Below are 57671 nucleotides of genomic sequence, written 5' to 3' on the forward strand. Positions count from 1 at the left end.
AATACTGGAATTAGAACCCAAAGTAATTGATATTGAAAATAAGAAAGAATTAAAAGAGGTAATAAACCAAAAAAGAATGCTCCTACAACTTCTTTCCAGCTAAAGCTTTTTGCAATAGGTTTGCTTTTGCTTGAAGCATCTTCACGAGAATATTCATGTGTGAATACAATGCTAATCGCAGCTAAGCGGCTAATAGAATGCCCAGCAATAAATAGCAGAAGGATTATAAAAACAGCTTGCTGATTTGTAATTGATTTTATCGTTATTAATTCAGTTAGTAATTGAAATTTCAATAAAAATAGTAATACCACACCAATTGCACCATAAGCACCAATTGCGCTGTCTTTCATAATTAAAAGAATTTTTTCTTTGGTCCAACCGCCACCAAAACCATCACAAACATCGGCAAAACCATCTTCATGAAAAGCGCCAGTAGTTAAGATTCCTGTAATCATTCCTATAATTATTGAAGCTGTAGTAGAAACCAAAAATGAAGCGCCATAAAAGGCTAAAAAAGAAAGACCTCCAACAATCCATCCAATTAAAGGAAAATAGCGACTTGCTTTATTTAGATAATCGGGATTGTGATCAATGTTTTTTGGACATGGAATTCGAGTGTAAAACATTAAAGCGGTAAAAAAGATATGAAGTTGTTTTTTCATTTAAAGTAGCTGTTGTTATTTGGCTAAAGCCAATTTGATTTTGATAATTATTATCCAACATCTAAAGATGTTGGCAATTGAATCTTAAGAATGTCTGTAATTTGATTGCCTTTAGATTTATTTTTTAGAATATAGATCAATTTTGTTTTATAATGATATTTAATTTTCATTTAATTGCCTCCAGATTTATCTGGAGGATACAAAATTTATTAAGTTTTTTGGCTTTAGCCAAATCTTTATTTATTATTTATTTTTGAAATCCATATCTGAGAAAAAATTCATCATACTCTTCTTGAAATGTTTTCTTAGAATGATGTGCTTCTTGATTTTTAATATAATTCCTAACCTTATCAATAATTGACTCAGATACAGATACAGCAAAATATTCATCTTGCCATTCAAATTTTTCTTTTGTTAGTTTATTTTTATTAATCCAAAATGATGATTCTCCTTTAATTAACTGAATTATTTTTTGAATGTTTTGATCAACTCCTAACGAAATTAGACAATGGCAATGGTCTGAATATCCATTTACATAATCAATATAGATTCCTTTTTCTTTTGCATTTTCTTTAATGTGTCTCCATACTTTCTCTCGTAGCTCAACCGAATTTAGATATGGAAATCTATTTTTAGTACTCCAGACAAAATGTATATAAACTTTTATAAATGGCATATCTTTAATATAAATTACTTATTACTAATCCCAGCATTCTCAAAAGTTGCCATTTCGTTTAAGAAAGCAACTGCCGATTGTATTATTGGGAAAACAATTGCACACCCCGTTCCTTCGCCTAAGCGTAAATCAAGTTGTAGAACAGATTGTACTTCTAGATAATTCAATAATTTTTGATGAGCTTGTTCGGCTGAGGAATGACTGAAAATAGCATTTTTCTTGATTTCAGGATTTATTTTATAGGCAACTAAAAATGCTACTGTACAAATAAAACCATCCACTAGAATTAGCATGTTATTCTTATAAGCAGCTAGCATTCCGCCAGCCATTTGCATGATTTCAAAACCACCAAAATAGGCAAGTTGCTGTTGTAATTCGGCTTGACCGGAATAATTATCAATAGCTCTTTTTAGGGTTTGCTGTTTCCGAATTAATTTATCTTCATCAACTCCAGTTCCTTTTCCAACACATTCTTCAATAGAGAAACCTGCCAAAACGCTCATTAATACAGAAGCAGTAGAAGTATTCCCGATACCCATTTCGCCAAAACCAATGCAATTACTTCCTGTTTTTGCAATAGCATCGACGATTTCAGAGCCTTTAGATAAACACAATTGTAATTCTGTTTCGCTCATTGCAGGCGCATGCAAAAACGACTGAGTCCCTTTGGCGATTTTAGCATTAATCAAATTTGCATTTGTTGGAAAATCATAATTTACACCAGCATCTACAATAGATAATTTAATTTTGTTTTGTTTGCAAAACACATTAATAGCAGCACCTTCTTCAAGAAAATTACCAACCATTTGTCGGGTAACATCTTGCGGATAAGCGCTCACACCATGATTAGCAATGCCATGATCTGCTGCAAAAACAACAATATTAGGTTTTATAATCTCAGGATTTAAAGTCTGAAAAGCAGTTCCAATTTGGAATGCTAATTTCTCTAAAATGCCGAGAGAACCAATAGGTTTTGTTTTAGAGTCTATTTTTTGTTGTAGTGTTTCGCTAAAAGAGCTAGAAACTTCAGGTTCCGATTTAGTATCAAAATTGATATTCGGAATATAATTTTCGTTTATTGATTTAATCTCAGTACAATCAAAAGTTTCCGACTTTTGTTTCCAGTTTAACTGCTGTAACATCGGTTGGTTGTCGTAGTTAGTAGCAGGTTTGCCAATACAGAAATACCCAAGGGGCTCCATGTTTTCGGGTAGATCAATTATTTTTTTGAACTGATAATAATTCAGAATAGAAACCCATCCCATTCCGTAACCTTGTTCTGTAAGTGATAGCCATATATTTTGTGCAGCACAAACAGAACTGAATTTCACAGCTTCATTACTGCCAACGGTCCCTATAGTAAAATTATTTAGTACTGAGCGGTCATAGGCAATTATTAACCCGATTGGCGCTTCTTGAATAGCTTCTAATTTCAGGGATTTATAATGTTGCTTTTGCTCTTCGTCATCAGTTAAAGATGCTGCTTTTTTATTATAATCTAAGAATAAATCTTTGATTGCTTTTTTGACTTCATCAGATTTTATAATGTAATATTTAGTTGCATCCGTTAAACCAACCGAAGGTGCCCAATGTCCTGCTTGTAAAGCTTTTTGAATCACCTCGTCAGGAACTTCATCATTGGTAAAGTGGCGTGTATCGCGGCGTGATTTTAGTATATCATCTAAATAACTCATGTTTTTTTCTTTTAAAAGGTTCAAAGATTAAAGAAGGTATTCCTAAAGTTTTTAGGTATTATTCTCCTTTTATTTTCACTGGAATTCCAGAAACCATTAGCACAACAATATCGGCATTTTTAGCCAGAAACTGATTCATCCAGCCTTGCAATTCTGTGAATTTTCTTCCTATGTGAGTATCAGCATGAAGACCCATTCCGATTTCATTGGTTACAATAATCAAAGTTGCATCAGGCTGATTGGCTATCTTTAAAAATTCAGTTTTGGCTTCATCGAGCGATAAAGACACATCGTTTTTGGTATCCACAAAAAAGTTCGTTAGCCAAAGCGTTACACAATCAATTAAAGCTACTTGGCCAGAAAAATCAATTTCGCTTAAGTATTTTTCTTTTTCAATATTTGTCCAGCGTTCATCGCGTTCTTGCTGATGTCTGTCTATTCGGTTTTGGAAATCTTCATCCCATTTTCGGGCTGTTGCCACATATATTGGTGTATCCGTAAGTTGTAATGCAAGTTCTTGTGCATAACCACTTTTTCCAGAACGTTCACCGCCAGTAATTAAGTAAATCATCTCGAGTGATTATTAGTTATTAATTGTAAATTATTAATTTAAGAAAGCGACTGTTTTGCGTTAAGTTGCTGTTAAGTTGTTTTAAGAATACTGGTTACTAACTTTAGTATTGTAATTGCATCTTCATTGATGGTTTTGAATCCTTTTTCGTCTAAATAATCAGTTGCTTTTAATAATTCTAACCAATAAATAGATTCATTGGCTTCTTTTTGAGCAATTGCAAATTTATGGATGAAGTCATTTTTACTTTCTGCATGTTCTGCTTCTCTAATCATAGCGCCAATACTTGTTCCTGATCTAAGAAGTTGTTTAGAAAGTGTGAATTCCTTTTTTTCAGTACTTAAATATTGGTACAGTCTAACTATACGGATGGCAAAATCAAAACTTTTGTTTTTTACAATGTTTTCTTTCATAATTAACAACTAACAACTAACAACTAACAATTAATAATCATTTATATGGGCAATGTCTGCATTTATTGCCACAACAACTTCCTCTTTTTAAGTGAAACCATTCCTTAAAAACATAGTTTCCATTTTCTAGGTAATAATCAATTCCTTCAATAAGAGTATTATTCTTGGGTAAAGCCGAAGCTTTATTGTCAATTGTAATTTCGGGAGTAATTGTATTTACAAAATCGTCTATTTTTACGGAACACGCATTTTTAAAACAATTCGGGCAAAGACAATCTACAACTTCCGAAGGCACGAAAATAGGAGGGAAGTCATTACACCAGCATTTGTTTCCATTGGGAGAATCACCACAATCAAATGCAGTTCCACAACTAGAACAATTTTTTACTTTAAGACCATTCATGCTGTAAAGATACCATTTGTTTAATTTTTTAAGTTTAAAAGTAAACAGGAAATTTAGAAATTGCGCTACCTTTGTCACTACCCAAATTGTAAAACATGAGGTTACTTTAATTCAAAATCAATTAGGATGCTGAATAGTAATGTCATAATTCTTTAAAAAATAAATAGTAATTACATATGAAATCGTCATTGCATAAAATTGTTTTTCTTTTTTCTTTTTTAGTATTAATAGGTTGTAAGAAAAACGAAAGCACTACAGAAACAAAAGCTGAGATAGGTCAGAATAGTATCGAATACGCATCTGGACTTTCCATCAATAAATTTGAAGGATATTCAGTTGTAAAAGTTACAAATCCTTGGCCAGAAGCGAATAAAGACTATACTTATATATTAAAAGAAAAAGACGGAGTTGTACCAGATAGCTTAAAAACCTTTACTGCAATTCAGGTTCCATTACAAACAATCGTAGTAACATCGACTACCAATATTCCATTTTTAGAAATGTTAGATGTTGAGAATAACTTGGTAGGATTTCCGCATACTGATTATATTTCTTCTGAGAAAACAAGGGAATTAATCGATAAAGGTTCTGTTAAAAATGTTGGTCAAAACGAGAAGCTAAATATAGAACAGCTTATTGAACTATCACCAGATCTGATTGTTACTTTTGGAGTTGATAACAATAATGCGATGTTAGATAATTTACAAAAAAGTGGTTTAAAAGTATTGATTCAGGCTGATTGGATGGAACAATCTCCACTAGGAAAAGCAGAATGGATTAAATTATACGGAGCATTATTTGGAAAAGAAGCAAAAGCAAAAGAGCTTTTTGATAAAATTGTAGGTAGTTATAATGAAACTAAAAAACTAGTAGCTTCTAAAGAAGCATCTTCTACAGTTTTATACGGTTCAATGTATATGGATCAATGGTATGTTGCCAAAGGAAATAGCTGGGTAGCACAGTTTATGGCAGATGCCAAAGCAGATTATTTATGGGCAAATTTAGAAGGCACAGGAAGTCAAGGGTTATCATTTGAGAAAATATTAGATAAAGCAAAAACAGCTTCAGTATGGATAGCAACAGGATCTTTTAAATCATTGGCAGAATTAGAAAAGAGCAATCCACATTACAGTCAGTTTGATGCATTCAAAACAAAAAACATATATACTTTTGAAAGTAAATTTGGAGCAACTGGTGGGACTGTATACTATGAATTAGCACCAAGCAGACCAGATTTAGTTCTTAAAGATTACATCAAAATCTTTCATCCAGAGTTATTGCCTAGTTATGAATTTACTTTTGCATCTAAATTAAATTAATCTCGAGTTGGCGAATCAAAAACGAAATACAATCTTGTTTTTTATACTCGGTTTAGCACTTTTGTTACTATTCTTTTTGGATATTAGTTTTGGGTCGATTACAATTCCTTTTAAAGAAGTTTACACTAGTTTAACAGGTGGCGAAGCAAGTAAATCTACATGGGAATATATCATTATTAATTACCGTTTACCTAAAGCAATAACTGCCGTATTAGTTGGTGTTGGATTAGCAACAAGTGGATTGATGATGCAAACATTATTCAGAAATCCATTGGCAGGTCCTGATGTTTTAGGATTGAGTTCAGGAGCTATATTGGCTGTAGCAATTGTAATTCTAGGAGCTGGTTTATTGCCTTCGTTTCTAAATACAATTTTATTGTCAAGCTACGGAATTGTATTAGCTTCTACATTGGGAAGTATTTCGGTTTTATTCTTAGTTTTATTAGTTTCACAACGATTACGGAATACAATGGCCATTCTAATTGTCGGACTTATGTTTGGTAGTTTTACTAGTGCTATCGTTGGAGTTTTGACTTATTTTAGTTCGGCAGAACAATTGCAAAAATTTACTTTTTGGTCTTTAGGAAGTCTTGGTAATCTTTCTTGGTCTTCAATTGTTGTGCTAGCAATTAGTGTTAGTATCGGATTGCTTTTAAGTGCTTGCAGTATAAAACCATTAAATGCCTTGTTGTTGGGAGAGAACTATGCAAAAAGTATGGGGCTTAATTTTAAGAAAACAAGATTAATAATTATTCTTGCGACAAGCATTCTTGCAGGAAGCGTTACAGCTTTTGCAGGACCAATTGCTTTTATAGGATTGGCAGTTCCGCATATTGCAAAGCTTACATTTAGAACTAGTAATCACGCTGTTTTATATTGGAGCACTATTTTTTATGGTGGAATAATTATGTTGTTTTGTGATATTGCATCGCAATTACCAGGATTAGAAACTACGTTACCGATTAATGCAATAACATCTATAATAGGAGCACCAGTGGTAATTTGGTTATTAGTCCGAAAGAGAAATTTTGAGTAATTTTTTTGCCATAGATTGATAGGATTAAAATGATTTTTAATAGTTTGTGAGAATCTTTTTAATTTGTGGCTAGAATAAATGTTTCTATGTGTCAAAAAATAAAACAGAATGAAAAATATTCTATCAACTTCAAATTTAAGTATTGGTTATAAGTCCAAGAAAACGAGTGTGACTATTGCTCAAAATTTAAATTTGAATTTAGAGCTAGGAAGTCTCATTGCTTTAATAGGGGCAAATGGAATTGGTAAATCAACTTTATTACGAACAATAACAGGAATTCAACATCCATTATCAGGAACAGTTTTACTTAACGGCAAAAGTGTCTTTGAATACAAGCCAATTGAGTTAGCTCAGAATTTAAGTATCGTTTTAACCGAAAAACTACCAACAAGTAATCTTTCCGTTTTCGAATTAGTAGCTTTAGGACGTCAGCCTTATACAAATTGGATTGGAACGCTATCTCAATATGATATTCAAAAAGTAAATGAGGCATTAGAGCTTACACAAATAAGGCATTTGTCACATAAAAAGCATTACGAAATAAGCGATGGGCAATTGCAAAAAGTATTAATTGCCCGAGCTTTGGCACAAGATACACCGCTTATTATTTTGGATGAGCCTACAACACATCTTGACTTATTACATAAAGTAGCCTTGTTTAAGTTACTCAAGAAACTAACGCACGAAACAGGAAAATGTATTTTATTTTCTACGCATGATATTGACTTAGCAATTCAGTTAAGTGATGAAATGATTGTAATGACACCAGAAACAGTTATACAAGATGAACCTTGTAATTTAATTGCAACTGGGAGTTTTGCCACTTTATTCAAAGACGATAATATTACCTTTGATGCCGAAAAGGGAAAATTTGTAATTACTTAAAAACGTATAGTAATAAGCTGCTTAACGTTGCTTTACCCCAATTTGTCTCTTGGCTTCACCAACAACAAAAGCAACAGAATTAGCAATATTGAAACTTCGGATTAATGAAGACATCGGAATCGTAAGATGATTTTCGAATTGGGCTAAAACTTCTTGGCTCAATCCTACACTTTCTTTACCAAAAACCAACCAATCACCATCTTGAAAATCAGCTTCGAGGTATGAGTTTTCGGCATGTGAGCTCATCAGGAAAACGCGTGACAAGTCTGGAATTTGAGCTTTCCATTCGGCTACATTTTGATATTCAGTTACATCAAGATGAACCCAGTAATCCAAGCCAGAACGTTTTAGGTTTTTATCATTTATAACAAAACCAAAAGGATGAACTAAATGCAATCGGCTTTGCGTACCCACACATAAGCGACCAATGTTTCCAGTGTTATTAGGTATTTCAGGTTCTACTAGAACTATATTTAGCATTATTATTTATTTTGTTTAATTGTTAATTTGAAAATCATCAACTTCTAAAACTTCACCAGCTTTTAAGCCCTGCAAATATACATTTCCTATACGAACACGTACCAATCGTAGAGTAGGAAAGCCAACAGCAGCAGTCATTTTTCGAACTTGACGAAACTTACCTTCATTTACTGTTATAGATGCCCATGAAGTAGGGCCATGACGTTCATCTCTGATTTTTTTTCCTCTTGGACCAAAATCTGGTATTTCGGTAACTATAAAAGCGGTGCAAGGTTTGGTTTTATATTTTCCGCCATCAAAACCAATCTCTACTCCTTTTTGTAATTCTTCAATAGCCTCAGGAGTAATAATTCCATCAACTTGAACATAATATTCTTTATCGACTTTTTTACTTCTTATCTGTTCGCTTACTTTTCCATCAGTAGTAAGTAAAAGCAATCCTTCAGAATCTTCATCAAGTCTACCTATGGCCATTGTACCTTCAGGGAAGTTATGTAGCTCTCCTAATAGTTTTTTCTTTCTTTTTAGTTCGTATATAAACTGACTCAAATAACCGTATGGTTTAAAAAGAATAAAATGTTGATGCGACATGCTGTAATTTTAGCGCAAAGATAGTTTTGTTTCGGCAGTAATTCCAATTTATCCTTATTTCACCTTGTTGTTTTTATTTTATTCAACCATAAATACAAAAAAAAAATACTGTAAAGCCAAATAAGATAAATAGTGAAATATAATGAGCGCTACAAAAATCATGAAAATAGGTGCCAATTATAAAGTAGGCGGAAGCGATACAAAGTTTCAATACAATAAATTCAGCATTAGACAAGTAGTTTTGATTTTAAAGAAGCCCATGATATGTAATTTTCAAGATTAGACAATTAGTAATAAAAACACAATTTTGTGAGTAGCTCTTAAATAATAATTTAATGATTGTAAAACCGCTCAGTTTTAATATAAATAAGATGGCATTAGAATGTGTCTTTTTTAGTTAAAAAAACCTTATGATCACTGGGGTTGTTGAGTTTTTTAGCTTAAAGTGATAAATGGTTAAAACTGTTAATTGTCTATTTAATTAATTAAAATATTCAATTTTTTGGGGATAAATAATTTATATCGTGTTGTTTTGTGTTGAATGTTTAATAAGTTTACAACACTAACTTTAAGGTTTTATAATATTGGCTTAACTTTAAAGACTATAAATTTGAACTCTAAAACTCTATTTTTAATCGTATGAAAAACATTTACTCTTTACGCCATTTAGTGGCATTTTTTAGTTTTTTTTATTGCTTTTCGGGAAATCTCTTAGCGCAAGTACCAAGTAACCCTTCTCCTCAGGCTATTCCTTACAAACAAAATTTCGATGGATTACTTCCCGGTGCTACAGTTTATCCAGCTGGATTTCAAGGTTGGCAAGCTGGTACAACTCAAAATACTGCCACTTATGGAACAGGCTTGACTGGGGATAAAAATTTAATTGGTGGAAGTACAGCTGCCACAAATAGTGGAAATGTTCATAACTATAATGGAAAAATAGGTTTTTTGAATACAACTACTGCTGATTTCGCATTAGGTTTTGCTTTTTCAAGCCTTAATAATTCTGCAATTATAGTTCAATATGATGCGATGATAATCCGTAATTTATATGACGGAGCAGCAGTTAATCGCCTTCAAGAAATGGCTTTACAATATCGTGTTGGGATTACAGGAGCTTTTGTTACTTTACCGTCTACGGCATATTCAAACAATAGTGTGACTCCACAAACAGGAGCTGTTACAACGCCTTTGGATAATCAAATGACTCGAATATCAGTAGCATTGCCTTCCGATTGTGATAATCAACCTGTAGTGCAAATAAGATGGATTGCTAGATTGGCATCAGGTACGCTTGGGGCTCGTCAATCTTTTGCAATCGATAATATAGAAATTCAGAGTGATAAAGTTGCACCAATTAGCGTTGTAGGTTATCCAAAAATAGATAATATATTATCAGATGAGTTTGATTTTTCTAATCAAATAGATGAAGTTGGAAAGACCTATTATGTATTAGTATCTTCTACAGATTCAGCACCAACTAGTTTACAAATAAAAAACGGTTTTAACGCTAGTGGAACTGCCGCTTTGCAATCAGGTTCATTAGATATCACAGATAAAACTGAGGTTTGTACAAAAACGATTACAGATTTAACATTAAATACTGCTTATAGTGTTTACTCTATTTCTGAAGATCCTTATGGGAATATACAAGCCAGTGCAACTAAATTAGACGTTACAACTTCAAGTGTAATATTACCAAAATTGACACCGAGTAAAACAATAATGAATTTTGTACCCGTTGAACAAAAATTTAATTCATCATCTTTAAGCTACCAGTTAGGAGGAACTAATCTTAGGGGAATAGTTACTGTTACAGCATCAGGTAATTTTGCAGTTTCAAGGGATAATGCTAATTTTCAATCTTCAGTACAATATGATATAGCAGATTTTGATGGAAATGCGACACCAACTGTTTATGTTCGTTTTAAACCAAACACAATTGGTAACTTCTCAGGGCAAATTGCAAATCAAACCGCTGATGGCAGAACTAAAGTGGTTGCTTTATCAGGTGTAGGAATTGATCCATATATACAGGATTTTAATGATGCAGATGTTTTAACTAATAGTGGTTGGACAGCTTATAATGTATCAGGGACTAATAATAAATGGGTTAGTACAACCACTAATCCGAAGAGTGCTCCTAGAGCCATAGTGATGAACGGATACTCAGATAATGGTCCTAGTAAAGACTGGTTGATTTCACCTAAATTACAACTAGATACTTTTGATAAATTTCCATTATTGTCATTTCACTCTCGTAAATATTTTCCTGGGCCAAGTTTGAAATTAATGGTTTCTACGAATTATGATGGGGTAAGTAGTCCAGAAACTGCTACTTGGATAGATTTAGATGGTAAATTTCCTACTGTAACTGGTTCTTATGTACAATCACAATATATTAATTTAGGAGATTATAAAACGAATCATACCTATTTGGCTTGGGTATATGAAACGACAATAGGTGGTGGAAGTGGTAATGCTTCAGAGTGGACAATCGATGACGTAGCCATAACTGATGATTTAAATTTTGTAGATTCAAACCCTAATTTAGATTTTGGTGATGTAAGACCGAATTCGATTTCTGATAGTAAATCTTTTATATTCAAAGCTGGTGGTCATGGTAATATTACAATCACGGCTCCTACAGATTACAAAGTATCTCTTGATAATTCTAACTTTCAACTAAGTGTAAATGTTCTTGAAGCTGATGCATTAATAGGGAAGACAGTTTATACTAGATTCACACCATTAACAAAAGAACTGAAAATAGCTGGTCCATTGACTATTTCAGGAACGGTATTGGATAAAAAGATTGGTACATTGACAGGTTCTTCTTTACCAAAAGAAGATACTTTTGATATAGTGACGTATAATTTGAAATTTTTTGGAACTGATGTTAAAGATATTTCTGGAAAAGAATTTGGCCCAACGGATAATGCATTACAAATTGCAAATGTTGCTAAAGTTATGATTAAGCTTGATGCAGATGTTTATGCAGTGCAAGAAGTGTCAGATGATAAAGCTATGGATGAATTAATTAAACAAATAAGTGTTGGTGGTAAAACATTTAGTAAAGTAACATCGCCTCGTTGGTCTTATTCATTTAATGCTGTTAATCCAAATTTTCCAGCACAAAAAATAGTTGTGATTTACAATACTAAAAATATTATAGTAAAAAATACAAGTGTAATGTTTGATGAACTTTATGATAAGGTACAAGCAGAACCAGAACCAAAAAATATTAATATACCTAATTATCCAAGCCCAGATGGTAGCGGTGCTAACTTTTTCTCATCTGGTCGTTTGCCGTATGTAGTAGATATAGAAGCGAATATTGGTGGAGTAAAAAGAGAAATTTCAATTATAGGTCTTCATGCACGTGCAAATAGCGGAAGCGATATGAGTAAATACAATATGCGTAAGTATGATACTAAAGTATTAAAAGATAATTTAGACGCTAATTATCCAGATGCTAGTTTCATTATACTTGGAGACTTTAATGATGATGTAAAAAAGTCAGTAGTAGGTAATAACCCATCTACATATGAAATTATGGTCAAAGATACAGATAGGTATAATGCTTTAACTTTAGATATTAGTAATGCAGGAGTAAATAGTTATTATGATTTTAATCCAGAAAGTTTTTTAGATCATATTATGATTTCAAATGAATTGAATAGCGAATACATCGCTAATTCAACAGCAGTATATGATCCTCGTAATGATATTTCTAATTACATTAATACAACTTCTGATCACGGACCAGTAATTGCTCGTTTTGAATTAAAAGGAACTACGTTAGGTACAATAGATTTTGAAACAAAGAATGGTATAGCTGTAAAAGCATATCCTAATCCAGCTACAGATGTAGTTAATATTCTTGTAAAAACGGTTGATGATAAGAAACTTAAATTACGACTTTATGATATTACCGGACGTATGATAGGAAGTCCTATTGATGTAACAGGAGGACAAGATAAAAATACTTCAGTGATTCAAGTAAGTGATTTAAAATCGGGTATCTATATCTACACTTTAACAGAAAATAATAAAGTTATCTTTAAAGACAAAATCATTAAGAAATAAAAGGCAATCGTCTTTTTAATAAAAAAAAGCTAGATTCTAATCATTAGAATCTAGCTTTTTTGTGTAATTATATTTTGCAGTAATAGTTATTAAAATGAAAGGGAGATTTAAAACCCGAAATTAACACCAAAATTCAACCCCCATTGAAATTGGTTGAAAGATTGAGTTTTTAGTGGATTGACATAATAATTCAGACCAGGTTCAACAAACAAACGCGTTTGCTTAAGCACTTCATATTGCAAAGTACTACTTAGTTTAGATCCATAGACGAAATTGTTTACATCTAGATTCTCGCCAATTGAATTGCCATCTAAGAAAATCTCATTGGAAATTAATTTTCCGACAAAACCACCCGTGTTAAGCATTATAGCTGTTTTCTTTGTGCTTAAAATAGAATAAGAAACTTCTAAAGGCATTTCTAAATATTGTAATTGTTGACTAATATTACCAGTTAGATTATTACTACTGTTTTGAACTTTTTGATTGCTGTTATCAGATGAAAAAACATAATTTTTATTTGTCGAAATGTATTCTACATTTGGACTTGAAATAAAAAAGTCATTTATGATTGCAGTACTTAATGTGTTTTGTTGTTTGTTGTAATAGGAAACATTGGCCACAGATTGTCCTAGTTCATTGATTTTTAAACCAGAGCTTACTGCCCATTTTTTGTTAAGTTTGTAATTTGTTTTAATCCCATATCCAGAATTTTGTTTTGATTCTATAGAATTCCCTAACGCCTTTTTATTGCCTGAACTTTGTGAATTTACAATACCTGCATAAAGCCCAACGGACCATTTTTCTTCTAAAAGAACTTTTTCAGTTTTCGGTTCGTCTTTGTCTTCTTTATTGTTTAATCTGTTTTCTAATTGTTGCAACTCAAGTGCAATTTTTGCTTTATTTAAAGAATCATTAAAAACAATAAGGTTTTTTTCTGAACTAACATTTACGCTAATTCCTTTATTTCGATCTGTTTTTAAACTCCCATTTAACTCAGTTGCATTCTGTTTATATGTAGCGCTATTATTGTTGTTTTGAGATGAAGATTGCGTATTGTTATTTAATGCAATTTCTTCATTTTTATTTCTATTAAAATTATTATCAATTTCAGTATTATTTTGTTTTGATAAAGATGTATTTGCACCTTCTTTAGTTGAAAGATCAATATTGTTCTTGCTGTTAGAAGCAATTTTTTCGTTTTTATTTTTGTTTATAGAGTTGTCGATACCTATGCTGTTACGCTCTGATGAGGTAGTTTTAGTACTACTTTCGGTTGATGGTTTGGATATAGCAATGGCTTCATTGTTTAATTTTAATGAAGATTTTTCTTTTTTGTTGATTGACGGTGTTGCTGTTTTTGTAGATACTTGATTGTTGTTTCGTTTTTCATTGCTTCTAGAATTATTAGGCTCGGCAATAGTTAATGTACTATCTAGAGGATTAGTAAAAATAGTAGACGGAGTTGTATTTGATTTTGAGTTGTTTTCTTGAATATCTATAACAACATTATTATTCTTAAGTAAATCATCTTCATTCGAGTTAAAATACAGACCAGATGTAATGGCTAAACCAATTAAAAGACTAGCGGCTAACGACCACCAAATGGCTGTTCCCTTTTTCTTTTTAGGTTTATCCAGTTTTTCTTCAATCTTGGCCCATAATTCTGGTGGAGGTACACTAGAAAAATTTTCTATTGAAGAAAAAATGTCTTCTATTTTTTCCTTTTTCATGCTGTTTTAAAATTTAATACGGCTAAAATTTTCGTTTGTAATATTTTTTTTGCCCTATTTAAGTTTGATTTTGAAGTCCCTTCCGTAATTTGTAGCATTTCTGCAATCTCTTTGTGTTTCATTTTTTCAAATACAAATAGATTAAATACCATTCGGTATTGGTCGGGTAAATCCTGAATATATTCGATTAATTTTTCCTGTGTTATCGGAATAGATTCTAGTTCATCCTCTTCGATAATTTCTGTTTCGTAATCAAAAACATCCAAAAAGAGGTAATCTTTTTTTCTCTTTTTAAGAGTTTCTATAAGTTTGTTGATGAAAATTCGTTTCATCCATCCCTCAAAACTACCTTCAAATTTATATTGATTGATCTTCTGAAAAACGATAATAAAGGATTCTTGAAAGACATCTTTCGCATCATCTTCATTTTTCATGTACTTTAGACAAATTCCATACAATACAGGAGAGAACAATTGATAAATTCTCAATTGTCCTTCTCTGTCATTGTTCATGCACTTTTTTATAAGTAAGTCTAAATTGTCTTCCAAAAAATAATTTTAAAGTAAATTAGATTGCAATTGGTATTTTGATGTCAGTATTCTACCTTTTATAGATAGAAACGTATCCGTTGGAGAAATTGTTTGTAATAATTAAATTTTTAGAATCTAATTTGTCGATTACATAAGTTATTCCTTCGAAAGTGATTAAATTATGCATTTGATTGTCAAATACGCTAATACCTTGAGTAATTTTGTATTTGCTATTTCTTATCTCAACATTGTTTTTGTATGTAATAACTTTGCCTTCTGGTGTGAAAACTATTTTTTTTGTACTTCCAATACTCTTTGGAGTAGAAATGTTTTTCCCGTTTTGTATACTCATTGATTTTTCCCAAGTCCAAGTACCTTGTAGCTTAATTGCTTGATCAGATTTGAAAATAACATTTGATGAGTAAGTTGAAACAGAAATAATAATCAAAAGTGTTAAAATTGTTTTTTTCATACTAAGAAATTAATGTTAATTATATAACATGCAAAGTTAGTTTAGTTTCTTAAAACAGCAATTTTATCTTTAATAGCTTTTTTAAATGCAATTATTTCTGGGCTTTGATCTGGTGTGTTGTCATTGTCTATCAGTATCTTAGATGTCTTGTTTCCCTGGGTTAATTCGAAGTAAATCCCTCCTTGATTGTCAGAATCTGGGCTTCCATAGGTCTTATTTTGACCATTTAGGCTTAAAATTTCTGCAGGAACTAGCTTTGAAAAGTCAGAATAGTCGCCTTTCTTAGATAGTGCTTTGTAGCTATATTTGTTAAAATCATATTGGCCAGCAACTACATTTAAATATTGAATTACATTTAAACTGTTAATATTGAAAAATAATTGGCAATCAGCCCCGTTACATTCACTGCTGTAACTTCCTAAAACGATAAAGTTTTTATTTTGACTTATTTTGTTTAAATATATAGGTTTATCTGTTTTTGGAATTAAAACAAAATCGTAAGGGTTTGTAGCTGGAGAGGTAACTGGTTCGTCAGAAAGAGGCTCTTTTTCGTAGAATTGAACTATTACTTCGCAAGAGTTCTCTATAATTGAACTAATTTTTATTTCATAACCACCTGTTGGCTTTGGTCCTGAAAACACACCAACTAAATAATTTTTGGTAAAATCGATATTAGGATTTACTGCCGTAGCACATGGATTAGTATTTTTGGTAAAAAAAGAATCCATTTTTTCTTGTGTTTTTATGGCTACTGCCATAGAAGCAATCGGCATGTCTTTTATGGTATAATTGCATTCTAATGGGAAACCCGAAAAAGCAACATTACTATAATCACCACAGCTCTCATAATCATTGTCTGAGTTCATTGAGCAAGAACTGATTCCAAAGGCAACAAATAGGCCAAAAATAATTTTCTTCATTATTTAATGTTTTAAAAGATTATACCTTACAAGATGGAGTAAAGTCAAAAAGGTTGCGTCAATAAAAAAAAAATCAAAAAAAAATTTATGAAAATTATTACTGGAGAGTTTTTTTTATAATCAAAAAATAAACACTTCTTCTTCACTGGCTATTATTACGTACTTTTACCCTTTAAAATAACTCTTTATGGTGAATTTGTTTCCTCTTTTGCTCGTTTTTATTATTGCTTTAATCTGTGGAGTTTTTATAGCTAAACTTATTTTTTCTGCAAGATTCCAGTCAGAGAAGGTGAGCTTAAACGAAAAGTTAATTGCAATAACGAATCAGTTTCAGTTGCAAAAAGAGCACTTTCAATCAGAAAAAAACAACTTAGAAAAGCAACTTCAAGTATCAAATTCGGATAAAGAAATTATTAGAACCGAAAAAGATAGTCTTGCGATTCAGTTATCAAAAAAAGAAGTTGATTTCGAGAATTTATGGGAACGCCACAAAGAACAAAAAAGTGAAGTAGAGCAAATTCAGGAAAAATTTGCCAAAGAATTTGAAAATCTTGCCAATAAAATACTCGAAGAAAAATCGACAAAATTTACTGCACAGAACAATGAAAACATGAAAAATATCTTGTTGCCTTTGCAAGATAAAATCATAGGATTTGAAAAGAAAGTAGAAGATACACATAAAGAAAGTATTGATTATCACGCCGCTTTACGTCAGCAAATAATAGGATTGAGTGAAATGAATGCTCAGATGAGTAAAGAAACGCTTAACTTGACAAAAGCCTTAAAAGGCGATAGTAAAATGCAAGGGAATTGGGGAGAATTAGTTTTGGAACGAGTTCTCGAAAAGTCAGGATTAGAAAAAGGAAGAGAATATGAAGTACAACAAAGTTTTACTAATGAAGCAGGGCTTCGTGTTCTTCCAGATGTAGTGATTCATTTACCAGATGGTAAAAAAATGATTGTAGATTCTAAAGTTTCATTAACGGCCTATGAAAAATGGACAAATGAAGAAGATGATAGTTTAAAAGCAGCTTATTTAAAAGAGCATGTGAATTCTATAAAACGCCATGTTGAGCAACTTGGAAATAAAAATTACCATGATTTGTATCAAATACAAAGTCCAGATTTTGTTTTGCTTTTTATACCAATAGAGCCCGCTTTTGCAATCGCTCTAAATGAGGAACCTACCTTATATAATAGAGCATTCGAAAAGAACATTGTAATTGTTACACCAACTACATTATTAGCCACTTTACGTACTATAGATAGTATGTGGGCAAACCAGAAGCAACAAGAAAATGCATTTGAAATCGCAAGACAGGCTGGAGCATTATATGATAAGTTCGAAGGATTTGTAGCCGATTTAATTAAAATTGGAAACAAAATTAATGATTCGAAAACAGAATATGATAGTGCCATGAGCAAGCTAGTAGAAGGCCGAGGAAATTTAATTGTGAGCGTAGAGAAATTAAAAAAAATGGGAGCAAAGGCAAAGAAATCACTTCCAGAAAATATATTAACAAGAGCAAGTAACAATGAAAATTAAAACATATAAATCTGCTTGTTATTAATAGCAAACTTGTTATTCAAAAAATAGTAATCAAACCATTTGATATAAAATATCATAAAAATGAATCCAAATTCAAATTTTAAAACAGTCGCTTGTTCGAGAATAAGCATATCAGAATTAATGCTTCCTTCACACACAAATTTTAGTGGTAAGATACATGGGGGATATATATTATCGTTGTTAGATCAGATTGCTTTTGCTTGCGCATCAAAATTTTCAGGTAATTATTGTGTAACAGCTTCGGTAGATACTGTCAATTTTTTAAAACCTATAGAAGTAGGAGAATTAGTAACGATGAAAGCTTCAGTAAATTATGTTGGAAAAAGCTCAATGATTGTAGGAATTAGAGTTGAAGCAGAAAATATTCAAACAGGTGTAATAAAGCATTGTAACTCATCCTATTTTACAATGGTAGCAAAAGATAAAGAAGGAAAAAGTGTACTCGTACCAGGGCTTATTTTGTCAAATTTAGAAGAAGTAAGACGTTTTTGTAAATGTTTGAAACAAATTGAAGTAAAAAAAGAAGTAGAAAATCATGCAGTAGAATCCAATTATAGTTCTATCGAAACATTGGCAACCTTAAGTAAATACAATGTTTTACTAGAACTTAATTAAACTAAATTTTCATATAATTTTAGCGTTGTTTTAAGAACCAAAGTAGATTAAAAACCGTAACTTTAAGAAAGAGCATTTTTCAATATATTAGTGTTTTAATCTCTTTTTTAGATGGTTTTATTTTTGATTCCTGTCTGTTGTAGGTTTGTATTTGTCAATAGGCTTTTTTCGAAAAATATCTTGCAATGTGTCTAATCTTAATTGCTGAAGATTATGAAAAAAAGTACATTTTTAATTTTATTATTTACCGCTAATTTTATTGCTGCACAAGATAAAATGCGAACTTCAATAGGCATTATTAATTTTGAAGCTTCAGTCCCTTTTTTTGAAGAAGTTAATGCAGTCAATAAAACGGTAATTATGGTTATGGAGCCAGAAACAAGCAGTTTTGTTTGTGTGGCTGTAATGAAAAATTTTCGATTTAAAATGGATTTAATGCAAACCCATTTTAATGAAAATTATATAGAAAGTGATCGCTATCCCAAAGCTATATTTAAAGGCAAAATTGGAAAATTTGACTTAAAAGATATTAATGAAATACCTAAGGAATATACCATAAAAGGAAAACTTCAAATTCATGGTAAAACAAAAGATATAGAAGTAAGTGCAAGACTCAAAAAGATACCCGAAGGAATAGAAATAACTTCAGATTTTCCACTTTACACAGATGATTTTAATATCAAGATTCCATCTATGATAGAAAGCAAAATATCCAAAAGAGTAAATACAAGTTTGGTGGGGATTATGAAATAATTATTAGATGCAACTTTTAAGGGCAGGTTCTAAATTTGAATATTTAAATTTAAAACCTGTTTTTTTTATTTTTTGAGAAGAAACTCGTTGTCCAGTCAAAACAATTTTACTCATTTCACCCATTACCAATTTAATTACAAAAGAAGGAATTTTAGGCAACCATAAAGTATGTCCATATGCATTTGCAAGAGCTTTAGAAAAAACAGCATTAGTAGTGTCATCAGTAACAGCTGCATTATACGGACCATTCATATCGGTATCTGTAATAGCAAGATAATAAATGCTACATAGGTCATCAATATGAATCCAAGGCATATATTGTTTTCCCGTTCCTATAACTGATCCAAATCCATATTTAAATAATGGAGTTAATTTTTTCAAGAAACCATCGCCTTTACCTAAAACTAAACCTGTTCGTATAATAACAGTACGAATTCCTAGAGATTTGATGCATTCCGTAGCGGTTTCCCATTTTTGACAAGTAGCTCCCAGAAAATCATCTGCTGCTGGTGTTTCTTCAGTACAAATAGTTTCACTATTAAAAGCACCGTAAATTCCAACTGCCGATGCAGACACAAAAGCGTCTAATGATTTATTGTGTTTTTTTAAAACAGAATAAATGAGGTCAATAGGCTTTTCTCTACTATCGATTATTTCTTTTTTACGTTTATTAGACCATTTTTTTTCAGCAATACCTTCACCAGCAAGATGGATAATGTAATCCGCTTTTAAAACAGAATCTTCATCTATATAGTTATTTTCGATATCCCATTTATAATAGGTGATTTTTGCACTAGATTTTCTTTCAGTACGAGTTAATATAGAAATTGAATATCCTTGATTAATTAATAAATCAGAAAGCTTTTTTCCAATAAAACCAGAACCACCAGTTAATAAAATGTTTTTAGACATAATAGTTTACAATATATTTAACACCTTGTTTTGTTTAACATTACGTAAATATAGTTAAACGTTGCTTACCTTTATAAACAATTAAAAAAAGTAATAGATATGGCAACTAAAAAAGAAATATTGACAAAAGATAAAATTGTTTCTCTGTACATGGATTACGTATTAGAACATGGTCAAAATCCTAAATCCGTTTTTCATTTTGCAAAAGCAAATGATTTTGAAGAAGCCGAATTCTATTCTTTTTTCGGTACATTCGAAGGACTAGAGAAAGAAATTTTTAATCTATTTTTCGAAAACACAATCGAGTTATTAGATAAGAACCCAGAGTATCAAGAGTATGATATGAAGAATAAAATGCTGAGTTTTTACTTTACATTCTTTGAAATACTAACAGCAAATCGTAGTTATGTAGTTCAAGCTCTAAAAAACAATTCTAATCCAATAAAAAACTTGGTCAAACTAACCACACTTCGTGATAGTTTTAAAAAATATATTAGTGAAATTATAACCGATGATTTTCGAGTTCAACAAGAGAAACTTCAAAATTTTCAAGAAAAAGCAATTCAAGAAACTGCATGGATGCAACTTTTACTTACGCTTAAGTTTTGGGTAGATGATGCATCGCCAGCTTTTGAGAAAACAGATATTTTTATCGAAAAATCAGTAAATGTCTCTTTCGAATTAATGAATGTAGCACCAATGAATCATCTGCTTGATTTTGGCAAATTTATTTTTAAAGAAAAAATATACAGCAAACAATGAAAACAATCGACTATATCCCAACTTCCAAAATAGAAAGGGCGACCAAATTGGTTCAAACTGGAGCAAAAGTAGGAGTGAACTATTTGAAATATTACGGAGAGAAAATTGTTAATCCAGATGTAACTCGTGATAAATTAAATGAAAATAACGCCGAAGATATTTACGACGGACTTAAAAGCTTAAAGGGAAGTGCGCTTAAGGTAGCACAGATGTTAAGTATGGACAAGAATTTTTTGCCACAAGCTTACGTCGAAAAATTCTCATTGTCACAATTTTCTGTACCACCACTTTCAGCACCGTTAGTATTAAAAACATTTAAAACTAATTTTGGTAAAACTCCCTATGAAATTTTTGATGAGTTTAATCCCAATTCAGTAAACGCAGCAAGTATTGGACAAGTACACTTAGCTGTAAAAGAGGGTAAACAACTAGCTGTTAAAATTCAATATCCAGGAGTTGCCAATAGTATTTCATCCGATTTGGCTTTGGTAAAACCAATGGCAATACGAATGTTCAATCTTCAAGGAAAAGATTCAGATAAATATTTTAAAGAAGTAGAAGATAAGTTAATCGAAGAAACTAATTATTTGTTAGAATTACAACAGAGCCAAGAGGTAGTAAATGCTTGCGAAAAAATAGAAAATTTAGTATTCCCAAATTATTATCCAGAGTTCTCTTCAGAGAAAATCATAACTATGGACTGGATGAAAGGAATCCATCTTTCAGAATATACGGCAAAGACACGTAGCCAAGAGGAATCGGATACAATTGGACAGGCGCTTTGGGATTTTTATATGTATCAAATTCATATTTTAAGAAAAGTTCATGCAGATCCACATCCTGGAAATTTCTTGGTAAACGACAAAAATCAGTTGGTAGCGTTAGATTTTGGATGTATGAAACAAATTCCAAATGATTTTTATATCCCATATTTTGAGCTAATCAATAAAGAAGTGATAACCGATGAGAAACTTTTTAATGAAAAACTTTTTGAATTAGAAATTCTACGAGCAGATGATACTAAAGAAGAGATAGCCTATTTTACAGGAATGTTCCATGACCTATTGTCTTTATTTACAAAACCATTCCAATCAGATACATTTGATTTTTCTGATGAAGACTTTTTTGATAATATAGCACAATTAGGAGAGCGTTTTTCTAAAGACACAAACCTCAAAAAAATGAATGGTAACCGAGGATCGAAACATTTTATATATATGAATCGTACTTTCTTTGGCTTATATAATTTAATGTTTGATTTAAAAGCTAAAATTCAAGTAAATAATTATCAGAAATATTAGGAGCATAATCCAGCTCTACACTGTATCTCTTGTGGTGAACCCCACCACAAGAGGATGCCGTTACTATCTGGGCTAGAGCAATCCTAACCTAGAAATAATTAAATAAATAATGTTAGGCGACACAAATACATCTATGTTCTCGTTTAGTTAAAGCTGTTTAAGCAACGTCAAAATTACCTCAAAATGCCTTTTTTATAAGTAGCAATTGCTCGGTCTCTAGCAAAAGCATGTTCAATCATAGGGGTATTATAACCTAAATCAAATTCAGGAATCCATTTTCGAATATAAATTCCTTTCTCATCAAATTTCTTAAGTTGAATTTCAGGGTTAAAAACTCTAAAATACGGAGCAGCATCGCAACCAGTACCTGCAGCCCATTGCCAGTTACCCACATTCGAAGCTAATTCATAATCCAGTAATTTCTCGGCAAAATAAGCTTCGCCCCATTGCCAGCTAATTAATAAATGCTTGCATAAAAAACTAGCAACAACCATTCGAACACGATTGTGCATATATCCAGTTTCGTTAAGTTGGCGTATTCCAGCATCAACCATTGGATATCCAGTAGTACCAGAGCACCAACGTTTAAAGTCATTTTCGTTATTTAACCATTCAATCCCGTCATAAGCCGATTTAAAATTGTGGTTAACAACATTCGGAAAACTAAACAAAATTTGAATAAAAAACTCTCTCCATATTAGTTCACTCAAGAAAATTTGATTTTTTTGAGAAGCCCAATTTACTAACTTACGAGTACTAACAGTTCCAAAACGTAAATGAGGAGACAGGTACGAAGTAGTGTCTAAGGCTGGATAATCGCGTGTTTCATGGTAATTCGAAATATTCTTTAGATTATGGGGAAGCACAACGATTGTACTTTTTTCAAATCCAATTTGATTTATCGATGGAAAAGGGAATTGGCTTTTATAAAAATTAGAAAAAAGGCTAGCAGTATCATATGTTTCAGCTCCACCATTCAGCTTGTATTTCTCTAGCCATTTGTTTTTATAAGGAGTGTATATAGTGTAAGGTAGACCATCTGCTTTTGTGATTTCTTTTTCTTCAAACACAACATGATCTTTGTATGAAAAAGCAGTAACTCCTTTTTCTTTCAATAAATCAGAAATAAAAAGATCTCTTTTTATAGCATAAGGTTCATAATCTTTATTAAAAAAAACATTCTGAATGTCGAATTCTTCGACAAGAGATTTCCAAACCTCGGCAGTTTTCCCTTTTTTAATCAAAAGCGAACTTCCAATTGTATTTAATTCTAAATTAATTTTCTCAAGAGAATCGTAGATAAAGCTAACTCTAGAATCATCTTTAGGCAGACTTTCAAGAATTGCATCATCAAAAATAAATAAAGGAATAACCGGAAATTGAGATTCAAGGGCATGAAATAATCCTCGATTGTCATCCAAACGTAAATCACGTCTGAACCAAAAAAAACTAACTTTTTGCTTGTTCATTATTTAGTATTAAAAAGTTCTTCTACTTTTTTATAACGATATTCAAAAATCGTTTTTAATTCATTTTTTACAACTAGGGAATTCATAATGCGTCCAATAAATCCTAATGGCAGTGCATAATGTACAACATCAGTCATTTTAGTTCCATTAGGAGTGGCTTCAAAAAAATGTTTGTGATGCCATAAGCTGTAAGGACCAAAACGTTGTTCATCTATAAAGTAATTATTTTCTTTAACGATTGTTATTTCAGTCATCCAGTTTAGCTTAATACCTAATAGAGGAGTAATTTTATATTGAATGATTTGTCCAGCATACATCAATTTGTCATCATAATCAGTGACCTCAAAACCCATCGACTTTGGAGTAATTACTTTAAGGTTTTTAGGGTCAGAAAAAAAAGTCCAACATTCATCCAAACTAGCATTAATATGTTGAACAGATTCTTTTTTATATACTTTCATAACTTACTATTAGATTTTATAGTACTTAAAAGGCACGAATAGCATTCCAAAACATTCACCATGTTCTTTACCTAGGTGTTTATGATGCGCTTTATGCGCTTTTCTTAATCCTATAAGGTATTTATTTTTGGTGTTTTTAAACCATTTAAAGCGTTGATGGATTAACACGTCGTGAACCATGAAGTAACACAGTCCATAAAAAGTTAATCCCAAACCGATAAAGAATAAATAATTGATGCCATCTACTGTTCCAAAATAGAATAGTAAAATACTAGGGATAGCAAAAATTACAAAGAAAATATCATTTCGCTCAAATACATTTGCATATTTAGGCTGATGATGATCAGAATGAAAATACCACATAAAGCCATGCATAACAAATTTATGAGTACACCAAGTGACACATTCCATAAAGAGAAACACGCCTATAAAAATTAAAAAGGAAACCATTGTTTTATTTTTTGTTAGAAATTATACCATTCTTAGTTTATAAGAAACAAAAGATTTGGCTAGTAATCCAGCTTTAGAATAATTAGAAACTCTAATTCTTTCATTGCCTATCTCGTGGCAAGGCGTATTTTCAAGTTTCTTTAAAAGCTTTTTGTAATAAATATAAGCAGTATAGACTCCAAACTTAGCTTCAACAGGAAGTTTTACAATTCCTTGGTAAGCTATTCTAAAATCTTCTTCAATCTCATTTATAATTTTGTCTTTTGAGATTTCATCAAATGAGTTTAAATCGATTCCTGGAAAATAGTTTCGGTTCAAAATCAGATTGTCGTCTTTTAAATCTCTTAAAAAATTCACTTTTTGGAAAGCGGTGCCCAATCGCATAGCTTCCATTTTTAATGTTTCATATTTTGAATCACTACCAGAAACAAATACCTTAAGGCACATTAAGCCAACAACATCCGCAGAACCATAAATATAATCTTCAATTTCTTTCTTATTATAGTCCGTTTTGATTAAATCTTGTTTCATGCTTTTTATAAAAGACTGAATTAAATCATCGGTAATATTGTATTTTTTCACAGTTTGCTGGAAAGAATTTAAAATAGGATTTAGACTTATACCGTTTGCGATTGCTTTATAATATTCTTTCTCGAAATCATCGATTAGATTTTTTTTATCATAGCCATGAAAAGAATCTACAATTTCATCAGCAAAACGGACAAAGCCATAAATGCTATAAATTGCATCTCTTATACTTGGAGCTAGCATATATACCGCTAAAGAGAAAGAAGTACTATAGCTTTGGGTTACGAGTTTGCTACATTTAAACGAGACATTATCAAATAACTGCTTCATAATCTTATAATGAAAATGATTTGTTTATTAATTCCGATACTAGTTTTCCTGATATTAAAGCAGGCGGGACACCAGGTCCAGGAACAGTTAATTGTCCAGTAAAGTATAAATTTTTTATTTTTTTACTTTTCAGTTTAGGTCTTAAAAATGCAGTTTGTAATAGGGTATTAGCCATTCCGTATGCATTTCCTTTATAGGCATTATAATCCTTGATAAAGTCATTTTTGCAAAAAGACTTCTTAAATATAATATTATTTTTGATTGATTGTTGTGTTACAGTTTCAAAACGGTTAATTATTTTTTCAAAATATTCTTCGCGTAGTGCTTCAGTGTCTTCTATTCCAGGAGCTAACGGAATTAGGAAAAAACCACTTTCCATTCCCTCAGGAGCTGCTGTTGTATCAGTAATAGATGGGAAGTTAGCATAAAACAAAGGAGCTTCAGGCCACTTAGGTTCATCATAAATATCTATGGCGTGTTGATTAAAGTCAACATCAAAGAATAAAGCATGATGAGAAATTGCTGAGATTTTTTTATCAAATCCAACATAAAATAAAAGCGAAGAAGGAGCAAATACTCGACTTTCCCAATAGGAGTCAGAATAGGCTCGATGTTCCTCATCTAATAGCGTTTCAGTGTGTTGGTAATCGGCACCGCTTAAGATTATATCCGAAGAAATGATCTCGTCATTCACAATTAATGAAGTTGCAGTATTATTTGTTACAATGATTTTGTCTATGTTAGAATTGGTTTTAATAGTAACTCCAAGTTCTTTGGCAAGACTTTCGATTCCACGTACTACATCAAACATACCAGTTTTGGGATGCCAAGTGCCTAATCCAAAATCAGCATAGTTCATGAAATTGTAGAAAGAGGGGGTCTTAGATGGTTTAGCACCTAGAAATAAAACTGGAAATTCAAGAATTTGAATCAGTCTTTCATCTTTAAATTCCTTGCGAATATCCTTGCTAACCGTTCCAAAAAACTGACTCAATTTTTGTGTTGTTTCCAGAGTAATTAATTCCAAAGCGGAAACACCCGGGCGATACACTAATTTTTTTATCGCAATATCGTAGTTGCTTTTTGCTTTTGATATGTAATCAACTAATTTTTTTCCACTTCCTTTCTCTATAGATTCAAAAGTAGAAGCAATTTCTTCTAGATTATCAGTGATTGCCATAAATTCATTAACTCCAAAATAGACGCGATAGGCAGGGTTTAGCTTGATTAACTCATAGTAGTCACTTGTTTTTTTGTCAAAATCATTAAAGAAATTTTCGAATACATCGGGCATCCAATACCAGCTTGGGCCCATGTCAAAAGTAAAGCCATTGCTTTTTAACTGTCTGGCTCTACCACCTATAGATGCGTTTTTTTCATAAATGGTCACGTCATAACCTTGCTTGGCTAGATAGCACGAAGCGGCTAAAGACGAAAAACCCGAACCAATAATTGAGATTGTTTTTTTCATTTGTTTAACAAATTTACAAAATAATTAAACAAAACAATTAGATATGCGTTACTAATTCTTCTATAGAGTTAAAAATATGTATTCTTTGATTTAGATTCTCTGTCTCAATGTATTCGACAACTCTACCAATTAGCCATATTTCGTTAGTGTTATTTAGTAACTCTGTACTCATGTTATTTACGTATTGATTGACTGTACTTCGGTCAGGTTGAGTAGTGAGGTAAGAAACAAAAGTGATATTGTTAAAATGATTGTTAAGCTCTTTCAGGTTTTCTATAGGCATGCTTTCACCCAAGTAAATTGTTTTATAGCCTTCTAGAAGTATCTCGTATTGGATATACATTAATCCGAGTTCATGAATTTCATTCATTGGTAATGAAAGCACATATATCCTGTTGTTTCTTGTTGGCTTTTGAACTTGAAGTTTCTCTGTATTTATATGTAATTTTTGTTTTATCAAGTTAGATATAAAATGTTCATGAGCTGGAGAGATAGTGTCAGATTGCCATAGTAAACCTAATTCATTTAAAAGAGGAATAAATACTTGTTGGAAGATTTCCTTAAATGTTTTTTCAGTAGACAGCCAATTAAATGTATTGAAGAATGACTCTTGGTCAAAATTCATCATTGCCATTTTAAATGCGCTGATGGCATGATTTTTTGTATTCTTGTTGGAAATGATTTCTTTAACTAATTGCGGAATTTTATCCTGAGGATAGGTCGCTATTTTTGAAATCTTATATCCATATTCATGTAGCAATGTAATGTTCAATAGTTTTTGTAAACTAGCTAAATCATACAGGCGAATATTGGTGTCAGTACGCATAGGTTCAAGGATATTATATCGCTTTTCCCAAATACGAATAGTATGGGCTTTGATTCCAGAAAGATTTTCAAGATCTTTTATGCTAAAAACACTTTTTATATTGTTTATCATTAACGAGTATTTGATAAACAAATGTAACTTAATTTCTATAAAGATACTTGAAATTAGAAATTTATAGTTTTTAGTTTATTCAAAATTGACAGTCTGATGAGAGTTGAGCTTGTCTAGGTGTAATATGGTTTTAGTGTTGTTTCCATTGCGATTGTACATTGTTTCAAATTTAGCGCCGTATATAACCTCTTTGAAGGTGTATGAGGTTCTTGCAGCTACAGTATTGCTATACGTGTCATCAAATGTTTTAATGAATACCAATATTTCTCCATGGATAGCGGTGAAGTCATCTTTTGTGAATTTATATAACGGACTTTTTTCTGTTATGGGATGTACTAATGTCCAGCTTAATGTTAGGGCGTTGATTTGCTTTAATTCTAATTCAAGTGAATAGAACTTGTTTGTTTTTACTCCGTCTTCTTCAACACTGATCCCTAAGGTGATTTTTGCTTCAGCATCTGTAAAATTTGTGTTTTTAAAAGGAACAAGTCGAATCATTAAAGCTTTGTGATCTCCATAAGGGCTAATTAAAGCGTTATGGGAGAATTTAAGAAATGCTGTTGGTCTACTAAATCTTCCGAAAAAGAGTCCAGTTGCTATGGCAAAGCTCAGTAAACCTATTAAAGCTTCGGCGGCCGATAGAGAACTGGTTAAAAAACCGGTTGGACTAATGTGTCCATAGCCTACCGTTGTGAATGTTTGTGCACTAAAAAAATAGGCTTGCCCAAATTTTGCCCATTCGCTTTGTGAGGCGACAATTCCGTCAAGATGTTCTATTCCAATTGCGTAATAAGCAATTGCAAAAATGAAATTTATAGCAATATAAAAAGAGAATAAGATAAGCATGAACTTCCAAGCTGGCATATCTATCATAGTGTGATACCAGCTAATACGACGTAATACATGCATTCCTCTTTTTTCAATATTTGGAGAACCATCCTTATTTACAAAACGGCCTCCGTAATTGTTAGAGTTAGTCCCAAAACCGGAATTCTTGTCGGTTTCGGCTTTAGTATTTATCTTTTTTAGTATTGACATATATTATATCGAATAAGTTTAGACTAAATTCAATTGATCGCCGAATATTCTATCAAATATAAGCATAAGTTAGAATACAAAAAAGCACCCAACTCTTACTTTGTGAAAAGAAAAGTTGGGTGCTTTTTAATGATTTTTATTTACAAAAAGTAGCTTTGTTTTTGCTAGCACTTTGACTGCCTAATTCTATTGCTTTGGTGAAATCTTTGCAAGCATTTTTCTTGTCTTGAATTTGAGTGTAACAAGTACCTCTTAGATTGTAGGCTATATAATCTTTAGGATTTAAGGCAATCGATGAAGTACAGTCTTTAATTGCTGCTTGAAAATCTTTTAATTTATAATTTACGTTGGCTCTTCCGGTAAATGCATCTGCATTCATAGGGTCTAATTCAATTGTTTTATTAAAGTCTTCAAGAGCCCCTTTAGTGTCGTTTAATTTTAGTTTGGCAACACCTCTGTTCTGATATGCTTCTGTGAAGTTTGCTTTTAGCTTAATGGCTTTGGTGTAATCAACTATTGCGCCTTTTGTATTTCCATTTTCGGCTTTTCTCAAGGCTTGATCAAAATAATCAGATCCAGATTGGCTCCAGCTTATGCTGCTTGTTAAGAATAATAAAATAAGTAATGATTGTTTCATAAAAATAAAAAATTAGTAGGTTTATGTTTAACGTGATTTGGTATGGTTTATTGTAACAAAAAAGGGAAACATCATTTGATATTTTCCTTTTTGTTATTAGTTTATTTATTCTCTTTATAAGATTTATGGAAATAAAAAAAGGGCCAAGTAAAATTACTTGACCCTTTGTGACCCGACTGGGGCTCGAACCCAGGACCCCATCATTAAAAGTGATGTGCTCTACCAACTGAGCTATCGAGTCGTTATTGGTAATGATATATTTTGTTTAGTCACAAAATTTGTGACCCGACTGGGGCTCGAACCCAGGACCCCATCATTAAAAGTGATGTGCTCTACCAACTGAGCTATCGAGTCATTGCTATCATTGCAATAGTATGTATGTAAAAAAAAATGTGACCCGACTGGGGCTCGAACCCAGGACCCCATCATTAAAAGTGATGTGCTCTACCAACTGAGCTATCGAGTCATTATTTTTCAATAATTTATTATATTTGATCACAAATTTTGTGACCACGGTGGGATTTGAACCCACACGCCCTTTCGAGCACCACCCCCTCAAGATGGCAAGTCTACCGTTTCTCCACGTGGCCAAAAAAAAAAGGCCAAGTAAAAGTTTACTCAACCTTCTGTGACCCGACTGGGGCTCGAACCCAGGACCCCATCATTAAAAGTGATGTGCTCTACCAACTGAGCTATCGAGTCTGCTGTCAAGGAAAGTTTTTATGTTTGATCACAAATCTTGTGACCCGACTGGGGCTCGAACCCAGGACCCCATCATTAAAAGTGATGTGCTCTACCAACTGAGCTATCGAGTCATATTCTTTCCTTGAATGCGGGTGCAAATATAAGGAGTTATTTTCGAAGTTTCCAAGCATTTTTATTATAAATTTGTCTTTTTTTTGGAAAAATTTCCAATAGCTTAGTTTATAAGGTTTTATTAGTATGAAAAAAATAGTGTTATTAGGGTATATGGGTTGCGGTAAGTCAACAATTGCTCAGAAATTATCAAAAATCGTAGAAATCCCTTTTTTGGATTTAGATAAATGCATCGAAAATAAGGTTGATTTAACCATAAATGAAATTTTTGAGACCCATGGAGAGATTTATTTTAGAAAATTAGAGCATGAAACATTTGTAGAATTGCTTCAATCTCCCGAAGAAATGATTATAGGTCTAGGAGGAGGGACACCTTGTTATGCTAATAATCATGAATTGCTAAATAAAGAAGGTGTGTTATCTGTTTATTTAAAAGCATCAATCGATACTTTATATGGACGCCTGCTTAATAATAAAAGTAAACGTCCACTTATTGCTGATAAAAATGAAGCGGAGATGAGAGAATTTATAGCAACACATCTTTTTGAAAGAAGTTTCTATTACAATCAAGCTAAATATAAGGTAAGTGTAGATGAGAGAACAATAGAGGAAACAGTTTCTGATATCCTTAAGGTTTTAGCTTAGGAAGGCATAATTGTTATTGTTGTCATCAAATACAACCTGTACGTGTTCTAGTAACGAAGTTGAAAGGGATATGCCTTTGAAATCTGCTTTTACCGGGTATTTTTTGTGATTTCTGTCTACAAGAACAGCTGTTTTGAATTTCTTTAGCGGAACGTCCAGAAAATGACGAACAGCGTATATTAATGTAGTGCCAGAGTTTAATACGTCATCAACAAGAACTAATCCTTTGTTTGTGTATTGATCTTTGGTTAGTGAAGTGTTTATAGGAGACTCGGGTTTTTGTTTGTTTACTTGTACTTCGCAAAGAGATACTTTAATAGAAGAGATAGATTCAAGTGCTTTTGCTAGTTTTTCAGCAAAAATAAATCCGTTAGTTGCAATTCCAGCAATTACAATTTCATCGTCCTCTACAAAGGTTTCATATATTTGATAGGCGATACGTTTAATTTTATGTTCTATTTCTTGGTTTGTTAAGATGATGTTCTTGCTCATTGTAGTTGTTTTAAAGTAATAAAAGTTGAATAATGTGAAATTGAATGTTATTCAGATTCGTCTTCGTCGCTAGAAATGTCATTTCCGAATTCGTCAATATCTCTACGGTCTTTTTTGGTAGGTCTTCCGGTTCCGTTTTTTCGGTAATGTTCTTTAGATAGTTTTAGCAATTCCAAATGAGCATATGCTTCGGCTGGAGTTTCGTTCTTTCTATATATGTCAACAAGTTTTGCGCCAACTCTGTTTTCGGGAATATCTAGCACAGTTATGATTTGAGTAATTTGATCTTTTCGAAATGTAATTTTATCAGTCGGAAAAACCTCCTTCGAAGGTTTCGCAACTTGGCCATTCACAGTAACGTGGTTCTTCTTGCATGCCTCGGTGACCAAATTTCGAGTCTTGTAATAGCGCACGCACCATAGGTATTTATCTATTCTCATAAATTTTCAAAAATCGGAGTTAAATTGTTTACAAAAATAAATCAATATTGTATCTTGCGCACCTAAAAATCAACAATAATGAACAAAATTAAATATTATTTTATTTTAACAGTTGCGTCAGTCTCTTTATTTTCTTGTTCGAAAAGCGATTCTGCATCTGTAGAGCCTCTGAGGGATTATACAGTGCAGTATAAGGCGGATATTGCTGATATTAAAGATTATTTAGAAGCAAATACTTTTACAGTTACTGATGCGCCTGGTACTCCAGAAGATCAGGATATAAAAATTGTACCGAAAACAAAGCCAGAAGAGAAAAGTATAATGTCTTATTTGGATAGTCCGACTTTTCCAAGTTTGAGATCTAAGATCGTAAAGTTACATGGTATCGAATATACGATGTATTTTTTGATGCTTCGTGAAGGGGTTGGAGAATCACCATGTAGTGTTGATGGGGTTTTGACTTCTTATAAAGGAACATATTTGTATAGAAAACCTGCTGTGTCAGAAACAGAACCTTCTGTTGTTACGGCTTTTCCGTTTGAAGAAGTGGTTTTTCCGCAAGATTTTTTTAATATGTATACTTTAGCTGTTAAAGGATGGGGGGAGACTTTTCCAAATTTTAAAGCTGGTACTATAGGTGGGGTTGTAAATGGAGTTCCTCAGTATAATGATTTTGGTGCAGGAGTTATGTTTTTGCCTTCTGGTTTAGCTTATTACGGGAGTGGTAGTGCTGCGATACCAGCTTATGCTCCTTTGATTTTTAGTTTTAAATTGTATGCGATAAAGCGTTTGGATCATGATGGTGATGGAATCTTGTCTTATCTAGAGGATGATGGAGATGGGTATTTAAGAGATATGCGTAATAAGACAGATTATCCGGGTAATGATATGAATCCTGATGATACAGATAAGGATGGGATTCCAGACTTCTTAGATATCGATGATGATGGAGATGGTATCGCAACGAAAGTTGAAATTAAAAATCCGAATACGGGTGAGCCTTATCCGTTTGATCTTATTCCAGTATGTACTCCTTCAGGGTTTAAAAATTATTTAGATCCTTCTTGTTATCCTGGTAGTAAATAATTAGGATGAAAAAAAACTCAAGCGACTACTATGTTATAGTAGTCGCTTTTTTTTGTGCTTATATATAGGTGTGATTACTCATTATATATAGGAGACAGTAATCAAAAGAAGCGCAGATACCGATTTTCAGGAGCTTTTACCTGCTATGCGCTTCAATCTTGTCCTTTTTAAAGAAAAAAGGGCAAGGATTTCCGCTTCTATCAGGGCTAGGAGGGGTAAAATAGAGGATAAACGACATATTTAACGACAATATAATAAGCTTGTGTCTTTGCGTCTTCGCGAGAACCCCAGTAAAAGCGAGTGAAAACAAGGAAAGAGAATGCTACCCCACAGAAAAACCTCATAAAACGCAAAAACACCCAAATGTTAAAATTAACGTTATCAATACATTAAGAAATAATCAAAAAATAAACGCAAAAACACAAGCGGAAAGTATTGTTTATCTATAAAAAGGTGGTAGTTTTGCACCCGCAACAAACAAGACGTTCACTGAAATACTGACAAGCAAACAATTAAAATTAGAAACGAAAGTTTTAAAAATAAAGATTAAAAAAAGCTTGTGAGTTTGGAAAACGAAAGTTACATTTGCACCCCGCAAAAGAAGCGAAGTTCCTTGAAATACTGCTAAGATAAGAAGTGAAATTAGAAATAAAAATTTCTAAAAAAAACTTCAAAAATATCTTGCCAGTTAAAAAGGAGTTCATTACTTTTGCACTCGCTTTGAGAAACAAGCGACACAAAAATAAAGAGAAAGTTCTTAGACATATTGAATTGACAGCCGTTTCGAAAGAGATTTCGAAACAAATAATAAAGAGTAATAGAATCGCAAGATTTGAATATAACCGATAGAATCTGAGTCGCAATATAATATAAAAAATATACGATGAAGAGTTTGATCCTGGCTCAGGATGAACGCTAGCGGCAGGCTTAACACATGCAAGTCGAGGGGTATGCTTCTTCGGGAGCAGAGACCGGCGCACGGGTGCGTAACGCGTATGCAATCTACCTTTTACAGAGGGATAGCCCAGAGAAATTTGGATTAATACCTCATAGCATTGCAGAATGGCATCATTCAGCAATTAAAGTCACAACGGTAAAAGATGAGCATGCGTCCCATTAGCTAGTTGGTAAGGTAACGGCTTACCAAGGCTACGATGGGTAGGGGTCCTGAGAGGGAGATCCCCCACACTGGTACTGAGACACGGACCAGACTCCTACGGGAGGCAGCAGTGAGGAATATTGGACAATGGGCGCAAGCCTGATCCAGCCATGCCGCGTGCAGGATGACGGTCCTATGGATTGTAAACTGCTTTTATACAGGAAGAAACCCTGGTTCGTGAACCAGCTTGACGGTACTGTAAGAATAAGGATCGGCTAACTCCGTGCCAGCAGCCGCGGTAATACGGAGGATCCAAGCGTTATCCGGAATCATTGGGTTTAAAGGGTCCGTAGGCGGTTTAGTAAGTCAGTGGTGAAAGCCCATCGCTCAACGGTGGAACGGCCATTGATACTGCTAAACTTGAATTATTAGGAAGTAACTAGAATATGTAGTGTAGCGGTGAAATGCTTAGAGATTACATGGAATACCAATTGCGAAGGCAGGTTACTACTAATTGATTGACGCTGATGGACGAAAGCGTGGGTAGCGAACAGGATTAGATACCCTGGTAGTCCACGCCGTAAACGATGGATACTAGCTGTTGGGAGCAATCTCAGTGGCTAAGCGAAAGTGATAAGTATCCCACCTGGGGAGTACGTTCGCAAGAATGAAACTCAAAGGAATTGACGGGGGCCCGCACAAGCGGTGGAGCATGTGGTTTAATTCGATGATACGCGAGGAACCTTACCAAGGCTTAAATGTAGTTTGACCGATTTGGAAACAGATTTTTCGCAAGACAAATTACAAGGTGCTGCATGGTTGTCGTCAGCTCGTGCCGTGAGGTGTCAGGTTAAGTCCTATAACGAGCGCAACCCCTGTTGTTAGTTGCCAGCGAGTCATGTCGGGAACTCTAACAAGACTGCCAGTGCAAACTGTGAGGAAGGTGGGGATGACGTCAAATCATCACGGCCCTTACGCCTTGGGCTACACACGTGCTACAATGGCCGGTACAGAGAGCAGCCACTGGGCGACCAGGAGCGAATCTATAAAACCGGTCACAGTTCGGATCGGAGTCTGCAACTCGACTCCGTGAAGCTGGAATCGCTAGTAATCGGATATCAGCCATGATCCGGTGAATACGTTCCCGGGCCTTGTACACACCGCCCGTCAAGCCATGGAAGCTGGGGGTGCCTGAAGTCGGTGACCGCAAGGAGCTGCCTAGGGTAAAACTGGTAACTAGGGCTAAGTCGTAACAAGGTAGCCGTACCGGAAGGTGCGGCTGGAACACCTCCTTTCTAGAGCCTTAGTGTTAGCTATATGCACGCTAGGGAATGAAGACGAAAGATACTAAAGGTTCATCTCTAAAGATTATATTACTCTGCTGTTAGTTCAAATAATAAATTTAAGTAAAACAGAGTCTCGTAGCTCAGCTGGTTAGAGTACTACACTGATAATGTAGGGGTCGGCAGTTCGAGTCTGCCCGGGACTACTATTTAAAACTTAAATAAAAGGAAATTTTAGAAGTTGAGCATTTATGAGCGAATTCATAACTCATAATTCATCATCATTTTAAAAATGGGGGATTAGCTCAGCTGGCTAGAGCGCCTGCCTTGCACGCAGGAGGTCAACGGTTCGACTCCGTTATTCTCCACTATCTTTAAGAAGATAGAATATAGAAAAAAAGAATATAGATTAAGTCTATACTCTAATCTCTATTTTCTTAATCTAAAAAGAAAAAGTTCATTGACATATTGAGATAAGAAAATAATAAAAAGTAGAAAGCGTTTTTATTGAGTAACAATACAAAATATAAAAACAAAAAAAAACGGTCATATTAAATTATGATTGGTACAATAAGCAAAATAAGGGCGTATGGGGGATGCCTTGGCTCTCAGAGGCGATGAAAGGCGTGATAAGCTGCGAAAAGCTACGGGGATCGGCACACACGAATTGATCCGTAGATACCTGAATGGGGCAACCCACTATGTTGAAGACATAGTACACCGATAGGTGGGCAAACCCGCTGAACTGAAACATCTAAGTAGGCGGAGGAGAAGAAAACAAAAGTGATTCCGTAAGTAGTGGCGAGCGAACGCGGATTAGCCCAAACCAACCATGTTACGGCATGATTGGGGTTGTAGGACCACGAGATTTCTTGCACAAAGAATTAGAATCTACTGGAAAGTAGAACCATAGAGGGTGATAGTCCCGTATAGGTAATGAGTGTAAAGGATAGTGGTATCCTGAGTAGGGCGGGGCACGTGAAACCCTGTCTGAATTTGGCGGGACCATCCGCTAAGGCTAAATACTCCTGAGAGACCGATAGTGAACCAGTACCGTGAGGGAAAGGTGAAAAGAACCGTGAATAACGGAGTGAAATAGATCCTGAAACCATACGCTTACAAGCGGTCGGAGCCCTTTCGTGGGGTGACGGCGTGCCTTTTGCATAATGAGCCTACGAGTTAACGTTGCTGGCAAGGATAAGTGGTTAAGCCACGGATCCGTAGCGAAAGCGAGTCTGAATAGGGCGCTTTAGTCAGTAGTGTTAGACGCGAAACCGTGTGATCTACCCATGGGCAGGTTGAAGCTGTGGTAACACACAGTGGAGGACCGAACCGGTTGACGTTGAAAAGTCTTCGGATGACCTGTGGGTAGGGGTGAAAGGCCAATCAAACTCGGAAATAGCTCGTACTCCCCGAAATGCATTTAGGTGCAGCGTTGTGCATAAAGTTATATAGAGGTAGAGCTACTGATTGGATGCGGGGGCTTCACCGCCTACCAATTCCTGACAAACTCCGAATGCTATATAATGTTTCACAACAGTGAGGGCTTGGGTGCTAAGGTCCAAGTCCGAGAGGGAAAGAACCCAGACCATCAGCTAAGGTCCCCAAATATATGTTAAGTTGAAAGAACGAGGTTTGTCTGCCCAGACAGCTAGGATGTTGGCTTGGAAGCAGCCATTCATTTAAAGAGTGCGTAACAGCTCACTAGTCGAGCGGACGAGCATGGATAATAATCGGGCATAAACATATTACCGAAGCTATGGATTTACAGTTTACTGTAAGTGGTAGGGGAGCATTCTAACAGGGTTGAAGGTGTATCGTAAGGTATGCTGGACTGGTTAGAAAAGAAAATGTAGGCATAAGTAACGATAATGCGGGCGAGAAACCCGCACACCGAAAAACTAAGGTTTCCACAGCTATGCTAATCAGCTGTGGGTTAGTCTGGTCCTAAGGCGAACCCGAAAGGGACAGTCGATGGCTAACGGGTTAATATTCCCGTACTACTAATTACTGTGATGGGGTGACGGAGTGATGAAAGCGCCGCGAACTGACGGAATAGTTCGTTGAAGTACCTACCTATAAGCTGTGCAGGCAAATCCACACGGCTTGGGGAAATACGATAGTACTCGGAGACTTCGGTTGAAGAGATAGTGCGCCTAAGGGCTTCCAAGAAAAACCTCTAAACTTCAGGTAATTAGTACCAGTACCGTAAACCGACACAGGTAGTTGAGGAGAGAATCCTAAGGTGCTCGAGAGATTCATGGCTAAGGAATTAGGCAAAATAGACCTGTAACTTCGGGAGAAAGGTCGCCAGCAGCAATGCTGGCCGCAGTGAAGAGGTCCAGGCGACTGTTTATCAAAAACACAGGGCTCTGCAAAATCGTAAGATGAAGTATAGGGCCTGACACCTGCCCGGTGCTGGAAGGTTAAGAGGAGATGTTATCTTCGGAGAAGCATTGAATTGAAGCCCCAGTAAACGGCGGCCGTAACTATAACGGTCCTAAGGTAGCGAAATTCCTTGTCGGGTAAGTTCCGACCTGCACGAATGGTGTAACGATCTGGACACTGTCTCAGCCATGAGCTCGGTGAAATTGTAGTAGCGGTGAAGATGCCGCTTACCCGCAGTGGGACGAAAAGACCCTGTGCACCTTTACTATAGCTTAGTATTGACCTTGGATAAATGATGTGTAGGATAGGTTGGAGACTGTGAAGTGGCGTCGCTAGGCGTTGTGGAGTCATTGTTGAAATACAACCCTTTGTTTATCTGAGGCCTAACCCCGTGATTGCGGGGGACATTGCTTGGTGGGTAGTTTGACTGGGGTGGTCGCCTCCAAAAGAGTAACGGAGGCTTCTAAAGGTTCCCTCAGTACGCTTGGTAACCGTGCGTAGAGTGCAATGGCATAAGGGAGCTTGACTGAGAGACATACAGGTCGATCAGGTACGAAAGTAGAGCATAGTGATCCGGTGGTTCCGCATGGAAGGGCCATCGCTCAAAGGATAAAAGGTACGCCGGGGATAACAGGCTGATCTCCCCCAAGAGCTCATATCGACGGGGGGGTTTGGCACCTCGATGTCGGCTCGTCACATCCTGGGGCTGGAGAAGGTCCCAAGGGTTGGGCTGTTCGCCCATTAAAGTGGCACGCGAGCTGGGTTCAGAACGTCGTGAGACAGTTCGGTCTCTATCTACTGTGGGCGCAAGAAATTTGAGTGGATCTGATTCTAGTACGAGAGGACCGAATTGGACAAACCTCTAGTGTATCTGTTGTTCCGCCAGGAGCACCGCAGAGTAGCTACGTTTGGAAGGGATAAGCGCTGAAAGCATATAAGCGCGAAACCCACCACAAGATGAGATTTCTTTTAAGGATCGTGGGAGATGACCACGTTGATAGGCTATAGATGTAAAGGCAGTAATGTCATAGTCGAGTAGTACTAATAATCCGTAAGCTTATGTACACCTTTTCCCCACACTACGGTGTGGGGGAGAAACTTTCTAAATAAATTATATTTTTTCTTTATCTCAGTGTGTTAAGATATTGTTCACTTGATAATTAATAATCAACAATTAATAATTAACAATTGATAAGTTGTCCAAAGCAACTAACGACCTTAAGGTGGTTATTGCGGCGGGGCTCACCTCTTCCCATCCCGAACAGAGTAGTTAAGCCCGCCTGCGCAGATGGTACTGCAGTTATGTGGGAGAGTATGTCGTCGCCTTTCTTTTAAAACCCTGTTTCTAACGAAACAGGGTTTTTTTTTGCCCTTTTTTTAACCGAAATCCTTTCGCTACAATCTTGTCTTTCTGAGGAACGAAGAATCTCCACAAGTAGCTTACACAAAGTAGTTTTTATAGAATCCCGTTACCCCTATCTTGACCACAATCGTGTCTTTCTGAGGAACGAAGAATATCCGCAAGTAGCTTACACAAAATAGTTTTTAAAGAATGCTGTATTACCGGATCAACACTAAAACCAGAGATCAATAGGAAAACCTGGGATCAAGCGTTATTTTTGGGGACTAGTATAATCTAGGTATACTTTACGTTAGTTATTTGCGGAGGTTCTTCGTTCCTCAGAAGGATAATATTGCGGATAAAAAAAATGAATTGAAAAATGAATTGAAAAAGCGTACTAAAATGAATGCTAGTCCTTAGGTTTTAGGATTGATCCATGCCTTTGTTTTGGCATTAAAAGATTCAGCCGAGGCATTTGTACTACTGTTATCAAAGTAGTTTAAAATGGTTTAATAATTAAGCTGTATTGTATTTACAACGGTATTGAAAGATTTATAATTTTCATTTTGATCAATTATACTAGTGAACTAGTTTAGTATATGTTATCTCTTTTACGGAAGTAGTATTATAATTGTCAATAATAGTATTTCTAGTTTTTAATAATTAACTATTTGTAAGTAATGTTGTATTTTACGCAAGTAAAACGCTATATTTGTAAGATTATTAATTTAAAAAAAATAAATAAAATGAAAAGAAAGCTTGTTTTAATTGTATTTATGGCTCTTATTTCCTGTAATGCTGATGATCAAATGGATCAATCTGTAGTTGCTGAAATTTTTGATGAACCAGTATTAGTTAATGAGATCTTAGAGTTTAAAACTGAGGAATCCTTTTTGGGTTTGTATTCTAATTTATCAACATTTGATACTGATGGGCTTAATAAATGGATTTCTGATAAAAAGTTAATAGCGTTACTAAATATTGCTAGTGATTCTTTAGAAATGCAAGAAGATGTTATATCTAAATCTAGAGTTATTTATTCAGATGCTTTAAAATCTATTTTAAACTATGATTCAAAAGTTAAAATTGGGAATAATACATTATGGCTTAATGAACGTAGTTTTTATTTGTTGCCACGAAACTTACAAAATAAAAGATCTAAAGATCTTATAGCAATCCAAGATGATTTACAAGTTTATGGTCAATTATTAGGTAGTATTAAACCGGATGATAATTCAACAAGTAGAAATACTTTTCCTAATGAAAATAGAAGTAGAACATTTGTTACAGAGTTGGAAGGAGAGCAAGGAAGTAGGTTAAGACATGTGCTAGATTTGTTTAACGAGACGATTGTTATTAATGATGTTATAAAATCTAGTAAGATGTATTTAAGAAGTACATTGCAATATAGATCTTGTTCAACTTGGAGATGTACTTGGAAGGATGCTTCGGATTTAAGGAGTTTTCAAGCAATAAATTTATTTTGTAATGTTTGTCAAAATAGTGATGTTTTTAGTCCTTGGAAGCTAGAAATTCCGATTAGTGCTGTTGGTTTATCGGGTACGCAAACTTTTTTGCTTGCCAATTGGACACTGTCAAATGTTCTTGTTGAGCGATTTCCTAACTTTGCTGTCTCTGGTTCTGTTTCTGGCGGAGCAAATGGAGGCTGGTTTACCACAAATATTGCATGGTATTAATGTTATCTCTTATGATTATATGTAGACATGATTTACGGGTTATATTTTAATATAATCTGTGTGTTGCTTTTTTTGATTATTTAATTAAATGAAACATATAGCTTCTACTAATATGAATCCTTCCTTATGTTTAGGTTTTGGAAAAGGTAATTTTTTTTTTACTTAGTTTTTTATTTTGATAGGTCGTTTATAAATAAAACTAATAACTAAACAAGATTTTATTACTAAATTTTTGTAGATGTCTGTTTCCATGAATAAAATAAAGTAGAAATGAGGTAATGTGAAAAAACTTAAACTCTTGAAGTTTTGTCTTCAGGTCTTTAAGTTTTTTTACTATTTTTTTTGTTTTTGTAGCTATTTCAGTAGTTTTGTATAATGCCTTATCCACAATCTTATCTTTCTGAGGAATGAAGGGCTGAGTGATAGCGAATAGACGCAGTATTCACATCAACGGCTAACATGTAAAGAATCTTCTGCAAATGTCTATCCTTTTTTATATCTTATTTTTATCAATATGACTGAAAAAAGCATCTTTATAGGTAGCTCCAATCGGTAGTTCTTTCGTGTTTATAAAAACAGAAAAACTATCAGTAGATTCAATTTGTTTAAAAGCAACTACGTAAGATTTGTGAATTTGAATAAAATCATTTTCGGGTAAAGACTTAATTATGTTTTTTAAAGAAGAGTGAGTAATAATTTGTTGTTTTGAAGTATGAATGCAAACGTAATTCTGTAGACTTTCGATATAAAGTATTTCGCTTAGAAGCATTTTTTGAAATTTATTTTTACCATCAGTTTTTATAAAAGCAAATTCAGGCGTAGTATTGGTATTTGTAGGCTCAGTTTTAGAATCAGGTTTTAATTTTGATACGGCTTGATAAAAACGTTCAAAGGCAATTGGTTTTAGTAAATAGTCAACTGCATTTATTTCATAGCCTTCTAATGCGAAATCAGGGTAAGCGGTTGTGAAAATGATTTTGACATCTTTAGAAATAATTTTAGAAAGTTGCAAGCCTGTTAATTGAGGCATTTGTATGTCTAAAAAAACTACATCAATTTTATTGGAGTTTATAAATTCTAAAGCTTTTAATGAATCATTAAAAATTCCGATTTCTTCGAGGAAAGACACTTTCTCAATATAGTTTTTTAAAATACGTGTTGCAGGTGGTTCGTCATCAACAATTATGCATTTGAATTTCATAGACTGTTTTTTAAAGGTATTCTTAGGTAAGTTTTAAAGGTATTGTTTTCTGATGTTTTATTTAAGGTAAATTTATCGCTATAGGTGTATTCTAATCGCTTGATTAGATTTTTAAAGCCAATCCCAGTTGAAGAATAATTTTCGCTTTCAATAAAGTAATTAAAGGTAGTTATCTCTAAGGATTCTTTTTTAATGAGTATCAATATAATTGCTTTCTTATTTATATCGTTTAGTTTTCCGTGTTTAAAAACATTTTCTATAAAATGAATTAATACAGATGGAAGAATTGTTTCGGATGTATAATCTCCTTTAATCGCGAAATCTAAATTAAGTTGATCTTCAAATCTTTTTTGCTGTAAATGAATGTAGTTATTTATAAATTGAATTTCTTTTGTGAGTAAAACTTCTTCTTTATCGGTTTCTGTAATCACATAACGAAGTAAATCTGATAGTGTTAAGATGTCGGAGGCAATGTTGTCATCTTTTCCTATTAACTGGCTGTAAAATGAGTTTAATGTATTGAATAGGAAATGTGGACTTACTTGTGATTTTAGCATCTGAAATTCGGCTTTCTTATTCTCGAATAGTAATTTTTGATTTTGTTTTTGTGTTTCTTGAAACTGCCAAAATAAAAAACTTAAAGAACTAAGGAATATTGAAGGTAATCCAAAGAAAAAGTTATCCCTTATGTAGTATGCTGTATTTCTTGATGTTTCTACATAATTATGTATTCCTGTAATTTCATATACAATAACCTCTTGAAAAAAGTAACGTAATCCTGAAAAGATTATTAATGAGATTGGGATACTTATAATGTATAATAATAATTTTTTCTTATTTAAAAACCAGCTACAAAAAAAGTAAAAATTAAGAAGATAAACAATAAATATTGCTAGTATGTATCCAATGTTAAATAAGAAGTAAGTTTTATTAAAAAGGGATTCTAATTTTTGGTTGTTTACTCCGATAGTCCATAAGTTAAATATTAGAAATAATCCTAAAAATAAAATAATGTGATAGTAAAACGGGATTTTTAACTTCATAATTAAGTCTTAAATATTTTCAAAAGTACGATTATGACTTCGAATGAAAATCATTTTTATATAAAACCTTTATTTCTTGGGATGAACTGTTAGAAATGGTATATGTATGTTTTTAGGGTGCAATTTCAATCGTTTATACTTATAAATTTGGTGTATGTCAAATATTAAATGATTTTATTGAATGCTCGTATTCTTTTGTTTCGAATTTAAAAAACCATTCATGAAAAAAATCTTTTTATTACTTGTATTAATTATTGCGTTTAGTAATGCTTTTGCTCAAACAAAGAAAAAGCAAATTTTATTAATTGGAACGTTTCATTTTTCAAATCCCGGATTAGATGTTGCTAAAGTGAATACTTTTGATGTTATGTCTGATAAAAGCCAGAAAGAACTTGAGGATATAACAAATAAGATTAAAGATTTTGCTCCTGATAAATTTTTTGTAGAATGGAATTATAAGAAACAAGATAAGCTAGATAAATTATTTGCTAGTAACACTGATAGTTTACTCCGTAGTAATGCTGACGAAAGAATACAATTAGCATTAAGAACGGCTAAGAAATTAGGTCGTAAGCGACTTTTAGCGATTGATTATAATCAGGCAAGTTTTCCTTATGATAGTTTGTTAAAAGGAATGAAAGAAGCCAATCAGTTGGAACTATTAAAAAGGAATGAAGGTCTTATGGCTAGTTATGAGAAATCTCAAAATGAAAAAATATCGAAATATAGTTTAACTAAGCTTCTGTTGGATTATAATTCTAAAGAATCAGTTGCTGAGGATTTAGGATGGTATCTTGGAATTGGTAATGTTGCAGGAAAAATAGATAATTTTGTTGGCGCTTTTTTGGTGTCAGAATGGTATCGTAGAAATCTTTATATGTATTCTTTAATTCAAAAGCTTACAGAAGCTAAGGATAATAAGATTATGGTTTTGTTAGGTGCCAGTCATGCGGCAATGATGAGAGAATTTATAAAATATGATCCAAATTTTGAAGTAATAGAGTTGGAGACGATTTTAAAATAACTGTAAATTCAAAGCAAAAAAAAATCCTAAGCATTGCTTAGGATTTTTTATGTATAATTATTTTCTTAAATAATTAAGAAAGTGCAGCTTTAACTTGGTCAGCGGCTTCTTGAAATTCTACAGCTGATAAAATTGGCATTCCAGAGTTATCAATTAATTCTTTTGCAATAGCAGCATTTGTACCTTGTAAACGAACAATGATAGGCACTTTAATAGCGTCTCCCATGTTTTTGTAAGCGTCTACAACTCCTTGAGCAACACGGTCGCAACGAACGATTCCTCCGAAGATGTTGATTAAGATAGCTTTTACGTTAGGATCTTTTAAGATAATACGGAAAGCAGTTTCAACACGTTTTGCATCAGCAGTTCCACCTACGTCAAGGAAGTTTGCAGGCTCAAAACCAGCATACTTAATTAAGTCCATAGTTGCCATTGCTAATCCAGCTCCGTTTACCATACATCCTACAGTACCGTCAAGATCTACATAGTTTAATCCAACTTCTTTAGCTTCAACTTCAATTGGATTCTCCTCACGGATATCACGCATTTCAGCATATTTAGGTTGTCTGTATAATGCATTATCATCGATATTAACTTTAGCATCAACAGCTAAAATTTTATTATCAGAAGTTTTTAATACTGGGTTGATTTCAAACATAGAAGCATCAGAACCAATATATGCATTGTATAAAGAGTCAATGAATTTAACCATTTCTTTAAAAGCATTTCCAGAAAGACCTAAGTTAAAGGCAATTCTTCTTGCTTGAAAACCTTGTAATCCTACAGATGGATCAACTTCTTCAGTAAAGATTAAGTGTGGTGTGTGCTCAGCAACTTCTTCAATATCCATTCCACCTTCAGTAGAATACATGATCATGTTACGTCCTGTACCTCTATTCAATAAAACAGAAACATAGAATTCAGAAGTTTCACTTTCACCAGGATAGTAAACATCTTCAGCAACTAAAATTTTATTCACTTTTTTACCCTCAGCAGAAGTTTGAGGAGTAATCAATTGCATTCCGATGATTTGTTCAGCTATTTCTTCAACTTGTTGTAAGTTTTTAGCTAACTTAACTCCACCACCTTTTCCACGTCCACCTGCGTGAATTTGTGCTTTAATAACATGCCATCCTGTTCCAGTCTCAGCAGTTAATTGTTTTGCAGCAGCTACAGCTTCAACCGCATTATTAGCTACAATTCCGCGTTGAATGCGTACTCCGTAACTAGCTAAAATTTCTTTTCCTTGATATTCGTGTATGTTCATAATATAGAATTTGTCTGGTTCTGAATTTATTTCAGAATAAAAGTGGGACAAAAATAACAAAAATCAGCTTTAAAAAGAAATCTTTTTGGAATAAAAACCAAGACTTATTTTACTTCTCCATTTCTTCAAAATTAATTAGAAATTTGAGTTAAATAATTGTGTAACTAATGTTAATTTTATGACACTATATCGTTTGAGATTTAACATAAAATAGTGCGAATTTCGGTGTGTAATTGGGTTTTTGCATGTAAAAATGAAAAGTGGATTATGATTTTGTCAATTCGGGGTGGGTTAAAAAGTGTTTTTGACAATTTAGGATTGTTTTTCTATTATTACTATAAAAATGTAAGCGATACGCTTTATTCGATACATTATGTTTAACGGAATCTTTATTTTTGTAAAAAAAATATCAAGAATGAAAGTTAAAGAACAAGGGCTATATCTGCCCGAATTTGAACACGACAATTGTGGTGCAGGATTTATTTGTAATCTGAATGGTATTAAGTCTAACGACATCATTCACAAAGCATTGGATATCTTAATAAAATTGGAACATCGTGGTGCAGTTAGTTCTGATGGAAGAACTGGAGACGGTGCTGGAATTTTATTTGATATCCCACATGATTTTTTTAAGAAAGTTTGTGATTTTGAAATTCCTGAAACACGTGAGTATGGAGTAGGAATGGTTTTTTTACCAAAAAGTAAAAATCAAGTTGCATTTTGTATTAATGCATTCGAAACAAACATTAAAGAGCAAAACCTATCTATTCTTGGCTGGAGAGACGTCCCAGTTGATGTAAATAGTTTAGGTGAGATTGCGGCAGAAAAAGAACCAACCGTTAAACAGGTTTTTGTTGGAAAAAATGGGCAGAATCTAACAGAACAACAATTTAATGCTAAGTTATTTGCAGCAAGAAAAATAGCAGAACATGCTGTCAGAAATTCTAAAACTTCTGAAAGTCACATGTTTTATTTCTCTAGTTTATCTACAACAACCATAATATATAAAGGTTTGTTGATGCCTGAAGATATTAGTGGTTATTTTATAGATTTAAAAGATACTGATTTAGTAACACGTTTGGCATTAGTTCACCAACGTTTTTCTACAAATACATTCCCTTCTTGGGAGTTGGCTCAACCTTTTAGGTATATGTGTCACAATGGAGAAATCAATACACTTCGCGGGAACATTAGCAGAATGAGAGCTCGAGAAGAATTGATGCAAAGTGATATTTTTGGCGAAGACATAAAAAAGTTGTTTCCTATTATCCTTGAAGGAAAGTCAGATTCAGCTTCTATGGATATGGTCGTTGAATTATTGTTAATGACAGGTAGATCATTGCCAGAAGCTATGATGATGGTAGTTCCAGAAGCTTGGGAGAAACACCAAACGATGTCGGAAGATAAAAAAGCATTTTATGAATATAATGCATGCATCATGGAGCCTTGGGATGGACCAGCTTCGATTCCGTTTACTGATGGAAATGTAATTGGTGCATTACTTGATAGAAATGGATTACGTCCTTCTCGTTATACATTAACAAAAAGCGGTTTTGTAATCATGTCATCAGAAATTGGTGTTCTTGATGTTAATCCCGAAGATGTAATTCAACACGGTCGTTTAGAGCCAGGAAAAATGTTCTTGGTAGATATGAACGAAGGTCGTATTATAGAAGATGATGAGATTAAAAATGCTATTGTAACTAAGCGTCCTTATAGAGAATGGCTTAATGATAACTTATTACCATTAGCAAAAGTGCCTTATACAAATAATCCAACGCCTGTTGAAAAGATTGATTTTGAAACAAGACAACGATTATTTGGTTATACAATTGAAGATTTAAAAACAATAATTAATCCGATGGGAGCTCAAGGAGCTGAAGCGATTAGTTCAATGGGTAATGATACACCATTGGCAGTTTTATCAGAGCAACCTCAATTATTGTATAATTATTTCAAGCAACTGTTTGCACAGGTAACTAATCCACCTTTAGATGGTATTCGTGAAGAAATTATCACAGATATCAGTTTAGCGGTAGGAGGAGATTTTAATATTTTTGAAATTGAATCAAAACAATGTAAAAAATTAAAAATCCAAAATCCAGTTATCTCAAAAGAGGATTTAGATAAAATTAAGAATATAGATCACGCCGATTTTAAAACAGCAACTATTTCTACTTTATATAAAATAGAAAAAGGAGTAAATGGTTTAGAGCGTGCTTTAGAAAAATGTGTCCAAGCAACTTACAAAGCGGTAAATGAAGGACACAATATCATTATTCTTTCAGATAGAGGAGTAAGCAAAGAGTTGGCGCCAATACCAATGTTGTTAGCTTGTTCATATGTTCACCATTCATTGAATATTTTACAGGTTCGTTCTAAATTCGGAATTATAATCGAATCGGCAGAACCTCGTGAGCCACATCATTTTGCCTTATTATTTGGTTATGGAGCAAGTGCGATTAATCCTTATATGGTAAATGAAATTATTCATAATCAGGTAGAACAAGGTTTTATTAAAGGAATAAAAGCAGATTATGCTATTGCAAATTATAATAAAGCTATTGCAAAAGGTATTCTTAAGATTATGAATAAAATAGGTATCTCTACATTACATTCTTATAGAGCTGCGCAAATTTTTGAAATCTTAGGATTAAATAAAACATTCTCTTCTAAATATTTCCCATATACACCATCTCGAATTGAGGGAATTGGTTTGATGGAAATAGAAAAAGAAGTTAAGAAAAGATACCAAAAAGCATTTCCAAATTCTAAAATTGCCAATTTATTGCCATTGGAAATTGGAGGTATTTACAGATGGAGAAGATCGGGTGAAAAACATATGTTTAACCCAACGACAATTGCTAAATTACAGCAAGCAGTTCGTTTAAACAGCCCAGAAAGTTACAAAGAATACTCTGACATGGTTAATGAGCAAAGCTCAAACCTAATGACAATTAGAGGTTTATTTGAATTTAATAATCTAGATCCAATTTCTATTGATGAAGTAGAGCCTTGGACAGAGATTGTGAAAAAATTCAAAACAGGAGCAATGTCTTATGGGTCAATCAGTAGAGAAGCACATGAGAACTTAGCAATTGCGATGAATAGAATTGGAGGAAAAAGTAATTCAGGAGAAGGAGGAGAAGATCCAAAACGTTTCCAGAAAGAAATTAACGGAGATTCTAGAAATAGTGCTATCAAGCAAGTTGCTTCAGGAAGATTTGGTGTTTCTATCAATTATTTGACAAATGCCAAAGAGATTCAAATTAAAATGGCTCAAGGTGCTAAACCTGGAGAGGGAGGACAATTGCCAGGTGAAAAAGTAGTGCCTTGGATTGCAGAAACAAGAAATTCAACACCTTATGTAGGACTTATTTCACCACCACCGCACCACGATATTTATTCTATTGAAGATTTATCTCAATTGATTTTTGATTTAAAAAATGCCAATCGTGATGCGCGTGTAAACGTAAAATTAGTTTCAGAAGTTGGAGTTGGAACAATCGCTGCTGGTGTTGCAAAAGCTAAAGCCGATGTGATTTTAATTTCAGGTTATGATGGAGGAACAGGAGCTGCACCATTAACATCTTTGCAACATACAGGTATTCCTTGGGAACTTGGTTTAGCAGAAGCGCAACAAACTTTAATCTTAAATGATTTAAGAAGTCGTGTTGTTTTAGAATGTGATGGACAATTAAAAACAGGTCGTGATGTTGCTATTGCAGCTTTATTAGGAGCAGAAGAATTTGGTTTTGCAACTGCACCACTTGTAGCTTCAGGTTGTATTATGATGAGAGCTTGTCACTTAAATACATGTCCAGTTGGAATTGCTACGCAGGATCCAGAATTAAGAAAAAACTTTAAAGGAACACCTGAGCATGTAATCAACTTTATGTATTTTATTGCAGAAGAGTTAAGAGAAATCATGGCGCAATTAGGATTCAGAACTTTAAAAGAAATGGTTGGGCAATCACAAAAATTAAATGTGAATAAAGCAATCAAGCATTATAAAGCAAATGGATTGGATTTATCTTCAATTCTTTACAAACCCGAGAAAGCAAAAACAGTTCCAAATCACAATACAACGACACAAGATCACGCATTAGAAAACGTATTGGATTTTGCAATTATAAAAGAAGCAATTCCTTCTATTTATAGAAAAGAGAAAACAAGAGTTAATTTCAAAATTAAAAATACAGACCGTTCTGTAGGAGCAATTTTGAGTAATGAAATCTCAAAAATATATGGAGCTCAAGGGTTGCCAGAAGATACTATTTTAGTTGATTTTGAAGGATCTGCAGGACAAAGTTTTGGAGCATTTGCTACAAATGGATTGTCATTTAAGATTCATGGGAATTGCAATGACTACTTAGGAAAAGGACTTTCGGGAGGAAAATTAATCATTAAAGTTCCACCAACGGCTACTTTTAAACCTGAGGAGAATATTATTATTGGTAACGTTGCTCTTTACGGAGCTATTACTGGTGAAGCATACATTAATGGTATGGCGGGAGAACGTTTCTGTGTGAGAAATTCTGGAGCAACAGCAGTTGTAGAAGGAATTGGAGATCATGGTTGCGAATATATGACCGGCGGAACTGTTGTTATTTTAGGTAAAACAGGAAGAAATTTTGCTGCTGGAATGAGCGGTGGTGTTGCTTATGTTTATGACAAGGATAAAAAATTCGATTCGACTTTATGTAATATGGAGATGGTAGCATTTGATCCATTAGAAGAAGATGATTTTATCAAGTTAAGACGTTTAATCAAAAACCACTCGTTGTACACCAACAGTCCATTAGCAAAAAGACTTTTGGCAAACTGGGAAGACGAACAGGAACATTTCATCAAAGTAATGCCTACAGATTATAAAAAGGCATTACAAAGAATAGCAGAAGAAAAGAAAATCGAAGAACTAATAGCTTAATCAAAAATCAATTTCAAAAATCAAAAATCAATTTCAATTTTAAAAAATTGGAATTTAAAGAAATTGAAATTTTAATTAAAATGTCATGGGTAAAATAGGTGGATTTAAAGAATATAAAAGAGCAGACGAAAGTAATATTGCTGTTAAGGAACGTGTATCAAACTATAATGAGTTTACGATTACCTTAGAAAAAGATAAGATTAAAGAACAAGGTTCAAGATGTATGGATTGTGGTATTCCTTTTTGCCACAGTGCGTGTCCGTTAGGGAATTTAATTCCTGATTTTAACGACATGGTGCATCAGGAAGAGTGGGAGAGTGCATTGAAAATTTTGCAATCAACAAATAATTTTCCAGAGTTTACAGGTCGTTTATGTCCAGCTCCATGTGAGAAATCATGTGTACTCGGAATTATAAAAGAACCAATTGCTATTGAAAATATTGAAAAAAATATTATCGAAAGAGGTTTTGCCGAAGGATGGATTAAACCACAACCGCCAAAAAAGAGAACAGGAAAAACAGTTGCAGTTATTGGATCAGGTCCTGCAGGTTTAGCAGCAGCGCAACAATTAAACAGAGCTGGTCATACGGTTACAGTTTTTGAAAGAGACAATGCAATTGGTGGATTATTACGCTACGGAATTCCTAATTTTAAATTAGAAAAAGGAATCATCGACAGACGTGTTGTAATACTAGAAGCGGAAGGAATTGTTTTTAAAACAAATGTAAATGTTGGAGTAAATTACAGCATTGAAGAATTAAACGCATTCGATTCAATCGTTTTATGTGGTGGAGCTACTGAAAGAAGAAGCTTACCAACAAAAGGAATCGAAAGCAAGGGAGTTGTTCAAGCAATGGATTTCTTAACACAGCAAACAAAAGTTTTATTTGGTGAAGAAATTCCAAATCAAATAAAAGCAACTGGTAAAGATGTAATTGTTATTGGTGGAGGAGATACAGGATCAGATTGTATCGGAACTTCAAACAGACATGGAGCAAAATCAGTTACTAATTTTGAGATTTTGCCAAAACCACCAGTTGGAAGAAGCGAAACAACACCTTGGCCGTTTTGGCCTTTGCAACTTAAAACATCATCTTCTCACGAAGAAGGTTGTGATAGAAACTGGCTGATTAACACCAAAGAGTTTCTTGCAAACGAAAGCGGCCAATTGGTAGGTTTAAAAACTGTCGAAGTAGCATGGAAAATGACTCCAGGTCAACGACCAGAATTAATAGAAAAAGAAGGTTCAGAGAAAATATGGCCATGTGATTTAGCCTTATTGGCACTTGGATTTACTGGGCCAGAAAAAACATTAAGCGATCAATTAGGATTACAGTTAGATATGCGAAGCAATTACAAAGCCACAAATTATCAAACAAATGTTCCACACATTTTTACAGCTGGTGATATGAGAAGAGGACAATCCTTAATTGTTTGGGCAATCTCAGAAGGCCGTGAGGCAGCAAGAGAAGTAGATTTATATTTAATGGGATCTACAAATTTACCAACAAAAGGAAGCGGGGACTTACCAAGTCTATAAACCAACAAACAACACACTTCTGTAAGCTGCTAAGACACTAAGCAACTAAGATTCTAAGTTTTTACTTGATTCCTTAGTAGTTTAAAATCTTAGCAGTTTTTTTGACTAGAATTTCTAGGATTAAAAGATTTTTTTTGGTTTTTCCAAAGCAGAGCAAAAGCGAATAGGAGACCAATTTCATGAATTATGCTTATTAAACTGGTGTTTAGAAAAATTTAAAAAATAAAAATTTGAGAAAATTGCGATAAAAAACGTAGTATCTTAGAGCCTTAGTATTTTAAGACCTATAGGAATTTTATATAAATTTAAAATAACATACAAATTGTTTAATTTTAAACAATTTGTTATAATTTGTTATTATTTTACATTTTATTGGTAGGTATTCAAAAGAGTAATAAATTTGTCAAAAATAGTTTAACAATGCAATCAAAAGATTTACTGCAATTAGCAGACCAATTTGGAAGTCCATTATATGTGTATGATGCTGAAAAAATCCAATCACAATACAACAGGTTAACTAAAGCGTTCTCTAAAGTAGAGAATCTTAGAATTAACTATGCCATGAAGGCATTGTCTAATGTTGCAATACTTCAGTTGTTAAAGGAGATGGGATCTGGATTAGACACAGTATCTATTCAAGAAGTATTATTAGGACTTCATGCTGGATATGAACCAGAAAGAATTTTTTACACACCAAACGGAGTTTCTCTTGAAGAAATTGAAGAAGTAGCTGCAATGGGTGTGCAAATCAACATCGACAATCTATCAATTCTGGAGCAATTCGGAACAAAATATCCTAATACACCAGTTTGTATTCGTATTAATCCACACGTAATGGCAGGAGGAAATGCAAATATCTCAGTAGGGCATATCGATAGTAAATTCGGAATTTCGGTACATCAAATACCGCATATATTGCGAATAGTTGAAAACACAAAAATGCATATCGTAGGTATTCACATGCATACAGGATCAGATATTCTAGATATCGAAGTATTCTTGTACGCTGCTGAAATCTTATTCGATACCGCTAAAAACTTCAAAAACTTAGAGTTCTTAGATTTCGGAAGTGGTTTCAAAGTACCTTACAAGAAAGACGATATCGAAACTGATATTGAAGAATTAGGAAAAAAATTATCAAAAAGATTTAATTCTTTCTGTGCAGAATATGGTAAAGATTTAACCTTGATTTTCGAACCAGGTAAATTCTTAGTAAGTGAAGCAGGATTCTTTTTAGCAAAAGTAAACGTAGTAAAACAAACTACTTCAACAGTTTTTGCTGGAATCGATAGTGGATTCAATCACTTAATTCGTCCAATGCTTTACGGTTCTTCTCACCATATCGAGAACATCTCAAACCCAAAAGGGAAAGAGCGTTTTTACTCCGTAGTAGGATATATTTGCGAAACAGATACATTTGCAAACAACCGTAGAATATCACAAATTACCGAAGGAGATATTTTATCTTTCAGAAATGCAGGAGCATATTGTTTTTCAATGGCATCAAACTACAATTCAAGATACAAACCAGCCGAAGTTTTATGGATGAACGGTCAGGGAATCTTAATTCGTCAAGCCGAAACATTTGATGATCTTCTTAAAAATCAAATTCCGTTGCCACAAGAAGTTGCTGCAGCAGTTTAAAATAAAAAGAATACTACACAAAAAATCCCATTTCTTGATTGAAATGGGATTTTTTGTTTTAGAATTCGATTGTCAGACAGAGCGGAGTCGAAGTCCTTTCATACTATCTCATTTTTGGAATGACAATATAGAGAATAAATTGAAGCTTAATAGTTTGGGCGTGTCCCTTCGGGTCAGGCTTTCGGCTTTATCTTTTATTTTGCTTCGCCCATAAAAGGATATCGCCTCAATCCTTCACGCGTAATAGAAAACTAATTGATAATTTAGGAGTATAATCTTGTCAATTTCGACATAGGAGAAATCTCATCAAGTAACTCTCCAAACTAAATCGGATTACTATATCAGACCTAACAGGTTTCAAAAACCTGTTAGGTCTACAAGATTGAGAATAAAATTCTAGGTACTAACCAAGCTCAAACTAAATCGAGTTACTTTAGGAGACACTTCCTTCGTCAGTGAGACAAGATTGTGACTATTTTACGTAATTACAATGATGCTTTTCTCTTCTCAGTTTTGTTATTCTGAGGAACGAAGACCCGAGCCTAGCGAATAGGCGAAGTAATTAGACCAAGAAGCTAACATAAAATATTTTTTTTAAGAATCCTGCCTTACCCCAAACTTGTCCTTCTGAGGAACGAAGAATCTCCGCAAGGAGCTAACATAAAAACAGTTTTTTTTCATAGAACCCTGCATTACCCCAAAGTTGTCTTTCTGAGGAACGAAGAATCTCCGCAAGGAGCTCGACAATCTAAGAATACTTTGCATTAGTTTCTTGCGGAGACACTTCCTTCGTCAGTGTGACAAGATTGTGGTTAAAAAAAAGTGCAAAAAAGAAGTTCTTGCTCGCCCATAGGTTTTCGTATTGATCAGAAATCACATCTAGTATTTGACAAGATTGTGTGTTCGGTTTATGAGATTCCTCATTCTTCGGAATGACAAGTTTGTAGTGAGTCGACCGAATAAATTTTGTAATGCATGTTCTTAAACGGGATGAGGTTTTTAACAATCATTTATGAGCCTCTTGCTAATCTAAGCTTCATTTTTAATTCGTAATTTCGGAGAATTAAAAACATAATATAACAATGAAATTACAAATCCGAATTCTTACCTATTCAATATTATTCTTTGCCTATAGTTTTTCAACTTCAATTTTACTGACATTAGGTGAGAAACTAAAAGATCATAGATTTATAACTTTGGGTTGTGGTTTTCTGTTAATAAATCTAATTTTTTCTTTTTTGGTATTTAAATGGACTCCTTCATTAAATATAGTTTGTTCTGCTATTATTGCATCTTTGGCTTTATACTTAGCATTGCAGATTGGCGATTTGCACTTTTTTCGAAAATTTGATGCACAAGGAATTAAAACAGCATTAATGGCTTACGCTATTTTGTCGGTCCTTTTTTGGGAAATTGCTTATCAGATAAAAACGAAGAGACAATCTAAAAATATGTAGATTTGATGTTACAGAGTAGTTTTTTTGTTTCACTCAGAAAAAGCAACTAAAAATAGTATCGTACCAAAAAAACTTGTTTTTTACCAATAAGTATTTTTTAAAATTATTTTAAATATCTTTGAATTATGAGCACAGCAACAAAAACAAAACATGTTGGCAGAAATATAAGCCGAATCAGAGAGCTTCGTGGTATTAAACAAGAAATGCTTGCGGATGCTATTGGAGTGAGTCAACAATCAGTTTCTAATATAGAAGCAAGCGAAACTATTGACAAAGATAAACTTATTGAAATTGCAAAAGCACTTGGAGTGACTGTAGAAGCGATTGAAAATTTCTCGGAAGAATCAGTTTTTAATTTCTTTAACAACTTCTACGATAGTAGTTCAAGCCAAGGAAATAGTTTTAATCAAGGAATGTTTGCTACTTTTAATCCTTTAGATAAAGTTGTTGAACTTTACGAACGTTTAGTTCAAGCTGAAAAAGAAAAGGTAGAGTATTTGGAAAAATTACTAAAAGGAAAATAATAGTCTCTAAATAGAGTTTTTTATAAAGAAAAATGCGCAAATGTCTTTTTGATTTTGCGCATTTTTTTTGTCCATATTATAGCATCCTAATCTAAGCTTCATTTTTAATTCGTAATTTCGGAGAATTAAAAACATAATATAACAATGAAATTACAAGTACGAATTCTTACCTATTCAATATTATTCTTTACGTATAGTTTTTCAACTTCATTTTTACTGACATTGGGTGAGAAACTAAAAGATCATAGATTTATAACTTTGGGTTGTGGTTTTCTGTTAATCAATTTGATTTTCTCTTTTTTGGTATTTAAATGGGCTCCTTCATTAAATATAGTTTGTTCTGCTATTATTGCTTTTTTGGCTTTATACTTAGCATTGCAGATTGGCGATTTGCACTTTTTTCGAAAATTTGATGCACAAGGAATTAAAACAGGATTAATGGCTTACGCTATTTTGTCGGTTCTTTTTTGGGAAATTGCTTATCAGATAAAACTGAAGAGACAATCTAAAAATATGTAGATTTGATGTTACAGAGTAGTTTTTTTGTTTCACTCAGAAAAAGCAACTAAAAATAGTATCGTACCAAAAAAACTTGTTTTTTACCAATAAGTATTTTTTAAAATAATTTTAAATATCTTTGAATTATGAGTACAGTAACAAAACCCAAACATATTGGAAGAAATATAAGCCGAATCAGAGAGCTTAAAGGGATGAAACAGGAAGCACTTGCTGAGGCTATTGGTGTAACGCAACAATCTGTTTCAAATATTGAAGGAAGTGAAACTATTGAGAAAGAAAAACTTGCGGAAATAGCAAAAGCACTAGGTGTGACAGTTGAAGCAATTAACAACTTTTCAGAGGAAAATGTCTTCAATTATTTTAATACTTTTAATGAATCTGTGTCAGGAAGCTTTATAACCAATAATTCTTGTACATTTAATCCTCTTGATAAAGTTGTTGAACTTTACGAACGTTTAGTTCAAGCTGAAAAAGAAAAGGTAGAGTATTTAGAAAAATTACTAAAAGGAAAATAATATTCTCTAAAGAGAGTTTCTTAATTAAAAAAATGTGCAAATGTCTTTTGGCTTTGCACATTTTTTTTGGCTTTCATTAAAATGAGAGTTGCTGCTTCTTAAATTTAAAATAAAGTAATACTTATCTGAATTAATGTAAAACAGATATCTTTGCATCATTAAATAAATACTGATGCAAAAAATTACAATACTCTTTACAATTCTCTTTTTGGCACTTTCTTCGTGTGGTGTAAAAAATACTCAATCGATGTTGAGTGATGGGAATTATGATGGAGCAATAGATCGAGCAATCGAAGGATTGAGAACTAAGAAAGATTCAAAGGGAAAACAAGATTATGTTTACTTGCTTGAAGAAGCTTTTGCGAAGGCAAAAGATAGAGATTTACGAAATCTTGATATGATGTCAAGAGAATCAAATCCTGCTAATATTGAGCGTATCTACAATACTTATATTCAGTTAAACAATCGCCAAGAAAAAATTAGACCTTTGTTGCCGTTGCAATTATTGAAGCAGGGTAAGAATGCTTATTTCCCGTTTGATAATTATTCTGAGCAGATTGTAAAAAGTAAAAACGCACTATCTAAATATTTATATGAGAATGCTTCGGCTCTTTTGAAATCTAAAAATAAATTGGATTTTAGAAAAGCTTATGATGACTTCGCTTATTTGGAAAGTATTAATCCAGGATATAAGAATACAAAAATACTTATGGATGAAGCCTTATTTAAAGGAACAGATTTTGTAGATGTTTATGCTAAAAATGAAACCAATATGATTATTCCGAAACAACTTCAAAATGATCTATTGGATTTTAGTACTTATGGATTAAATGATAAATGGACGGTTTATCATAGTGTCAGACAAAAAAAAGTTTCTTATGATTATAGTCTGATTTTAAATTTTAGAGAGATTTTAATTTCTCCTGAACAAATTAAAGAAAAAGAGTTTATTAAAGAAAGACAGGTTAAAGATGGGGTAAGAACTCTTTTGGATAGTAGAGGTAAGCCTGTTAA

The 57671-nt window shown here is 33.4% G+C and carries 48 protein-coding genes, 8 tRNA genes and 3 rRNA genes (2 of these 59 only partly in view); 27 read left to right on the plus strand and 32 right to left on the minus strand.

All coding sequences use genetic code 11. The features are described from left to right. The 6 genes from QWY99_RS03860 to QWY99_RS03885 all read right to left on the minus strand — a co-directional run. Nucleotides 1–662: the 5' portion of an adenosylcobinamide-GDP ribazoletransferase gene (locus QWY99_RS03860; RefSeq protein WP_290261741.1), read on the minus strand. It extends 136 nt beyond the left edge of the window; 662 of the gene's 798 nt are visible here — the first part of the coding sequence; it begins with the start codon at nucleotides 660–662; the stop codon falls past the left edge of the window. A gap of 247 nt (nucleotides 663–909) precedes the next feature. Continuing rightward, on the minus strand, nucleotides 910–1338 hold the full coding sequence (tnpA, locus tag QWY99_RS03865) for an IS200/IS605 family transposase (RefSeq protein ID WP_290261744.1): 429 nt from the start codon (nucleotides 1336–1338) through the stop codon (nucleotides 910–912). A 14-nt stretch (nucleotides 1339–1352) separates the two neighbouring features. Further along, a complete protein-coding gene (cobT, locus tag QWY99_RS03870; protein ID WP_290261747.1) occupies nucleotides 1353–3032 on the minus strand; it encodes a nicotinate-nucleotide--dimethylbenzimidazole phosphoribosyltransferase in 1680 nt (559 codons plus the stop codon). A 58-nt stretch (nucleotides 3033–3090) separates the two neighbouring features. Then, nucleotides 3091–3603, minus strand: a complete 513-nt coding sequence (cobU, locus tag QWY99_RS03875; RefSeq protein WP_290261749.1) for a bifunctional adenosylcobinamide kinase/adenosylcobinamide-phosphate guanylyltransferase — start codon at nucleotides 3601–3603, stop codon at nucleotides 3091–3093. Nucleotides 3604–3674: 71 nt separating this feature from the next. Next, entirely contained in the window at nucleotides 3675–4016 is a 342-nt protein-coding gene (locus QWY99_RS03880; protein WP_290261751.1) for a four helix bundle protein, read from the minus strand. 37 nt (nucleotides 4017–4053) lie between these two features. Beyond that, complete coding sequence (locus QWY99_RS03885) at nucleotides 4054–4419, minus strand: C1orf53 family protein (RefSeq protein ID WP_290261753.1); 366 nt, start codon at nucleotides 4417–4419, stop codon at nucleotides 4054–4056. Between the two features lie 176 nt (nucleotides 4420–4595). Between QWY99_RS03885 and QWY99_RS03890 the strand changes: the two genes are divergently transcribed. The 3 genes from QWY99_RS03890 to QWY99_RS03900 all read left to right on the plus strand — a co-directional run bounded on the left by QWY99_RS03890 (nucleotide 4596) and on the right by QWY99_RS03900 (nucleotide 7659). Further along, complete coding sequence (locus QWY99_RS03890) at nucleotides 4596–5738, plus strand: ABC transporter substrate-binding protein (RefSeq protein WP_290261756.1); 1143 nt, start codon at nucleotides 4596–4598, stop codon at nucleotides 5736–5738. 7 nt (nucleotides 5739–5745) lie between these two features. Further along, nucleotides 5746–6774: an iron chelate uptake ABC transporter family permease subunit gene (locus QWY99_RS03895; protein ID WP_290261759.1), complete on the plus strand. Its 1029-nt coding sequence runs from the start codon at nucleotides 5746–5748 to the stop codon at nucleotides 6772–6774. Between the two features lie 108 nt (nucleotides 6775–6882). After that, a complete protein-coding gene (locus QWY99_RS03900; RefSeq protein ID WP_290261763.1) occupies nucleotides 6883–7659 on the plus strand; it encodes an ABC transporter ATP-binding protein in 777 nt (258 codons plus the stop codon). Nucleotides 7660–7680: 21 nt separating this feature from the next. On the opposite strand, the gene QWY99_RS03905 is transcribed toward QWY99_RS03900, so the two are convergent. Together QWY99_RS03905 and QWY99_RS03910 are read right to left on the minus strand one after the other, a co-directional pair. Then, entirely contained in the window at nucleotides 7681–8139 is a 459-nt protein-coding gene (locus QWY99_RS03905; protein WP_290261765.1) for a tRNA (cytidine(34)-2'-O)-methyltransferase, read from the minus strand. Nucleotides 8140–8154: 15 nt separating this feature from the next. Continuing rightward, nucleotides 8155–8730: a pseudouridine synthase gene (locus QWY99_RS03910; RefSeq protein ID WP_290261768.1), complete on the minus strand. Its 576-nt coding sequence runs from the start codon at nucleotides 8728–8730 to the stop codon at nucleotides 8155–8157. Nucleotides 8731–8872: 142 nt separating this feature from the next. Between QWY99_RS03910 and QWY99_RS03915 the strand changes: the two genes are divergently transcribed. Further along, nucleotides 8873–9013, plus strand: coding sequence for a hypothetical protein (locus tag QWY99_RS03915; protein WP_290261769.1), 141 nt, complete (start codon nucleotides 8873–8875; stop codon nucleotides 9011–9013). A 356-nt stretch (nucleotides 9014–9369) separates the two neighbouring features. Continuing rightward, nucleotides 9370–12819 (plus strand): T9SS-dependent choice-of-anchor J family protein, encoded by a 3450-nt coding sequence (locus QWY99_RS03920; protein WP_290261772.1) that lies wholly within the window; start codon nucleotides 9370–9372, stop codon nucleotides 12817–12819. A gap of 107 nt (nucleotides 12820–12926) precedes the next feature. Here the strand turns inward: QWY99_RS03920 and QWY99_RS03925 are convergent, their stop codons facing one another. The 4 genes from QWY99_RS03925 to QWY99_RS03940 form a co-directional block, all read right to left on the minus strand. Next, a complete protein-coding gene (locus QWY99_RS03925) occupies nucleotides 12927–14549 on the minus strand; it encodes a hypothetical protein (RefSeq protein ID WP_290261774.1) in 1623 nt (540 codons plus the stop codon). Further along, nucleotides 14546–15061 carry an RNA polymerase sigma factor gene (locus QWY99_RS03930; protein ID WP_290261776.1) on the minus strand — a complete coding sequence of 172 codons (516 nt, stop codon included), beginning with the start codon at nucleotides 15059–15061 and terminating at the stop codon, nucleotides 14546–14548. The genes QWY99_RS03925 and QWY99_RS03930 overlap by 4 nt, the downstream gene beginning before the upstream one ends. 88 nt (nucleotides 15062–15149) lie before the next feature. Continuing rightward, a complete protein-coding gene (locus QWY99_RS03935; RefSeq protein ID WP_290261778.1) occupies nucleotides 15150–15551 on the minus strand; it encodes a hypothetical protein in 402 nt (133 codons plus the stop codon). 41 nt (nucleotides 15552–15592) lie between these two features. Further along, nucleotides 15593–16471 carry a protease complex subunit PrcB family protein gene (locus QWY99_RS03940; protein ID WP_290261780.1) on the minus strand — a complete coding sequence of 293 codons (879 nt, stop codon included), beginning with the start codon at nucleotides 16469–16471 and terminating at the stop codon, nucleotides 15593–15595. Nucleotides 16472–16658: 187 nt separating this feature from the next. On the opposite strand from QWY99_RS03940, the gene QWY99_RS03945 reads away from it, so the two are divergent. The 3 genes from QWY99_RS03945 to QWY99_RS03955 all read left to right on the plus strand — a co-directional run bounded on the left by QWY99_RS03945 (nucleotide 16659) and on the right by QWY99_RS03955 (nucleotide 19409). Next, a complete protein-coding gene (locus QWY99_RS03945) occupies nucleotides 16659–18017 on the plus strand; it encodes a DNA recombination protein RmuC (RefSeq protein WP_290261782.1) in 1359 nt (452 codons plus the stop codon). 84 nt (nucleotides 18018–18101) lie between these two features. Continuing rightward, complete coding sequence (locus QWY99_RS03950; protein WP_290261785.1) at nucleotides 18102–18656, plus strand: acyl-CoA thioesterase; 555 nt, start codon at nucleotides 18102–18104, stop codon at nucleotides 18654–18656. A 213-nt stretch (nucleotides 18657–18869) separates the two neighbouring features. Further along, nucleotides 18870–19409: a YceI family protein gene (locus QWY99_RS03955; RefSeq protein WP_290261787.1), complete on the plus strand. Its 540-nt coding sequence runs from the start codon at nucleotides 18870–18872 to the stop codon at nucleotides 19407–19409. Between the two features lie 3 nt (nucleotides 19410–19412). On the opposite strand, the gene QWY99_RS03960 is transcribed toward QWY99_RS03955, so the two are convergent. Continuing rightward, nucleotides 19413–20321: a TIGR01777 family oxidoreductase gene (locus tag QWY99_RS03960; protein ID WP_290261789.1), complete on the minus strand. Its 909-nt coding sequence runs from the start codon at nucleotides 20319–20321 to the stop codon at nucleotides 19413–19415. A 99-nt stretch (nucleotides 20322–20420) separates the two neighbouring features. Here QWY99_RS03960 and QWY99_RS03965 point away from each other — a divergent pair, with 99 nt between their 5' ends. Further along, on the plus strand, nucleotides 20421–21083 hold the full coding sequence (locus tag QWY99_RS03965) for a TetR family transcriptional regulator C-terminal domain-containing protein (RefSeq protein ID WP_290261791.1): 663 nt from the start codon (nucleotides 20421–20423) through the stop codon (nucleotides 21081–21083). Further along, nucleotides 21080–22384 (plus strand): ABC1 kinase family protein, encoded by a 1305-nt coding sequence (locus QWY99_RS03970; RefSeq protein ID WP_290261793.1) that lies wholly within the window; start codon nucleotides 21080–21082, stop codon nucleotides 22382–22384. The genes QWY99_RS03965 and QWY99_RS03970 overlap by 4 nt, the downstream gene beginning before the upstream one ends. 173 nt (nucleotides 22385–22557) lie before the next feature. On the opposite strand, the gene QWY99_RS03975 is transcribed toward QWY99_RS03970, so the two are convergent. The 14 genes from QWY99_RS03975 to QWY99_RS04040 form a co-directional block, all read right to left on the minus strand. Next, the gene (locus tag QWY99_RS03975) at nucleotides 22558–23853 is read right to left on the minus strand and encodes a cryptochrome/photolyase family protein (protein ID WP_290261795.1); all 1296 of its coding nucleotides are present in this window, start codon (nucleotides 23851–23853) and stop codon (nucleotides 22558–22560) included. After that, entirely contained in the window at nucleotides 23853–24314 is a 462-nt protein-coding gene (locus QWY99_RS03980; protein WP_290261797.1) for an SRPBCC family protein, read from the minus strand. The genes QWY99_RS03975 and QWY99_RS03980 overlap by 1 nt, the downstream gene beginning before the upstream one ends. A 9-nt stretch (nucleotides 24315–24323) precedes the next feature. Beyond that, on the minus strand, nucleotides 24324–24764 hold the full coding sequence (locus tag QWY99_RS03985; protein WP_290261799.1) for a sterol desaturase family protein: 441 nt from the start codon (nucleotides 24762–24764) through the stop codon (nucleotides 24324–24326). A gap of 21 nt (nucleotides 24765–24785) precedes the next feature. Continuing rightward, entirely contained in the window at nucleotides 24786–25622 is an 837-nt protein-coding gene (locus tag QWY99_RS03990) for a phytoene/squalene synthase family protein (RefSeq protein ID WP_290261801.1), read from the minus strand. Nucleotides 25623–25626: 4 nt separating this feature from the next. Continuing rightward, nucleotides 25627–27093 (minus strand): bifunctional phytoene desaturase/3,4-desaturase, encoded by a 1467-nt coding sequence (gene crtID, locus QWY99_RS03995; RefSeq protein ID WP_290261803.1) that lies wholly within the window; start codon nucleotides 27091–27093, stop codon nucleotides 25627–25629. Between the two features lie 37 nt (nucleotides 27094–27130). Continuing rightward, nucleotides 27131–28030, minus strand: coding sequence for a MerR family transcriptional regulator (locus QWY99_RS04000; RefSeq protein ID WP_290261805.1), 900 nt, complete (start codon nucleotides 28028–28030; stop codon nucleotides 27131–27133). Between the two features lie 75 nt (nucleotides 28031–28105). Continuing rightward, a complete protein-coding gene (locus QWY99_RS04005; RefSeq protein ID WP_290261808.1) occupies nucleotides 28106–29068 on the minus strand; it encodes an ion channel in 963 nt (320 codons plus the stop codon). Between the two features lie 136 nt (nucleotides 29069–29204). Continuing rightward, a complete protein-coding gene (locus QWY99_RS04010) occupies nucleotides 29205–29705 on the minus strand; it encodes a tetratricopeptide repeat protein (RefSeq protein WP_290261810.1) in 501 nt (166 codons plus the stop codon). A gap of 168 nt (nucleotides 29706–29873) precedes the next feature. Continuing rightward, nucleotides 29874–29946: transfer RNA gene (locus QWY99_RS04015), tRNA-Lys, on the minus strand. 40 nt (nucleotides 29947–29986) lie between these two features. Beyond that, nucleotides 29987–30059, minus strand: a tRNA-Lys gene (locus tag QWY99_RS04020). A 39-nt stretch (nucleotides 30060–30098) separates the two neighbouring features. Beyond that, nucleotides 30099–30171, minus strand: a tRNA-Lys gene (locus QWY99_RS04025). Nucleotides 30172–30212: 41 nt separating this feature from the next. Continuing rightward, nucleotides 30213–30295: transfer RNA gene (locus QWY99_RS04030), tRNA-Leu, on the minus strand. 39 nt (nucleotides 30296–30334) lie between these two features. Further along, nucleotides 30335–30407 (minus strand) — tRNA-Lys (locus QWY99_RS04035). A 40-nt stretch (nucleotides 30408–30447) separates the two neighbouring features. Further along, nucleotides 30448–30520: transfer RNA gene (locus tag QWY99_RS04040), tRNA-Lys, on the minus strand. A gap of 127 nt (nucleotides 30521–30647) precedes the next feature. Here QWY99_RS04040 and QWY99_RS04045 point away from each other — a divergent pair. Then, on the plus strand, nucleotides 30648–31166 hold the full coding sequence (locus QWY99_RS04045) for a shikimate kinase (RefSeq protein WP_290261812.1): 519 nt from the start codon (nucleotides 30648–30650) through the stop codon (nucleotides 31164–31166). Here QWY99_RS04045 and QWY99_RS04050 read toward each other — a convergent pair. Both QWY99_RS04050 and QWY99_RS04055 read right to left on the minus strand, forming a co-directional pair. Continuing rightward, nucleotides 31158–31658: a phosphoribosyltransferase family protein gene (locus QWY99_RS04050; protein ID WP_290261814.1), complete on the minus strand. Its 501-nt coding sequence runs from the start codon at nucleotides 31656–31658 to the stop codon at nucleotides 31158–31160. The two genes, QWY99_RS04045 and QWY99_RS04050, sit on opposite strands and share 9 nt — an antisense overlap. 47 nt (nucleotides 31659–31705) lie before the next feature. After that, a complete protein-coding gene (locus tag QWY99_RS04055; RefSeq protein WP_290261816.1) occupies nucleotides 31706–32098 on the minus strand; it encodes an RNA-binding S4 domain-containing protein in 393 nt (130 codons plus the stop codon). 78 nt (nucleotides 32099–32176) lie between these two features. On the opposite strand from QWY99_RS04055, the gene bamM reads away from it, so the two are divergent. The 7 genes from bamM (at nucleotide 32177) to QWY99_RS04090 (ending at nucleotide 40993) form a co-directional block, all read left to right on the plus strand. Beyond that, nucleotides 32177–33184 carry a BamM family beta-barrel-assembly machinery protein gene (bamM, locus tag QWY99_RS04060; RefSeq protein WP_290261818.1) on the plus strand — a complete coding sequence of 336 codons (1008 nt, stop codon included), beginning with the start codon at nucleotides 32177–32179 and terminating at the stop codon, nucleotides 33182–33184. An 880-nt stretch (nucleotides 33185–34064) separates the two neighbouring features. Continuing rightward, nucleotides 34065–35578, plus strand: a 16S ribosomal RNA gene (locus QWY99_RS04065). Nucleotides 35579–35698: 120 nt separating this feature from the next. Further along, nucleotides 35699–35772: transfer RNA gene (locus tag QWY99_RS04070), tRNA-Ile, on the plus strand. Between the two features lie 88 nt (nucleotides 35773–35860). Then, nucleotides 35861–35934, plus strand: a tRNA-Ala gene (locus tag QWY99_RS04075). A 200-nt stretch (nucleotides 35935–36134) separates the two neighbouring features. Further along, nucleotides 36135–39019: ribosomal RNA gene (locus QWY99_RS04080) — 23S ribosomal RNA — on the plus strand. A gap of 154 nt (nucleotides 39020–39173) precedes the next feature. Next, nucleotides 39174–39283: ribosomal RNA gene (gene rrf, locus QWY99_RS04085) — 5S ribosomal RNA — on the plus strand. Together the 16S, 23S and 5S rRNA genes with 2 tRNA genes alongside form the textbook arrangement of a ribosomal RNA operon. Before the next feature lie 759 nt (nucleotides 39284–40042). Continuing rightward, on the plus strand, nucleotides 40043–40993 hold the full coding sequence (locus QWY99_RS04090; RefSeq protein ID WP_290261820.1) for a hypothetical protein: 951 nt from the start codon (nucleotides 40043–40045) through the stop codon (nucleotides 40991–40993). Between the two features lie 493 nt (nucleotides 40994–41486). Here QWY99_RS04090 and QWY99_RS04095 read toward each other — a convergent pair whose 3' ends face one another. After that, entirely contained in the window at nucleotides 41487–42194 is a 708-nt protein-coding gene (locus tag QWY99_RS04095) for a LytR/AlgR family response regulator transcription factor (protein WP_290261822.1), read from the minus strand. After that, complete coding sequence (locus QWY99_RS04100; protein ID WP_290261824.1) at nucleotides 42191–43237, minus strand: sensor histidine kinase; 1047 nt, start codon at nucleotides 43235–43237, stop codon at nucleotides 42191–42193. Before QWY99_RS04100 ends, QWY99_RS04095 begins: the two co-directional genes overlap by 4 nt. Before the next feature lie 220 nt (nucleotides 43238–43457). On the opposite strand from QWY99_RS04100, the gene QWY99_RS04105 reads away from it, so the two are divergent. Then, nucleotides 43458–44261 carry a DUF5694 domain-containing protein gene (locus QWY99_RS04105; protein WP_290261826.1) on the plus strand — a complete coding sequence of 268 codons (804 nt, stop codon included), beginning with the start codon at nucleotides 43458–43460 and terminating at the stop codon, nucleotides 44259–44261. Nucleotides 44262–44334: 73 nt separating this feature from the next. Here the strand turns inward: QWY99_RS04105 and sucC are convergent, their stop codons facing one another. Then, on the minus strand, nucleotides 44335–45528 hold the full coding sequence (gene sucC / locus QWY99_RS04110) for an ADP-forming succinate--CoA ligase subunit beta (protein WP_129539508.1): 1194 nt from the start codon (nucleotides 45526–45528) through the stop codon (nucleotides 44335–44337). Between the two features lie 415 nt (nucleotides 45529–45943). Here sucC and gltB point away from each other — a divergent pair, with 415 nt between their 5' ends. The 8 genes from gltB to QWY99_RS04150 all read left to right on the plus strand — a co-directional run. Further along, the gene (gltB, locus tag QWY99_RS04115) at nucleotides 45944–50458 is read left to right on the plus strand and encodes a glutamate synthase large subunit (protein WP_290261830.1); all 4515 of its coding nucleotides are present in this window, start codon (nucleotides 45944–45946) and stop codon (nucleotides 50456–50458) included. Nucleotides 50459–50543: 85 nt separating this feature from the next. Further along, entirely contained in the window at nucleotides 50544–51998 is a 1455-nt protein-coding gene (locus QWY99_RS04120; RefSeq protein ID WP_290261833.1) for a glutamate synthase subunit beta, read from the plus strand. Nucleotides 51999–52418: 420 nt separating this feature from the next. Beyond that, nucleotides 52419–53642: a diaminopimelate decarboxylase gene (gene lysA, locus QWY99_RS04125; protein WP_290261835.1), complete on the plus strand. Its 1224-nt coding sequence runs from the start codon at nucleotides 52419–52421 to the stop codon at nucleotides 53640–53642. A 1082-nt stretch (nucleotides 53643–54724) separates the two neighbouring features. Next, nucleotides 54725–55099, plus strand: a complete 375-nt coding sequence (locus QWY99_RS04130; RefSeq protein ID WP_290261837.1) for a hypothetical protein — start codon at nucleotides 54725–54727, stop codon at nucleotides 55097–55099. Nucleotides 55100–55224: 125 nt separating this feature from the next. Further along, nucleotides 55225–55623 carry a helix-turn-helix domain-containing protein gene (locus tag QWY99_RS04135; RefSeq protein WP_290261839.1) on the plus strand — a complete coding sequence of 133 codons (399 nt, stop codon included), beginning with the start codon at nucleotides 55225–55227 and terminating at the stop codon, nucleotides 55621–55623. A gap of 144 nt (nucleotides 55624–55767) precedes the next feature. After that, the gene (locus QWY99_RS04140) at nucleotides 55768–56142 is read left to right on the plus strand and encodes a hypothetical protein (RefSeq protein ID WP_290261842.1); all 375 of its coding nucleotides are present in this window, start codon (nucleotides 55768–55770) and stop codon (nucleotides 56140–56142) included. 125 nt (nucleotides 56143–56267) lie between these two features. After that, nucleotides 56268–56657, plus strand: a complete 390-nt coding sequence (locus QWY99_RS04145; RefSeq protein ID WP_290261843.1) for a helix-turn-helix domain-containing protein — start codon at nucleotides 56268–56270, stop codon at nucleotides 56655–56657. Between the two features lie 172 nt (nucleotides 56658–56829). Continuing rightward, on the plus strand, nucleotides 56830–57671 hold the 5' portion of the coding sequence (locus QWY99_RS04150; protein ID WP_290261845.1) for a hypothetical protein. 343 nt of this gene lie beyond the right edge of the window; only the first 842 of its 1185 coding nucleotides appear in the window; the start codon lies at nucleotides 56830–56832; the stop codon falls past the right edge of the window.

This window comes from Flavobacterium branchiarum, assembly GCF_030409845.1.
Lineage (GTDB): Bacteria > Bacteroidota > Bacteroidia > Flavobacteriales > Flavobacteriaceae > Flavobacterium > Flavobacterium branchiarum.

What these genes read in the sequence shown, in the direction of transcription:
- tnpA (WP_290261744.1), bottom strand. Translation starts at nt 1,338, where the DNA reads ATGCCATTTATAAAAGTTTATATACATTTTGTCTGGAGTACTAAAAAT.
- cobT (WP_290261747.1), bottom strand. Translation starts at nt 3,032, where the DNA reads ATGAGTTATTTAGATGATATACTAAAATCACGCCGCGATACACGCCAC.
- cobU (WP_290261749.1), bottom strand. Translation starts at nt 3,603, where the DNA reads ATGATTTACTTAATTACTGGCGGTGAACGTTCTGGAAAAAGTGGTTAT.
- QWY99_RS03880 (WP_290261751.1), bottom strand. Translation starts at nt 4,016, where the DNA reads ATGAAAGAAAACATTGTAAAAAACAAAAGTTTTGATTTTGCCATCCGT.
- QWY99_RS03885 (WP_290261753.1), bottom strand. Translation starts at nt 4,419, where the DNA reads ATGAATGGTCTTAAAGTAAAAAATTGTTCTAGTTGTGGAACTGCATTT.
- QWY99_RS03890 (WP_290261756.1), top strand. Translation starts at nt 4,596, where the DNA reads ATGAAATCGTCATTGCATAAAATTGTTTTTCTTTTTTCTTTTTTAGTA.
- QWY99_RS03900 (WP_290261763.1), top strand. Translation starts at nt 6,883, where the DNA reads ATGAAAAATATTCTATCAACTTCAAATTTAAGTATTGGTTATAAGTCC.
- QWY99_RS03905 (WP_290261765.1), bottom strand. Translation starts at nt 8,139, where the DNA reads ATGCTAAATATAGTTCTAGTAGAACCTGAAATACCTAATAACACTGGA.
- QWY99_RS03910 (WP_290261768.1), bottom strand. Translation starts at nt 8,730, where the DNA reads ATGTCGCATCAACATTTTATTCTTTTTAAACCATACGGTTATTTGAGT.
- QWY99_RS03915 (WP_290261769.1), top strand. Translation starts at nt 8,873, where the DNA reads ATGAGCGCTACAAAAATCATGAAAATAGGTGCCAATTATAAAGTAGGC.
- QWY99_RS03920 (WP_290261772.1), top strand. Translation starts at nt 9,370, where the DNA reads ATGAAAAACATTTACTCTTTACGCCATTTAGTGGCATTTTTTAGTTTT.
- QWY99_RS03925 (WP_290261774.1), bottom strand. Translation starts at nt 14,549, where the DNA reads ATGAAAAAGGAAAAAATAGAAGACATTTTTTCTTCAATAGAAAATTTT.
- QWY99_RS03930 (WP_290261776.1), bottom strand. Translation starts at nt 15,061, where the DNA reads ATGAACAATGACAGAGAAGGACAATTGAGAATTTATCAATTGTTCTCT.
- QWY99_RS03935 (WP_290261778.1), bottom strand. Translation starts at nt 15,551, where the DNA reads ATGAAAAAAACAATTTTAACACTTTTGATTATTATTTCTGTTTCAACT.
- QWY99_RS03940 (WP_290261780.1), bottom strand. Translation starts at nt 16,471, where the DNA reads ATGAAGAAAATTATTTTTGGCCTATTTGTTGCCTTTGGAATCAGTTCT.
- QWY99_RS03945 (WP_290261782.1), top strand. Translation starts at nt 16,659, where the DNA reads ATGGTGAATTTGTTTCCTCTTTTGCTCGTTTTTATTATTGCTTTAATC.
- QWY99_RS03950 (WP_290261785.1), top strand. Translation starts at nt 18,102, where the DNA reads ATGAATCCAAATTCAAATTTTAAAACAGTCGCTTGTTCGAGAATAAGC.
- QWY99_RS03955 (WP_290261787.1), top strand. Translation starts at nt 18,870, where the DNA reads ATGAAAAAAAGTACATTTTTAATTTTATTATTTACCGCTAATTTTATT.
- QWY99_RS03960 (WP_290261789.1), bottom strand. Translation starts at nt 20,321, where the DNA reads ATGTCTAAAAACATTTTATTAACTGGTGGTTCTGGTTTTATTGGAAAA.
- QWY99_RS03965 (WP_290261791.1), top strand. Translation starts at nt 20,421, where the DNA reads ATGGCAACTAAAAAAGAAATATTGACAAAAGATAAAATTGTTTCTCTG.
- QWY99_RS03970 (WP_290261793.1), top strand. Translation starts at nt 21,080, where the DNA reads ATGAAAACAATCGACTATATCCCAACTTCCAAAATAGAAAGGGCGACC.
- QWY99_RS03975 (WP_290261795.1), bottom strand. Translation starts at nt 23,853, where the DNA reads ATGAACAAGCAAAAAGTTAGTTTTTTTTGGTTCAGACGTGATTTACGT.
- QWY99_RS03980 (WP_290261797.1), bottom strand. Translation starts at nt 24,314, where the DNA reads ATGAAAGTATATAAAAAAGAATCTGTTCAACATATTAATGCTAGTTTG.
- QWY99_RS03985 (WP_290261799.1), bottom strand. Translation starts at nt 24,764, where the DNA reads ATGGTTTCCTTTTTAATTTTTATAGGCGTGTTTCTCTTTATGGAATGT.
- QWY99_RS03990 (WP_290261801.1), bottom strand. Translation starts at nt 25,622, where the DNA reads ATGAAGCAGTTATTTGATAATGTCTCGTTTAAATGTAGCAAACTCGTA.
- crtID (WP_290261803.1), bottom strand. Translation starts at nt 27,093, where the DNA reads ATGAAAAAAACAATCTCAATTATTGGTTCGGGTTTTTCGTCTTTAGCC.
- QWY99_RS04000 (WP_290261805.1), bottom strand. Translation starts at nt 28,030, where the DNA reads ATGATAAACAATATAAAAAGTGTTTTTAGCATAAAAGATCTTGAAAAT.
- QWY99_RS04005 (WP_290261808.1), bottom strand. Translation starts at nt 29,068, where the DNA reads ATGTCAATACTAAAAAAGATAAATACTAAAGCCGAAACCGACAAGAAT.
- QWY99_RS04010 (WP_290261810.1), bottom strand. Translation starts at nt 29,705, where the DNA reads ATGAAACAATCATTACTTATTTTATTATTCTTAACAAGCAGCATAAGC.
- QWY99_RS04045 (WP_290261812.1), top strand. Translation starts at nt 30,648, where the DNA reads ATGAAAAAAATAGTGTTATTAGGGTATATGGGTTGCGGTAAGTCAACA.
- QWY99_RS04050 (WP_290261814.1), bottom strand. Translation starts at nt 31,658, where the DNA reads ATGAGCAAGAACATCATCTTAACAAACCAAGAAATAGAACATAAAATT.
- QWY99_RS04055 (WP_290261816.1), bottom strand. Translation starts at nt 32,098, where the DNA reads ATGAGAATAGATAAATACCTATGGTGCGTGCGCTATTACAAGACTCGA.
- bamM (WP_290261818.1), top strand. Translation starts at nt 32,177, where the DNA reads ATGAACAAAATTAAATATTATTTTATTTTAACAGTTGCGTCAGTCTCT.
- QWY99_RS04090 (WP_290261820.1), top strand. Translation starts at nt 40,043, where the DNA reads ATGAAAAGAAAGCTTGTTTTAATTGTATTTATGGCTCTTATTTCCTGT.
- QWY99_RS04095 (WP_290261822.1), bottom strand. Translation starts at nt 42,194, where the DNA reads ATGAAATTCAAATGCATAATTGTTGATGACGAACCACCTGCAACACGT.
- QWY99_RS04100 (WP_290261824.1), bottom strand. Translation starts at nt 43,237, where the DNA reads ATGAAGTTAAAAATCCCGTTTTACTATCACATTATTTTATTTTTAGGA.
- QWY99_RS04105 (WP_290261826.1), top strand. Translation starts at nt 43,458, where the DNA reads ATGAAAAAAATCTTTTTATTACTTGTATTAATTATTGCGTTTAGTAAT.
- sucC (WP_129539508.1), bottom strand. Translation starts at nt 45,528, where the DNA reads ATGAACATACACGAATATCAAGGAAAAGAAATTTTAGCTAGTTACGGA.
- gltB (WP_290261830.1), top strand. Translation starts at nt 45,944, where the DNA reads ATGAAAGTTAAAGAACAAGGGCTATATCTGCCCGAATTTGAACACGAC.
- QWY99_RS04120 (WP_290261833.1), top strand. Translation starts at nt 50,544, where the DNA reads ATGGGTAAAATAGGTGGATTTAAAGAATATAAAAGAGCAGACGAAAGT.
- lysA (WP_290261835.1), top strand. Translation starts at nt 52,419, where the DNA reads ATGCAATCAAAAGATTTACTGCAATTAGCAGACCAATTTGGAAGTCCA.
- QWY99_RS04130 (WP_290261837.1), top strand. Translation starts at nt 54,725, where the DNA reads ATGAAATTACAAATCCGAATTCTTACCTATTCAATATTATTCTTTGCC.
- QWY99_RS04135 (WP_290261839.1), top strand. Translation starts at nt 55,225, where the DNA reads ATGAGCACAGCAACAAAAACAAAACATGTTGGCAGAAATATAAGCCGA.
- QWY99_RS04140 (WP_290261842.1), top strand. Translation starts at nt 55,768, where the DNA reads ATGAAATTACAAGTACGAATTCTTACCTATTCAATATTATTCTTTACG.
- QWY99_RS04145 (WP_290261843.1), top strand. Translation starts at nt 56,268, where the DNA reads ATGAGTACAGTAACAAAACCCAAACATATTGGAAGAAATATAAGCCGA.